Raw genomic sequence first — 55262 nt, 5'->3', positions numbered from 1 at the left:
AGGCCAAGGTGGCGTTCGAGTCGACCATTGTCGAGAAGGGCAACTGGAAGCTGGTCTGGGAAAACAACCGCGAGTGCTATCATTGCGCCGGCAATCATCCGGAGCTCTGCAAGACTTTTCCAGAGGCACCCACGGTGACCGGCGTGCAAGGCGCCGACAGCGACCCGGAAATGCTTGCGCACTGGGCGAAATGCGAAGCGGCCGGCCTGCCGAGCAAATTCCGCATCGACCCGGCCGGACAGTACCGCGCCACCCGCGCGCCGCTGCTGCGCGATGCCGTCAGCTACACGATGACGGGAAAGCGTGCGGTCAAGAAGAACCTGTCCGACAGCGTTTCGACCGACCGCATCGGTTCCTTGCTGCTCTATCACTATCCGACGACCTGGAACCACATTCTGGGCGACCACGCCGTCACCTTCCGGGTGTTGCCGATCAGCGCCACGGAGACCGCGGTGACGACCAAATGGCTGGTTCACAAGGATGCGGTCGAAGGCATCGATTACGATCTCGACGAACTCACCCATGTCTGGACCGAGACCAACGACCAGGACCGGCGGATCGTCGAGGAAAACGCCTTCGGCATCCTGTCGCCCGCCTACGAGCCCGGCCCTTATTCGGAGCTGCATGAGGGTGGCGTCATCCAGTTCGTCGAGTGGTACGCGTCGTTCATCGGCCCGCGCCTTGCCGAAGGCGGCCGGCCGGCGCTGCGCAGCGTTGCCTAGTGCATGTCGCCCAAAAATGCGCAGCGGTTTTGGGATCTCGACATGCACAGGGCAAGAGTGAGGACAAGAGGATGAATGCGATGACCGATCTCGGCCTCTATCGCCATCTCGACCAGATGACGCCCTGGAACGACCGGCTCCAGGTGCTGGAAGTGATCGGCGTCAGCGACGAAGCGCCTGATGTGAAGACCTTCACCTTCCGCTCCGACAACCAGACCTGGTTCCGCTACAAGCCGGGGCAGTTCGTGACGCTGGAACTGCCGACCGCCGACGGGCCGCTGATGCGCACCTATACGCTGTCGTCTTCGCCATCGCGGCCGTTCTCGATCGCGGTGACGATCAAGGCTCAAGCGGGCAGCATCGGCACACGCTGGATGTTCGACCATCTGACGCCGGGCTCGCACGTCAAGGCCTATGGGCCGACAGGCGACTTTTCGCTGCACAGCCACCCGGCCGCCAAGTACCTGTTCATTTCAGCCGGCTCGGGCGTGACGCCAATGATGTCGATGCTGCGTTGGCTGAACGACTGCGCACCATGGACCGATGTCGGCTTCGTCAATTGCGCGCGGCGCCCGGAAGAGATCATTTTCCGCAAGGAGCTCGAACTGCTCGGCAGCCGCATGCCGGGCCTGTCGCTCGGCTTCATGATCGAGGAGCGGTCCAGCCGCGAGGGCTGGTTCGGCCATATGGGCCGCATCGACGCGATCCGGCTGCCATTGCTGGCGCCCGATTTCCGCGAGCGTGAAATCTTCTGCTGCGGCCCCGATCCTTTCATGCGCGCGGTGCGCGGCATGCTGGACGCCGCCGGCTTCGACATGACGAAGTACCATCAGGAGAGCTTTGCCGCGCCTGTCGTGGAGGAGATCCCGGCACCGTTCACCTCGCCGGTGGAAGACGGCGCCGCCATTGTCGTCGAAGCCGCGACACCGATCCGGTTTTCGCTTTCGGATGTCGAGGCCGAATGCGTCGCCGGCCAGACCGTGCTGCAGACGGCCCGCGCCTCGGGTGTACGGATTCCGGCTGCCTGCGAGTTCGGCCTCTGCGGAACCTGCAAGGTGAAGAAGGTCGCGGGCGATGTCGAGATGAGCCACAATGGTGGCATCCTCGATCACGAAATCGACGACGGCTTTATCCTCGCCTGCTGCTCGAAGCCACTTTCGGCGCTCGAGATCGAGGCGTGACCGCCGGGCGATGCCAGGCCGCAGGACGACGACTACGGAAAACCTCTCGAAGTGCCGTGTCCGTTCAAACTCCGTAACGCTCGGTGCGGATGATCTCCGCTGCGACGCCGGCATCGATCAGCGCTTGGGCGGCGGCCGAAACGAAGGCGTTGGAGCCGCAGACGAAGGCGATATCAGGCGGTCCGGGCAGGTGCGCCATGGATTGCACCATCATGGCAACGTCCACCCGCCGCGAATAATCGGCGGGACGGCGTGCTGCTTCGCGCGTCAGGGTCAGAACCAGGTCGAAGCCGTCCTTGCGGTCATCGAGGGCAACCAGTTCGTCACGAAAAATCACCTCGTCCCAGACCCGCGCTGAAAAGACCAGGGCGACGGGCACTACCGAATTGCGCCTGGCGCGATGACGGACCATCGCCATCAAGGGTACGACGCCCGAACCACCCCCGACCAGCAAAACCGGCCCGCCATCGACATCGGGCCAGATGAAATGCCCGCCGAGCGGCCCGCGCAGTTGGACCTCGTCGCCAATTGCTGCGACGTCGTGGAAAAAGGGCGAGACCTCGCCATCGTCGAGTTTTTCGATCGCCAGTTCGATCACCCCGCCATCTCCGGGCGCGGAGGCAATGGAATAGGAGCGGCGCGCCTGATAGCCGTCCGGCGCCGTCAGCCTGACGTCGACATGCTGACCGGCAAGATAGGTGAAAGGCCGCGATAGCTGGAAAAAGAAGCTGGTGACACGCGGCGTACGCTTTTCGATACGGACGATCCTGACGGTCTGCCAGGGCGATTGCACTGCCGCAGCGTCGTTCATGGATCGTTCGTGTAGCGCTGCTCGCGCCAAGGGTCGCCATAGATGTGATAGCCGCGCAATTCCCAGAAACCCGGCTCATCGCGCTCGGTGAACTGCAGGCCGTTCAGCCATTTGGCCGATTTCCAGAAATAGAGATGCGGCACCAGCAGCCGCGCCGGGCCGCCATGGTCAGGCGTGATCGGCTTGCCTTCGTAAAGCAGAGCCACCATCGCCTTGCCGGCGGTGAGGTCCTTGGTCGGCACGTTGGTGGAATAGCCGTCGAAGGAATGCGCCAGCGTGAAGGCGGTCGGCGGCTCGATGCCGGCATCGGCGAGGATGTCGTCAACAAGCACGCCTTGCCATGGCGTGTCGAATTTTGTCCATGCGGTCACGCAATGGATGTCGCGCGTCATCTTGGTCAAGGGCAGCGCGTTGAACTCGGCCCAGTTCCATTTCTTGATCGGCCGCGGCCCGTGCTTCAGCGTGAACGACCAGTCCTCGGTGCGCACCCGCGGCGTCGGGCCGGCTGACAGGACCGGAAATCCCTGCTCGAGATATTGCCCGGGCGGGATGCGCGCATCGCCGTCGATCGGCGGGCGCCGTCCTGAAGAAAAACCTCGGGTGACCATCGCGGCAATCCCCCTGCATCAGGCCACTATCGGCCTTAGGCAATGTTCTCGAAGATGACGTGGCGGGCAACCGAAATCTTGATGGACAGGATCGGCGGGCCGGCGTCGCCGCGCCCGCCGATCGCTGCCTGCACGTCAGCGCCCCGGCGTCAGCCACTGGCAAACGGCACCGCGACATAGATCTGGCTGCCGTCGCGCTCGACCAGCAGAAGCACCGATTTGCGGCCGGACTTGCCGGCCTGGGCGATCGCCTGCGTCACTTGCCTGGCGGTTTTCACCGGCGCCTGATTGACGGCAACGATGATGTCGCCGGGCTGGATGCCCGAGGCCGAGGCCGGCTTGTCGGGATTGACGCTGGCGACGATGGCGCCATGCTGATTGGCCGCCAGGTTCATCTCATGGCGCACGTCGGGGGTGATGTCCATCAGGCCAAGCCCGATCGCTGGGACGCGCGCGCCCTGCTCGGCACTCGGCGCGCCGGACCCGTCGGTCACTGATGCGGTCTTCACATCGTCGCCGTTGAGCCCGACGTCGACGGAAATATCCATCGCCTTGCCCTTGCGCCAGATATCCAGCGTCTCCCTGGCGCCCGGCGCGACATCGGCGACGGCCCGCGAGAGGTCCTTGGGATCCTTCACATCCTGTCCGGCAAAGCTGGTGATGACGTCGCCGGTCTCGACGCCGGCCTTGGCAGCCGGCGAACCTTCATTGACCTGCGAAACCAGCGCGCCGCCAGGATGGTCGAGCCCAATGGCGCTGGCCACATCCGGCGTCACCGGCTGTATCTCGACACCGAGGTAGCCATACTGGATGGAGCCGTCCTTCATCAGCTTGGCGACCACCTTCTGGGCCTGGTCCGATGGGATGGCGAAGCCGACGCCGACACTGCCGCCATTGGGTGAATAGATCGCCGTGTTGATGCCGACGACATTGCCGCTGACATCGACCAGCGGGCCGCCGGAATTGCCATGATTGATCGGCGCGTCGATCTGAATGAAGTCGTCGAACGGCCCGCTGTGCAGATCGCGGCCACGTGCTGACACAATGCCCGCCGTGACCGTGGTGCCGATGCCGAACGGATTGCCGATTGCCAGCACCTGGTCGCCGGTCATCAGCCTGTCGGAATCGCCCCATTTGACGGTCGGCAAGGGCTTGTCGGATTTGATCTTGAGCACGGCGAGATCGTTCTTGGCATCGCGGCCGACGAGCTTGGCGGGAAGCTCGGTGCCGTCGTCGAGCGTTACCTTGATGGAAGAGGCGCCATCGACGACGTGATTGTTGGTGACGATGGTGCCATCGGCAGCGACGATGAAGCCTGAACCGAGCGCCTCGGCACGCGGAGCCTGCTGCGGCGGGGCCTGTGGAGCGGGCATGCCCTGGTCGCCGAAGAACTGACGAAAATACTCGTCGAACGGCGAGTTGCCGAGAGGCATGCCGTCGTCCGTGCTTTCCGGCTGTGCCTTCATGACGGTGGTAACTGTCACCACCGCGGGCTTGTCGGCGGCCACGATGGGAGCGAACGAGCCGTTGGGTGCAGCAATGCCGGCGACAGGTGTCTGGGTTGTCGGAACGGCGTTGCTCGCACTTTGAGCGAAAGAGATGACAAAGGGAGATATGATTAGCGCAGCGCCCAGCGAGGCCGCGACGCGATGTCTGCGAATGATATCTGACATGGTCGTTTGTCCGGGCGAGAGTTGATCCTGCGCCGTGGCCGCCTCTCTTGGAAACTGGCCATCCCGCGTGTCGAGGGTCGCGATTGCCCGTCTCGCCTTGCATGGCAGCCGACCGGATCGACAGCCCTGCATCTAGGGTGCGGATTGGCCCGATTTAGGGTTTTCAGGCGACCTTACGAAGATTTAATTTCCAGACGGCGGCCGGTCACAATGTCGTGGGGTGGCGGCAAGACGGTCTTCCCAGCCCCGCGGAGGGATCAGATCGCGTCGGTTCGCCCGAGATATGCTGTGGCGATGTCGTGCATGCGCTTGCCGTCGAAGCTCGGCCCGTGGCCGCCATGGCCGATGCGGATCGGGACGTCGAGCAGGCGCTGCATCGTGCAGCGATAGGCTGTTCGATCGGAGTCCGGCAGGTCGTCGATCAACGTGTCGTCGTAGATGGCGTCGCCGCTGAAGAACAAGCCATCGACCTCGTCGAACAGCGCGATCGAATCCGGCGAATGCCCGGGCAGGTGCAGCACGCGAAACTGACGATCGCCGAGATCGATCACGTCGCCCTCGTCAAGGGTTCGCGTCAATGGCGCCGACGGGATCCTGTAATCAGCTGCCTTCCAGCCCGGCGCGGGCAGTTTCGAGACGGCACCTTCGAGGTCGTGGAACATGTACGCATAGGTCGCGGCGTCATCCATGCTCTCGAACTGCGCGGCACTCATCCTTGGTCCGGCCCGCAATGGGAACTCGTGCAGCGAGCCTATATGGTCGAGATGGATATGGGTTGCGACGACCAGCAGCGGCTTGCCGTCGGACAACTCGATCTCCGGCGCCAACGGACAGATGCCCATGCCGGTGTCGACCAGCAGGTCGACATCGCGGCCGCGCAGATGCCAGATGTTGGCGCGCACGTATTCGTGCACGAACAGCTCGGTCAGTATCGTCGTCTTCTCGTCGACGATGCTCTTGCTGAACCAGCCCGGCATCAAGTGTGAGCCCGGCATCACGTATGAGCCGGCATCAGACGAACGGCTTCCCGACCTTGTATTTTTCCGGCACCAGCCGCTTGAGATAGGCCATGCCGGCCTCGGACAGCTGATTGACATCGGGCTTCATGAAATCGTCGGGCATATGGCGGGTCTTGCCGGCGACGTTCTTCAGCGGCACCTTCTTCAGCACCGTTTTGGCGCCGTCATATTGCAGCGCCACCGAGCCACCGCCCTGTTCGGCGACGCTGACGGCGAAGGCGCCGGCATCGAAGGCCTCCTGCGCGTCGACCGCGCTGATGGCGCCGATATAGCCGCGCGGCATGTAGCCGAGTGCATCGACGCGGGCCCGCTTGCCGGGCAGGCCTTCGGCCAGCGCGCGCTCGAGTGCGGCCGGCAGGTCGCTGCCCGACAGCTTGACGTTGCCGTGCGCGTCGCGCTCGAGCTTCTCCGGCGGCACCAGGCTTTCGACCAGCGCCTTGCCATCGGCGGTGCTGACACCTTCCGACACGGCGACGATACAGCGCTTGTGGCGGTCGAGCGTGGCGCGCACGTCGTCGATGAAGCCGGCCGCAGAGAATGGGCGCTCCGGCACGTAGACGAGGTGTGGGCCGCTGTCGGGGTCGAGTTGCCAGGCCGCGGCGGCGGCAGTGAGGAAGCCGGCGTGACGGCCCATGACGATGCCGACATAGATGCCGGGCAGGGCGCGGAAATCGAGGTCGACGGACAGGAAGGCGCCAGCGACGAACTCGGCCGCCGAGATGAAGCCGGGCGTGTGGTCGTTCTCCTCGAGATCATTGTCGATGGTTTTCGGTGCATGGACGAAAGCGATCGTGCCGCCGGCGGCGTCGGTCAGGATCTGCTGCGTCCCGGATGTGTCATTGCCGCCGATGTAGATGAAGGCGTCGGCGCCGGCCTTCTTCAGCCCGGAGAGGATGACCTCGCAATAGGCGGCGTCCGGCTTGTCGCGCGTCGAGCCAAGGGCCGCACTTGGCGTGCCGGCGATCAGCCGCAGCCGGTCTTCCGGGATGGCGGACAGGTCGACATAGTTGCCGTCACGTATGCCGCGCACGCCGTGAATGGAGCCCAGCACCTTGGCGCCGGGATGCCGCTTGCGGATCTCCAGCGTCGCCCCGACCACTGTCTGGTTGATGACGGCGGTCGGGCCGCCGCCCTGCGCGATAACGAAAGTTCCGGCCATTCCTGACGTCTCCCGAGCGATGAAATTCGCAGGCACATTCGCCTGTCTTTCGCCATCGCGCAACGGGAGAACCAGAGCATGATCCCGAAAAGCATGCCCGGCCCGAGGGTGGGAACCGGCTTTCGCCAGAGATCATGCTCGAACAGAAAGAGAAGCGGCCGCGCCGGCGGCCGGCAGGGTCACATGACGACGACCGGGTTTTTCTTGGAGACGCGGCTGTAGAGGTCGATGATGTCCTGGTTGATCAGGCGCACGCAGCCTGACGACATCGCCTGGCCGATGCTCCACCATTCGGGCGAACCGTGGATGCGATAGCCGGTGTCCTTGCCGTCCTGATAGATATAGAGCGCCCGGGCGCCAAGCGGGTTGGTGAGGCCGCCTGGCTGGCCGGCCTGCCATTTCACCAGTTCCGGCTTGCGGGCGATCATTTCGGGCGGCGGCGTCCAGGTCGGCCATTCCCTGCCGTACTGGATGTTGGCGCGGCCGGACCAGCGGAAGCCGTCCTTGCCAATGCCGACGCCGTAGCGGATGGCTTCACCGCCCGGCTGGACGAGATAGAGCATGCGCTCCTGCAGATGGACGACGATGGTGCCGGGCGCCTCGCCGGTCGTGTCGACGACGATCTGGCGGCGGAACTCCGGCTTGACCTTCAGATAGGGCACTTCCGGCACGTTGAAGCCGCCATCGGTCAGCCCCGTATACATCAGGTCGGGGCTGGTGATGTGCTTGTCAACGCTGATGCTCGGCCGGATCGGCACTGAGCCGGTGACCGTATCGTCGAGATCCAGCACCGGCAGACCGCCGCCCGAGGTCGAGCAGCCGGCAGCGCTGAGCAAAGCCAGCGCCCCTGCGCCGGACAGGATGGCGCGACGGGAAAGATGATGATCGGTTTCGATTGCGTCGCCGTTTCGCGGCGGCGTCAGACCTTGCGGCAACTCACGCATATACCCAAACCCTACGCTGTCGGCGGGAAGCACGGTCCGGCCGGATGAAACGCATTTTCATCATTCATGGTTGATAAAGCGTGAAGGCCTTGCGCTGCCTGCGTTTGCGCGTTGCCTTGCTGGCGTTCGAGCTGCCGCCCGACCGTCGACCGAAGGGCTGCTGCACAAAAAGGCCTCCGTCAGGTCATATTCCCGGCGCCGGCGCTTCCTACCCCTCCAGGCGGCTACCGAGGGGGGACCCATGTGCAAGACCTTAAGAACCGACGTCAAGCTTTTTGCCGCGGCCATAGTCTCAGCAGCAATCGTTCTCGGTGCCAATGTCAGCCTGGCCGATATCGTGAACACGCTGAGCGGCGCGAACTGACACCGACCTGCCGTTGGCGAAATTAGGGAAATCGCCCTTTACATTCTCCCGCTGCCAAGGATTTATCCTCTTCTTTACGCTCAAAGGAGACGAGCATGTCCTTCGAAAACTGGGCCGCCTTCACTGCCGCATCGACGATCCTTCTCATCATTCCAGGTCCGACCATCCTTCTGGTCGTGTCCTACGCGCTGGGCCAAGGCTGGCGTACCGCCTTGCCGATGGCGGTCGGCGTGGCGCTCGGCGACTTCACCGCCATGACGCTGTCGATGCTGGGCATCGGCGCGCTGCTGGCCGCTTCGGCGACCGTCTTCACCGTCCTGAAGCTGATCGGCGCCGGCTATCTGATCTATCTGGGCGTGAAACTGTTTCGCGCCGGCGGCGCGCTGAAAGCCGAACCGCGCACCGACGTGGTGTCCTCGGCCAAGATGATGGCGCATGCCTGGCTGGTCACCGCGCTCAACCCGAAAAGCATTACCTTCTTCGTCGCCTTCCTGCCGCAGTTCCTCGACCGGCATGCCGATTTCTGGACGCAGATGCTGATCTTCGAGACGACCTTCCTGGCGCTCGCCTTCGCCAATGCCTTCGGCTATGCGCTGATCGCAGCGCGCGCACGCAACGTCGTGCGCAATCCCAAGGCGATCCGCATTTTCAACCGCACCGGCGGCACGCTGCTGGTCGGCGCCGGCATCGCCACGGTGGCGATGCGTTCGGGCAATTAGAAGCAATTCCAGGAAAAGTTGTCCGGAATCGCTCTCTCTTTTTGACAAAGGTCCCGAACGATAGTTTCGCGACCTTTGTCAGCATCACCATTTGACGCTGAAGCCGAGATTGCCCTCGAGGATGCGGCGCTTGTCGCCACCGAGATTGGTGGTGTAGTCGCCGGTGGCGAAGATGCTGACCTTGTCCGTCACCTTGGCGACGATACCACCACCGAATTCGAAGGAGGTCGATTTGCCCTCGGTCGAGATGTCGTTGGTGTCGAAATTGACATGGCTCGTGCCGCCGAAATCGTGCCAGATTGAGGTAGGGCTGCAACGCCATGCCGTCGACCGCAGTCTCGCCCTGCAGCCGCACGCCCAGCCTGCCGGTGAGGTTGTCGTCAGGATCGAAGGAAACCGACGAGAACAGGTCTTTGGTGTCGTCGAGCGACAAATGCTGCCAGACCAGTTGCGCCTGCGGTTCAAGCGTCCAGCCTTGCGCCAGCGCAATGGGATAGCCGCCTTCCAGCGAAGCGGTGACGCCGGTTCCGTCGATGTCGATGCCGACGTCGCGGGACGATGTTGCGTTGCCGTTGACGAAGGTGGCCATGACGACGCTGTCCAGGTACCAGCCGCCCTGGCCGATACGGGTCCAGTAACCGCCGACACTGGTGCCATCGAGATCCATGCTGCCGACGGACAGATTGTTCCATCCCAGCGCCTGGCCGCGCACGTCTCCCTTCATGCTAGCATAGGCGACGAACAGGCCAGCGCGGTCGATCTGGCCTGACGCGGTCTCGCGGCCGAACAGGTCGAAACCCGCCTTGAAGCCGAACAGGGTGCCGTCGAAGGATGGCGACACCGTTCCCGACCAGCCCATCTTGGTGTCCTGGCCGAAAACGCGGCCCCAGACCGGCGACAGCTCCGCATTCAACAACAGGCTCTGCTCGCCACGCCGTTCATGGAAGGTGCCGTGCGTTGTCATCGCCAGATGCTCGGCCACCGGCGGCAAGGCCGAATAGACCGGAACCTCGACCCGATAGAGCGGGATCGTGGCGGCTTGCACCGCACTCGCTCCAGGTGTCGGCGGCGCCGGCTGCACAGGCGCCGGGCCAGGCAGCGTCGGCACTGGAAGCGCGGGGGCTGCCGTTGGCACCACGGGTGGGGGCGGCGGTGGGTCCGCCGGCGGCGCCGGTGGGGGCGGTGGCGGCGGCGCGGGTGCAGGATCGCTGGCCTGCACAGGCGGCGTCGGATCGACCGGCGGGGTGTTGATGTCGCCCTCGGTCGGCGGCGGTGTCGGCGGCAACCCCAAGGGTGGCGGTGGCGGCGGTTCGACGGCTGGCGGTTCGGGTTCCGGCGGCGGCGTGGGTTCGACCCCAGGTTCGACCGCCGCTGGTGCTGGTGCTGTCACCGTCGAGCGCAGATACCAGTTCTCTTCGCTGCCGGCGCTGACGCCGCCCTTGAACAGATAATATTCGAAGGCGCCGGCCGCGACCTGGGTATCGAGGGCAAAGGTGGTGGTGCCTGAGGTGGCGCCGTTGACTGCCTGGACGACCATAATGCGTCCTGCGTGGTCTCCGCGCCGGCGCCGCCGAGATTGAATACGGCGATGCCGGTCGAGCCGGACGCCGTCCCGCCCGACAGCACCAGCCTGTCCGATGCGGAGGAATCATCGCCAAGCTCGGTCTGGATGAGCAGCAGGCCACCCACGCCGGTGTAGTTGCCGGAGATCGTCAGACGATCGGTCGCGCCGGTGCCGCCGTTGGTCAGGTCGATGCGTCCGGCATTGGTGACCTGCGCCAACTGGCCGCGGTAAAGGCCTGGATCGAGGCGTTGAAGCCGCCGCCGCCAAACAGGGTGCTCGACGCGTCGACGTTGAGCGCGCCGGTACCGGTACCGGTGCCGCTGTCGCCAAGCACCAGATTGCCGTCCAGCGTCAGTTCGGTATCGTCGGTGGCGCCGATGCTTTCCCAGTTCTGGAGCCGGCTGATCCCATCCAGCTTGACGTTGTCAAGGGTCAGTGCGTCGGTGCCGAGGCCACCGCTTATTGCATCCGCGGCGCCGAGATTGGCGTTGGTGAGATTGCTCAGCCTGGCGGTATCGTTATCGCCGCCGAGGTCGACGGCGCCGTAGATGATGCCGCCACCGTTCCAGACGAAGCTGTCGGCGCCAAAGCTCATCAGGATATCGCCGCCGACCGTGCCGCCGGTGACCGTGACGCTGTCATTGCCGCCGCTGACGCTGATGTTGCCGCCGATGATGCCGCCCGACAAGATAACCGTATCCTGGTCGAAGCCGGTCACAAGATTGCGGTCGATCGTGCCGCCCGACATGTTGAAATAGTTCTTATCGAGTTTCATGTTGACGCGGCCGATGCGGCCACCGGTCATGACAGCACGGTCGCCATCGTCGAAGAAATCGACGATGCGTCCACCCGTCATCGTGAAGGTATCGAGGCCGTCGCCCTGGTTGAGCGAGCCGATCTGGCCGCCGCTCGTGTTGAAGTCGTCGATGCCGGCGCCTTGCTGGACATTGCCGGCGACGGTGCCGGCCCCGATGGTGAAGAAATCCGTGCCGCCGCCCTGATCGACGGTGCCGGTGATGGTGCCGGACTGCATGTCGATGCGGTCCGTGCCGACGCCAAAGGTGACATTGCCTGATATTTGCCCGGTCCCGCCGGCTGGAAAATTCAGCGTATTGTCGCCCCATTGTCGGTGAGGCTGCCGCCCGAATCCCCACTATCGCAAGTGAAGGTGTCGTTTCCGGGTGACGGAACCAGCACGCATGCTGCGAAGGCCGCAGAATTGGGCAGCAACGCAAGTGCTGTAGTTGCAATAACGCTAATAAGCCATGGGTGAATCTGGCGCGGCCTTCGCCGCAGAAAAGCAATCGGGTCGCCCCGCCCTTCCAAATGGCTGTTCGGAAGCTTCATTTCAAAGTTCTGCATCGCGTCCCCTCTCAGATCGCGATTTCAAGCCCTCCACCCGCGCCGCAATGAAGCCACAATTTGTTCGCTTTTACGAAGCCTAATCTGTGGCTCGTGGTTGATAAACTACAAAATCCACTAAAATAGTTCCGGCGCGGCGCGTGGTTGGCGAGTCTGTGGCCCGTGCTTTAGGATCGCCTTGGGCCGAAGGATCGAGGCTCATCGCAAGCCGATCAAAGGACATTGCATGGCCATCAGGGACGCATTGGATCTAACACTTTCGGGCGCAACGGAGGCGGGGTTGACGCCCTACAGCCAGGCCGTGCGTGAACTGCTGTGCTTCATCGGCGATCCCGTCGCCTCCATCGACCGTGCCATATCGGCGGATCCCGGTTTCGTCATGGCGCATGTCTTCAAGGGCTATCTCTTCGGCCTCGCCACCGAGCGCGACGCGACGGCGGTAGCCAGGGCTTGCCACGAGGCGGCGCTGCCGCTCGCCGCGACGACGCGCGAAGAGGCGCATGTCTTGGCCCTCGGCCACCTCGCCAACGGGCGCTGGCATGACGCCGCCAGGATTCTCGAGGATATCGCCATCGAGACCCCGCTCGACGCGCTGGCGCTGCAGGTCGGGCACCAGATCGACTTCTTCACAGGCAATGCGCGCATGTTGCGTGACCGCATCGCCCGCGCTTTGCCGTCCTGGCGGAGCGATATGCCCGGTTATCATGGCATTCTCGGCATGCAGGCCTTCGGACTGGAGGAAATGGGCGACTACACCAGGGCCGAAAAGCTTGGCCGCGCGGCGGTCGAGATAGAGCCGCGCGACGGCTGGGCGCAGCATGCGGTCGCGCATGTCATGGAAATGCAAAGCCGGCAAAGGGACGGCATCGCCTGGATGCGCGCCAATCCCGAGGCCTGGACAAGGGAGAGCTTCCTGCAGGTGCACAATTGGTGGCACCTGGCGCTGTTCCACTACGATCTCGGTGAGACCGACCAGGTGCTGGCGCTCTATGATGGACCGATCTACGGCACGCCGTCGACGCTGGCGCTCAACATGGTCGATGCGTCGGCGATCCTGTGGCGGCTGCATCTCGGCGGCATCGATGTCGGCGACCGCTGGACGGCGCTCGCTGACAACTGGTACAAGGCCGGCGCCGGCAACTATGCCTTCAATGACGCCCACGCGATGATGGCCTATGTCGGCGCTGGGCTCGCAGCGCGAGCCGGCGGATTGCTCGAGGCGCAGCGCGAGGCGATGCATGGCAGCGGCGACAATTCTGCCTTCACGCGGGATGTCGGCCATCCGCTGACGCTGGCAATCAAGGCATTCGGCGAGGCCAACTACACCGAGACCGTGCAGCTGATACGGCCGATCCGGGCGATCGCCAACCGCTTCGGCGGCAGCCACGCACAGCGCGACGTCATCGACCTGACGCTGATCGAAGCGGCATTGCGGGCCGGCGACGGCGCGCTCGCCAGGGCGCTCACGGCCGAGCGTTCGATGGCGCGGCCGGACAGTCCGCTGTCAGTGCTGCTTTCGCGGCGCGCCGCCGATTTGTCGGAGAATTGACCCGAAGCGGATCTTGTCTTAAAAACTGGCCAAGCCAGATTTTTTCGAGATCCGAAAAAATTAATGGCAGGGGAGGAAATCATGTATCTCGGCCTCGATCTCGGGACATCGGGCGTCAAGGCGCTGCTGATCGATGCCGAGCAGACTGTCATCGGCTCCGGTCATGCATCGCTCGACGTATCGCGGCCGCATCCGGGCTGGTCGGAACAGGATCCGTCTCACTGGATACGCGCTTGCGAAGAAGCAATTGCCGAACTGAAGGCTTCCCACCCAAGCCAGCTCGCCGCGGTGAAGTGCATCGGCCTGTCGGGACAGATGCATGGCGCGACCTTGCTCGATTCCGCCGACGAGGTGCTGCGGCCCTGCATCCTGTGGAACGACACGCGCAGCCATGCCGAGGCGGCGGCGCTGGACGCCGACCCGCGCTTTCGCCAGCTGACCGGCAACATCGTCTTTCCAGGCTTCACCGCGCCGAAACTTGCCTGGGTGAAGAACAACGAGCCGGCGGTCTTCACCCAGGTCGCAAAAGTGCTGCTGCCCAAGGATTTCCTGCGGCTCTGGCTTTCGGGTGAGTACATTTCGGAAATGTCGGATTCGGCCGGCACCTCCTGGCTCGATGTCGGCAAGCGGCACTGGAGTGCCGATTTGCTCGCAGCGACATCGCTCGACGAGAAGCAGATGCCGTCGCTGGTCGAGGGTACCGAGAAGGCCGGGGCCTTGCGCAGCGAATTGGCTTCGAGATGGGGCATGCAGGCTGGCATCCCGATCGCCGGCGGCGCCGGCGACAATGCGGCTTCGGCATGCGGCATGGGCACGGTCGGTGCAGGCCACGCCTTTGTCTCGCTCGGCACATCGGGTGTGCTGTTTGCCGCCAATGCTTCCTATCTGCCCAACCCGGCAAGCGCCGTCCACACCTTCTGCCATGCGCTGCCGAACACCTGGCATCAGATGGGCGTCATCCTGTCGGCGACCGATTCGCTGAACTGGCTGGCGGAGATCACCGGCAAAGGCGCGGGCGAACTGACCGCCGAGCTCGGCGATACGCTGAAGGCGCCGAGCGGTGTGTCCTTCCTGCCGTATCTGTCGGGCGAGCGCACGCCCTACAATGATGCCGCCATCCGCGGCGCGTTTACGGGATTGGCGCATGAATCGAGCCGCGTGGTGCTGACGCAGGCCGTGCTCGAAGGCGTCGCCTTCGCCTTCCGCGACAGTCTCGAGGCCCTCGCCACAGCCGGCACGACCTTGACGCGGGTGACGGCGATCGGCGGCGGTTCGCGTTCGCGCTACTGGCTGAAAGCGATCGCCACCGGGCTTGGCCTGCCCGTCGATATTCCCGCCGATGGCGATTTCGGCGCCGCCTTCGGCGCGGCGCGGCTTGGCCTGCTCGCGGCGACGGGTGCCGATCCACTCAGCATCTGCACGGCACCCAGGACGGATGCCACGATCGAACCGGATGCGGCACTCGGCGGCGTCTATGCCGATGCCTATCAACGCTACCGGGCGCTGTATCCGGCGATCAAGGTGGCCACGGCGTGAGTGCGTTCTCGCCCACGCCGCGGCCCGCCAGGGCGGCGTTATTGCGCCGGCACCTTGTCGAGAAAGCCGGTGACGCTCTTCAAGCGGCCGTTCTCGATGACGCCGATGTCGGTGCCTTCGATGATGGAGGGAGTGCCTTCCGGGCCGAGGTTCCACGAGAAGCGGATGGAGTCGGCAAAACCGTCCGGCGTGCCCTTCAGCGTGAACCGGAAGCCGGCAAAGCGCTGCTGGACGCCATCGATCAGCGCCGCGACGCCTGCATGGCCGTCGCCCTGCATCAGCGGATCGCGATAGCTGACGTCTTCGGTGAAGGTCGCCTTGAGCAATTCGGCCCGGCGGTCCGCGTCGCTCTCGTTCCAGGCGCTGATGTAGCCTTCGGCGATCTTGATGAGGTCGGTCATGGTCTGTCTCCTTCGTTTGATGGTTTTGACATGAGCCTTTTCGACCGGCGGAAGAACGAAACCAATTACGCCTGAGGTAATCAGGGCGAACTATTCGAGAGAGGACAAAGATCATGAGCAGCGGATTTTTCGGCGACATCAAAGAGATCAAGTATGAGGGGCCGGATTCGACCAATCCGCTGGCCTACCGGTTCTACAATCCCGACGAGGTGGTGGCCGGCAAGCGGCTGGAAGACCATCTGCGTTTCGCCGTCGCCTACTGGCATTCCTTCGCCTGGCCGGGCGGCGACCCGTTCGGCGGGCAGACCTTCGACCGTCCGTGGTTCCCGAAAGCGGGCGGCGTCGACACGATGGAACTGGCGAAGCTCAAGGCCGATGTCGCCTTCGAAATGTTCTCGCTGCTCGGCGCGCCCTATTTCTGCTTCCACGACGCCGACGTGAGGCCGGAGGGCAAGGACTTTTCCGAAAGTGCAGCACGCCTCGACGAGATCGCGGACTATTTCGCCACCAAGATGAAGCAGACCGGCGTCAAGCTCTTGTGGGGCACGGCGAACCTGTTCTCCAATCGCCGCTTCATGTCGGGCGCCGCCACCAATCCCGATCCGGATGTGTTTGCCTATGCGGCGGCGACGGTGAAAAGCTGCATCGACGTCACCAAGCGGCTGAAGGGCGAGAATTACGTGCTGTGGGGCGGCCGCGAGGGTTATGAGACACTGCTCAACACCGACCTTGCCCGCGAGCAGGAACAGGCCGGCCGCTTCCTCAGCCTGGTCGTCGACTACAAGCACAAAATAGGCTTCAAGGGCACGATCCTGATCGAGCCGAAGCCGCAGGAGCCGACCAAGCACCAGTACGACTATGATGTCGCGACGGTCTATGGCTTCCTCAAGCGTTTCGGGCTGGAGAAGGAGGTCAAGGTCAACATCGAGCAGGGCCACGCCATCCTGGCCGGCCATTCCTTCGAGCACGAGCTGGCGCTGGCCAATGCGCTCGGTATTTTCGGTTCGATCGACATGAACCGCAACGACTACCAGTCGGGCTGGGATACCGACCAGTTCCCCAACAACGTGCCGGAAATGGCATTGGCCTACTACCAGGTCCTGCAGGCCGGCGGCTTCAAGACCGGCGGCACCAATTTCGATGCCAAACTGCGGCGCCAGTCGCTCGATCCGCAGGATCTGCTGATCGGCCACATCGGCGGCATGGATTCGTGCGCGCGCGGCCTGAAAGCCGCAGCCCGCATGGTCGAGGACAAGGCGCTGTCGGCGCCACTGGCAGAGCGCTACGCCGGCTGGAACACGGCCGAGGGCAAGGCGATGCTGTCGGGCAAGCGCACGCTGGAAGAGATCGCCGAGCGCGTCGTCAAGAAGAAGATCGAGCCACAGCCAAGGTCCGGCCGCCAGGAACTGCTGGAAAACATCGTCAACCGGTACGTGTGAAGCCTGACCTCTGGACCGACATCCACCACCTCTGGCTGAAAGCAGCCGTGGTCGCCTTCTGCTAGTCACGGATCTTTGTTGGCCCGTGCGAGTTCAAGGTGCCGCGCCGCCGAAAAGGCGAAGCGGCGGCTGGCAGGAGGAGGAGATGGCAGAGGATCGAATCATCGTGCGCCGGGCGCTGGCAACCGACATCCCGGCGTTGAAGCAGGTGCTGCAGGAAACATTCCAAGGCACCTGGCTGCCGAACATCACCGAGGAATCGGCGCAGCACTACGTCGAATTGGATACTGGCGGGCGCTACGTCGACCAGAGCTGGCCGGAATTTGCCGTTGCCGAGATCGATGGCGACGTCGCCGGCCTGATCCATTGGCGCGCGGACTTCATCGAAGCCCTGCACGTCATGGCGTCGCGCCAAGGGCAAGGCGTCGGCCGCAAGCTGCTTTCCCATGCCGAACAGGCGATTGGCGCCGCCGGATTTGCGCAGGCGCGGCTGGAAACCGACACGTTCAATCTGCGCAGCCAGACGCTCTACAAAGCGGTTGGCTATGTCGAGAAAGATCGCTACCCCGACGACGAATGGGACAGCGGCTTCACCACCGTGCTGTTCGACAAGCGGCTGTAGACCTCTCCGACCTGGCCTGGCCAGACGCGGGAACGGCTTTGCGCAAGGCTGGCTCCGACGACACGGTTCGGCCCTTTGCCGCCCCTCAATGACCTCGCTCTTGCCTTCAAACTGCCGTCACGTATCTCGTATAAGACTGGCTCGTGGCGGGAGAGGAAGATGGAGGCGAACCGATATGCAGAACGAACGTGAAATCGACGCCCTGCTCTCACCTGGCGAGGCCGGATCGATCATCGACCGGCTGATGGCAATGCCGCATCCGAAAGACGGCACGCAGCGCACAAACGAATGGGATCGCGCGGTTGCTGCGCGACTTGAAACAGTGCTGGCCAAGAGCATGCGCTCGCGCATTGTCCACGAAAGCCGCGATGTCGCTTGAAGGTCCCTGTGGTTTGACGAACGGAGCCTGTTTCGTCATCCTTCGCCGATGGTACGCGCGGTGCTTCTGGACCTTTTGGGTGTCGTCTACAATGGCGACACCCCGATAGCGGGCGCTGTCTCGGCAATCGATCGCCTGCGCAATGCGGGCTTGCCGCTCCGCTTTGTCAGCAACACAACTCGCTCACCACACAAGGCAATCATCGCGCAACTTACCGCCCTCGGCGTCGAGGTTGGAGAAGAGGAATTGCTGACGCCGGCGCGTGCCGCCGTCGAATGGCTGCGCAGGCACGGCCTCACACCGCATCTGCTCGTCCATCCCAACCTGGAGCCTGAGTTTTCCGGACTGGATGGCGCAAATGGGCGGGCCGTCATCGTTGGAGATGCAGGCGAAGCCTTCGATCATGCCAGGCTCAACCGGGCGTTCCGCGAGCTGGTGGCCGGTGCCGATTTTGTGGCGCTCGCCACCAATCGCACCTTCAAGGATGCAGACGGTCTGCTCAGCCTCGACACGGGCGCCTTCGTTGCCGCCCTCGAATTCGCCAGTGGCCGAAGCCCTGTCGTGCTCGGCAAGCCGTCACCGGATTTCTTTCTTTCGGCGCTTGCCAATATGAACTGCTCGGCCGCCGATGCGGTCATGGTCGGCGACGATGCCGAGAGCGATGTCGCCGGCGCGCTGCGCGCCGGGCTTGGTGCGGCGCTGCTTGTGCGGACAGGCAAGTATCGCCCAAACGACGAAACACGTTTCAATCCGGCGCCCACGGCGGTGGTAGATGACCTCGCGGCCGCGACCGACTGGATACTCACCAACCGCGCCGTACTCTGACTGGCGCCGCGCCAAAAGCTCTCGAAAACGCTCTGGAAAACGCCGCGGCGGACGAAAATCCGGTCCGCCCGGCAATATCGGCCATAGCCACCCGGGTGTCGACCACCAGCCGGCGCGCCGCCCCCAGCCGAAGCCTGAGATAGTAGGCACCCGGCGTCTCGCCGATCGACTTGCGAAAGATGCTTTCCAGTGTCCGCGCCGTCACGCCGGCGCGCTTGGCCACCGCTTCTATGGTCAGCGGCTGGTCGACATGCGATTCCATCAATCGGATGGCTTGCGCCAGCCGTGGATCGTAGCCATCGAGCCGGCCGAGCGAGACCAACGGCTGGGCATCGGTGGCGGCGCGTGCCTGGTCGTAGATGAAGACGCTGGCGACATCGAGCGCGACGGCCATGCCGAGTCGCGTGCGAATGAGATGCAGCATCAGGTCGAAGGTCGGCGACGCGCCGCCTGAGGTGAAGACCGGTCCGTCGATGACATAGCGGTCCGGGCGGACATCGACGCCGGGAAAGGCCGACGCAAAATCCTCCATGTCCTCCCAGTGGGTGGTGGCGCTGCGCCCTTCCAGCAGGCCGGCGCGCGCCACCAGCCAGGTACCGGCCTCGACGCCGCCGCAGGCACGCGCCGTCCGTGCCGCCCGGCGCAGGCCTGACAACAGAGCCGACGTTGCGTAGTTCTGGGTGCCGAAGCCGGCGACGACGACAAGCACGTCGGCTGGATCGGCCGCGTCGAAGCGGCCACTGACCGCCACCGGCAGGCCGCACGTGGTGACCGGAGCCTCGCCGGTCATCGAGACCAGCTTGAAATCGAAGAGGGTCTCGCCGGAGATGCGGTTGGCGGCACGCAAGGGATCGACGGCCGACGCGACGCACATGATGGACGAGCCGGAAAACACCAACAGGGTCACCTTGAGCGGCAAGCGCTCGGCGCGAAAGATGTCAGGTTTTTCGCTTTTTATCATATGCTCTTCGTAAAAGGCAAAACAGTTTCCGGCAAGTCAGGCAATGTTGGTTGGTTCTTATGCATGTCGGTGTCCCAAAACCGGTTGCCACTTTTGGGCGGCATGCATGGTTGTTTCGATTGGGAGGAGAATTCGATGCCGCTCGCGATGAACCGTGAGGTCTTCATTACCTGTGCCGTGACTGGGTCCGGTGGCTCGCAGGACCGCAGCCCGCATGTGCCGCGCTCGCCCAAGCAGATCGCCGATTCGGCCATCGACGCGGCTAAGGCAGGTGCCGCGATCGTGCATTGCCATGTGCGCGACCCCGAAACAGGCAAACCTCGTCGCGACGTGCATCTCTACCGCGAGGTGACCGAGCGCATCCGCGCGGCAAACGTCGACGTCATCCTGAACCTGACCGCCGGCATGGGCGGTGACATGGTGTTCGGCTCGCCCGAAGCACCGCTGCCGCTGAATGAAAAAGGCACCGACATGGGCGGCGCCACCAACCGCATGGAACATGTGCGCCAGTGCCTGCCGGAAATCTGCACGCTCGACTGCGGCACCATGAATTTCGCCGAGGCCGACTATGTCATGACCAACACCCCCGGCATGCTGCGCGCCATGGGCGGCATGATGACGGCGCTCGGCGTCAAGCCGGAGATCGAGGCCTTCGACACCGGTCATCTGTGGTTCGCCAAGCAGCTGGTCGAGGAAAAGGTGCTGAACCCCGATGCCCTGGTGCAGCTCTGCATGGGCGTGCCGTGGGGTGCGCCTGACGACCTCAACACCTTCATGGCCATGGTCAACAATGTGCCGTCGACCTGGAACTGGTCGGCCTTTGCCATCGGCCGCAACCAGATGGCCTATGCAGCCGCAGCGGTGCTTGCCGGCGGCAATGTCCGCGTCGGGCTGGAAGACAATCTGTGGCTCGACAAGGGCGTGCTGGCAACCAATGCGCAGCTGGTCGAGCGCGCCGCCAGTATCGTCACCAATCTGGGCGCCAGGATCCTCGGGCCCGAAGACGTGCGCAAGAAGCTGAACCTGACCAAGCGGGCGCCGATAGCGGCATAACTCAATCGCTGGGAGGTCGGCATGACTACCGTCAAGTTCACCGCGATGAAGGATGGCGACAGGCAGGACTACGAGTTTCTGACCGCGCATGAGATCGACTATGCGGCCAGGACCGGCGAGCGGCTGCTCGACGCGCTGGTCCAGCTCGATGAAGGCCTGTCGGGCTACAAGATCACCCGGCTCGGCCATTCGCTGCAGGCGGCGACGCGCGCCTGGCGCGATGGCGCCGACACCGACTGGATCGCCTGCGCGCTGCTGCACGACATCGGCGACATCTACGCGCCCTACAATCACGATGAATACGCCGCTTCGATCCTGAAACCGTTCGTGCGCGAGCAATGCACATGGGTGGTGGAGAAGCATGGCGACTTCCAGCGGCTCTACTATGCCCATTATCTTGGCGGCGACCGCCACGCCCGCGACCGCTTCGCCGGCCACGCCTATTTCGACGATTGCGATGCGTTTTGCGAACGCTGGGACCAATCGAGCTTCGACCCCGACTATGACACGCTGCCGATCGAATTCTTCCGGCCCTTCGTGCTCGAAGTCTTTGCCCGCAAGGCCTACGACGCTTCCGTGATCCGTGCCGGCGAGCGCGAGCCCCTCATCGATCCCGAAACTGCCACCAAGAGAACCGGAGCCCCAGCATGAGCATCATCAACAAGGCGGCCGCCATCGGCGGCGGTGTCATCGGCGCCGGCTGGGTGGCACGCCTGCTGCTCAACGGCATCGACGTATCTATCTTCGATCCCGATCCGGAGGCGTCGCGCAAGGTCAGCGAAGTGATGAAGGGAGCGCGCCGCGCCTATAAGCAGATGGTGCCCGGCGGCCTGCCGAAAGAGGGCCGGCTGACCTTCGCCAAGACCATCGCCGAGGCGGTGGCCGACGCCGATTTCATCCAGGAAAGCGTGCCGGAACGACTCGACCTCAAGCACCGCGTGCTGGCCGAGATCGATGTCCATGCATCTGCCAACGCCATTGTCGGTTCCTCCACCTCCGGCATCAAGCCGACCGACATGCAGGTGGCGATGAAGAAGCACCCTGAGCGGTTAGTCGTTGGCCATCCGTTCAACCCGGTCTATCTCCTGCCGCTGGTCGAGATCGTCGGTGGCGAGCAGACCTTTCCCGAAGCAATCGAAGTCGCCAAGGAGATCTACGCCTCGATCGGCATGAAACCGGTCGTCATCCGCAAGGAAATCGAAGCCTTCGTCGGCGACCGCCTGCTCGAAGCGGCATGGCGCGAGGCGCTGTGGCTGATCAAGGACGGCATCTGCACGGTCGAGGAACTCGACGACATCATGCGCTATGGCTTCGGCCTGCGCTGGGCGCAGATGGGCATGTTCCAGGTCTATCGCGTCGCCGGCGGCGAGGCCGGCATGCGCCACTTCATGGCGCAGTTCGGTCCGTGCCTGAAATGGCCGTGGACCAAGCTGATGGACGTGCCAGAGTTCAACGACGAATTGGTCGACCTGATCGCAACGCAGTCGGACGACCAGGCGCATGGGCTGTCGATCCGCGAGCTGGAAAAGATCCGCGACGACAATCTGGTCGCGATCATGGACGCGCTGTCGAAGCAGAACAAAGGCAAGGGCTGGGGCGCTGGCGCCTTGCACAAGGACTATACCAAGCAGTTGGCCAAGCTTGCGGCGAAGAAGCCGACCGCCTCCAAGGCGGCAGAGAAGGCCAAGGCAAGCAAGCCGAAGAAAAAGACCGGCAAGAAGAAGGGCTGACCCCATGGATTTCGGGCTGTCGGAGGAACAGAAGCTCATCGTCGAGACGACGCGTGCCTTCGTCGAAAACGAGCTCTATCCGCATGAGCGCGAGGTCGAGCGCACCGGCGTGCTGCGCCGCGAACTGATCGAGGAGATCAAGGTCAAGGCGATCGAAGCCGGGCTCTATGCTGCCAACATGCCGGCGGATGTCGGTGGCGCCGGGCTCGATACGGTGACCTGGCTGCTTTATGAAAAGGAGCTCGGCCGCGCCAACTATGCCCTGCATTGGACCTGCGTGGCGCGCCCTTCCAACATCCTTTTGGCCGGCACGCCGGAGCAGCGCGAAAAATATCTGTTCCCTTGCATCCGCGGCGAGAAATGGGACTGCCTGGCGATGACCGAGCCGGGCGCCGGTTCCGATCTGCGCGGCATGAAGGCGACCGCGGTGCAGGATGGCGACGACTGGGTGCTGAACGGCACCAAGCACTTCATCAGCCATGCCGATCTCGCCGATTTCGCCATCGTCTTCATGGCCTCGGGCGAAGAGGATTCGCCGCGCGGCAAGCGCAAGAAGATCACCGCCTTCTTCGTCGACAAGGGTACCAAGGGCTTTACCGTGCGCGACGGCTATCGCAACGTCTCGCATCGCGGCTACACCAACGCCATCCTCGAATTCGATGATTGCCGGCTTCCGGCAAGCCAGGTGCTCGGCGAAGTCCACAAGGGATTTGACGTCGCCAATTCCTGGCTCGGTGCCACCCGGCTGCAGGTCGGCGCCACCTGCCTCGGCCGCGCCGAGCGGGCACTTGGCCATGCCGTCGAATATGCCGCCCAGCGCCAGCAGTTCGGCCAGCAGATCGGCAAGTTCCAGGGCGTGTCGTTCAAGCTTGCCGACATGGCGACGGAACTGAAGGCGGCTGACCTGATGGTGTTCGAAGCCGGCTGGAAGTACGATCAGGGCACCGTCACCGATCAGGACATGGCCATGGCCAAACTGAAGGCCACCGAAATGCTTGCCTTCGTCGCCGACGAAGCGATCCAGATCCATGGTGGCATGGGGCTGATGGACGACCTGCCGCTGGAGCGAATCTGGCGCGACGCGCGCGTCGAGCGTATCTGGGAAGGCACGTCCGAGATCCAGCGCCACATCATTTCACGGGCTCTGCTGCGCCCGTTTGGAGCCTGAGCATGATCGCGAAAAGTGGAATCCGGTTTTCTTGGACAAACGATCTCGTTTGTTCTGAGATCATGCTCCAACGAGAAAACCATCATGCATAAACTCGAACGTCTCCTGCGGCCGAAGTCGATCGCTGTCTTCGGTGGCGCGCAGGCCGCCGCCGTCGTCGCGCAGTCGATCAAGATGGGCTTTGCAGGCGATATCTGGCCGGTGCACCCGACCAAGGACGAGGTGGCCGGCCGCAAGGCCTATCGTTCGGTAGCCGACCTGCCCGGCGCGCCGGACGCCGCCTTTGTCGGCGTCAACCGCCACCTGACCATCGAGGTGGTCAAGGCGCTGGCCGAACGCGGCGCCGGCGGCGCCGTCTGCTTTGCCGCAGGCTTCCTCGAGACCGAGGCCTATGACGACGACGGCGAGCGGCTGCAGGCCGAGCTGGTCTCGGCGGCGGGCCAGATGCCGATCATCGGGCCTAATTGCTATGGCCTGATCAACTATGCCGACGGCGCACTCCTGTGGCCCGACCAGCATGGCGGCATCAGGCTGTCCGAGGGCGGCAAAGGCGTCGCCATCATCACCCAATCGTCCAACATCGCCATCAACATGACGATGCAGAAGCGCGGCCTGCCGATCGCCTTCCTGATGACTGCCGGCAACCAGGCGCAGACCGGCCTGTCCGAAATGGCGCTTGGCCTGATCGAGGACGAGCGGGTCACGTCGCTCGGGCTGCACATTGAGGCCTTCGATTCGGTAGCCGGCTTCGAACGGCTGGCGGCCCGGGCACGCGAGCTGAAGAAGCCGATCATCGCCATGAAAGTCGGACGTTCCGAACAGGCGCGGCAGGCGACAGTCTCGCACACCGCCTCGCTGGCCGGCTCGGACGCGGCCTCGGGCGCCTTCCTGAGGCGGCTGGGCATTGCCCGTGTCGATTCCATTCCCGCCTTCATCGAGGCGCTGAAGCTGCTGCATGTCACCGGACCCTTGCCGGGTTATCGTCTGTCGTCGATGAGCTGCTCGGGCGGCGAGGCGTCTGTCATGGCCGACAGCGCAGAAGGTCGCTGGGTCAATTTCCCTGAACTGACCGGTTCGCACCGCGCTCATGTCAAATCGACGCTCGGGCCGCTGGTGGCGGTGGCCAACCCGCTCGATTACCACACCTTCATCTGGAACAACGAGCCGGCGATGACCGCCACCTTCACCGCCATGGTGTCGGGCGGCTTCGACCTCAACATGCTGGTGCTGGACTTCCCGCGCCCCGACCGCTGCTCGGACACCGACTGGTGGGCGACATTGCGCGCCTTCGAATCGGCGCTGAAGACCAACAGGGCGCAAGGCGCCATAGTCTCCTCGCTGCCCGAGAACTTGCCGGAGGAGTACACGGCCGGACTGATGGCGCGTGGCATGGTGCCGTTGTTCGGCATTTCCGAGGCCATGGACGCCGCCCAGGCGGCAGCCTTCATCGGCTGGGCATGGCGCGAACCGCAGGCGCAGCCGATCGACACATCCGCCTCCGGCGCGCCCGGTGGCGACCACATCACGCCCGACGAGGCCGAGGCGAAATCGCGGCTGATCAAGGCCGGCCTGCCGGTGCCTAAGGGCGAACGCGCCGCCAATGCGGTCGAGGCGGTGATCTCGTCGATGGCGCTCGGCTTTCCGGTGGCGCTGAAGGCGCTGGGCGTCACCCACAAATCCGAGGTCGGTGCTGTCAGGCTCAACCTCAAGGACGCCGAATCCGTCAGCACGGCAGCGCATGACCTGCTGCCGCTCGGCACCGGCCTCTATGTCGAACGCATGGTGCGCGACGGCGTCGCCGAACTGATCGTCGGCTTCACCCGTGATCCGATGTTCGGCGCGGTGATGACGCTGGGCACCGGCGGCGTGCTGGTCGAGCTGTTGCGCGACAGCGTCACGCTGATGCTGCCGGCAACTGGCGACGACATCGAGGCGGCGTTGCGCGGCCTCAAACTGTTCCCGCTGCTCGAAGGCTATCGCGGCCGGCCGAAAGCCGACGTCGCCGCAGCCATCGAGGCTATCTCGGGCATTGCCGCCTTCGTGCAGCAGAATGCCGGCGAGATCGAGGAACTCGACATCAACCCGCTGATCGTCTGCACAGAGGGCAAGGGCGCCTGGATCGCCGACGCGCTGCTGGTGCTGGGAGACAAGAAGAATGTCTGACGTCATTTCGACCCGTCGCGAGGGCACCATCCTCGAGGTCACGCTCGACCGGCCCAAGGCCAACGCCATCGACCTCAAGACCTCGCGGCTGATGGGCGAGACGTTCAAGGCATTCCGCGACGATCCGGATCTGCGCGTTGCCATCGTCAAGACCGCCGGCGACAAGTTCTTCTGCGCCGGCTGGGATCTGAAGGCGGCTGCCGGCGGCGATGCGGTCGACGGCGACTATGGCGTCGGCGGCTTTGCCGGGCTGCAGGAACTGCGCGACCTCAACAAGCCGGTCATCGCTTGCGTCAACGGCATGGCGGTGGGCGGCGGCTTCGAGCTGGCGTTGTCGTGCGACCTCATCTACGCCTCCGATCATTCCTCTTTCGCGCTGCCCGAGATCCGCGCCGGCACGCTGGCCGATGCCGCGACGATCAAATTGCCGAAGCGCATCCCCTATCATGTCGCCATGGACCTTTTGCTCACCGGCCGCTGGATGGACGTCGCGGAGGGGCATCGCTGGGGCCTGGTCAACGAGGTGCTGCCCAAGGAGAAGCTCGAGGACCGCGTCTGGGAGATCGCCCGGCTGCTCGCCGGCGGCCCGCCGCTGGTGTTTGCCGCGATCAAGGAGACGGCGCGGGTGGCCGAGGCGCTGACCTTCCAGGACGCGATGAACAAGGTAACGCGCCGCCAGTTGCCGACCGTCGATGCCCTCTACGGCTCCGAAGACAATATGGAAGGTTTTCGCGCTTTCGCCGAAAAGCGCGAGCCGGTGTGGAAGGGGAAGTAGTGGCGGCCCCATGACCGACTACAAAGCCCTCATCGACGCCGAGACCTGGGCCTTCATCGAGCGAACCAATTCCTATTATCCGCCTGATACGATCGACTACACGATCGCACAGCAGCGCGAGATCTATGACCGCATGTGCCGCGAATTCTTTGCCGGCTATCCCGAGGGTGTTGCGGTCGAAACCTCCGCCATTGCCGCGCCCACGCACGACATCCCGATCCGCGTCTACCGAAGCGCGCCGCAGGCAGCGGCGACGGCGCTTTATTTCCATGGCGGCGGCTTCATCCTCGGCGGGCTGGATAGCCATGACGATGTCTGCGCCGAGCTCTGCGCCCGCACCGGCTATGAGGTGGTCTCGGTCGACTACCGGCTGGCGCCGGAGCACCTGCATCCGGCGGCCTTCGACGACGTGATGAGCGCCTTCGAATGGGCCACCGCCAATCGCGAGCATCCCGTCGTGCTTTGCGGCGACAGCGCCGGCGGCAATCTTGCCGCTGCCGTCAGCCATGCGACACGCGGCCATCAGCGCAAGCCGATTGGCCAGGTGCTGATCTATCCCGGCCTCGGCGGCGACCGCTCGCGCGGTTCTTATGTGACGCATGCCGAGGCGCCGATGCTGACCGTGCGCGATCTCGAGTTCTACAAGAACATCCGCACCGGCGGCGTGGATAGGACCGGTGACATCACGCTGTCGCCGCTCGCCGACGCCGACTTCGCCAATCTGCCGCCGACGGTGCTGATCACTGCCGAGTGCGACCCGCTGTCGTCAGACGGCGAGGCCTATCGCGCACGCGTCGCCGCCGCCGGCGGACGGGCATATTGGTTCGAGGAAGCTGGGCTGGTGCATGGCTATCTGCGAGCCCGGCACACGGTCGCCCGCGCCCGCGCCAGCTTTACGCGGATCGTCGATGCGGTAGCCGCTTTGGGAACGGGCGAATGGGTCCCCTGAGCGCCGTCATCCATATGCGGCGTATATAATTCAGGCCAAAACCTGGTCTCGAATTCCTATGCGGCCAGCGACTATGTACTTCCCAACCGCTCGACTGGCGGCCGGAACGACAGACTGGCTTCAAGGACCATGAGATCACATTCAGTCTGGCTGACCTCCAGGGTCAGCCGCAGGGTGCCGACGGAATATTTTGTCCTGGCAGACCTCAGAGAACAAGGCGCGATCATCGGCCGGCTCGCCGGCCATCCGATCGCCGATACGGTCATCGATGCGAGCGGATCCCGATATCGCTATGTCGGCGTTGCAACGCGCGACGCCGATGGGCGCTTCGATGTCGAAGCGCTGCGGGCTGGCGAATGGATCGTCCAACCGGGCCTGGTTTATGCCGCCGACGGGAAGGCCGCTCCGTCAAAACCGCTGCTGAGCAGTCGCGACCGCAATCCGTCCTGATTGCATTGCGCTGGGTCCACCCTCGTTCAAAGTCACCATCGCCTCTCGAATTGCCGTTGCGGTTTCAGGACGGACAGGGGTCATTGGCAAGCGGACGTCCGGGCTCAGCCCCAGCGCCAGGTGCAGGGCGTATTTGACCGGTACCGGATTGCTCTCCAGCTCGAGCGCCGCGATGAGTGGCCGCAAGCGATGATGGATGGCCCGAGCGGTGTGGTGGTCGCCTTGCCGGCAGGCATCATGCATCTCGACGCACAGTCGCGGGGCGACGTTGGAGACCACGGAGGTCGTGCCACGCCCGCCCATGGTGTTGAAGCCGAACGACGTCGCGTCGTGACCGGACAGACAGATGAAGCGGCGCCTCAGCACGGCAGGAAGCGAGGACAGGCGGTTCACATCGCCGGTGGCGTCCTTGATGCCGACGATGGTTGGAACCTGCGCCAGGCGCTCGACCGTCTCCTGCGACAGGTCGACACCGGTACGGGCCGGGACGTTGTAGACGATGATCGGTATCTTGACCTTGCTGGCGATGGCTTCGAAGTGGCGGAAAATCCCCTCCTGGCTCGGCCTGTTGTAGTAGGGCGTGACGATGAGGGCAGCGTCGGCCCCGAAAGCCTCGGCGGCTGTCGAAAGAGCAATCGTCGTCTCGGTGCTGTTCGTCCCGGTGCCGGCGATGATCGGCACCCTGCCCGCGGCAATTTTCACGCAGAGCGCGATGATGTCGAGGCGCTCCTCCCACGATAAGGTCGGGGACTCACCGGTGGTGCCGCACGGCACCAGCCCGTTGATCCCTTGTTCGATCTGCCAGCGCAGCAGCGTGGTCAGTTGCTTCAGGTCGACCTCGCCGTCGGTGAACGGCGTTACCAGCGCGGTCATCGCTCCGGTCAGGCGCATTCGTGCTTGTTCGGGTGTCATGGCAATCAAATTCTCCTTGGTGATTGTTTGGGGACGCCGCCTGTTCGAGGTGCGAAAGAAGCAAAGCCGAGAGCACCGCTGCAGCCAGATCGGTGTGGTCCGCTTCGGCTATGCAGGCGTTGCCTGGCGTCGCTACAGGCGGGGTTTGAATGGTGCAAACCCATCGCTCGCCGGTCCTGCTGAGCGACGAAACCGAGCGCTCCGGTTTCGACAGGGCGACGAGCAGGAGGACGGCGCCGAGCGTGGCGCCGGCCTCGACCAGGCCGGCAAACCGCCGGCCTTGCCGGGACGATCTGTCGAGCGACAGGCCGCGTGCGGCCTCCCACAGCTGGTGTTCGATCAGCCTGCCGACATGCGGGAGAAGATCGAACAATCCGGCCAGATCGGCAGTGTTGGACGTGTCCATGGTCAGACCGTTCCGGAAAGGTGAAAGCAGCCGGAAACAGGATCAGTTGAACAGGGAAAGGCACACGCTCGCCGGAGCGAAGCGTATCGCGCCGGCCTGATGACCGCTTTCCATCGTGGCGAAACGAACAGCCGAGGTCCTGTCGGCGAAAACACCGCCGGTCATGCCTTCTTCGTCGCGCGCGATCCAGTGGCCTTCGTCGTCGCGCCCAACCACGAAACGGTGAAGGGCGTTTCCGTCAGGGGGGATATGAGAACGTTGCATGATATTCTTCTGCTTTGCGATCAGGAAACTTGAGCAGCGATGGTGGCGGCGACCAGCAAGCCGCCGGCGACCAGGAGCCACAATGTCGGAGTGAAGGGCGCGACCAGGCTGACCGGCCGGCGATTGTTGTTGGCAGCACGCCGCGCTTGCTCAAGCTGCGACGCCGGCAGCGGACGATGGGTGGGCAGATAGAGCCCGTCCGAGAGGTACATCGAAGACTTCCTTCTTTCTTAACTGTCGTCACGAGGTGGTGACTGCCTGCAGCGGCTCAGGACCGGCTGCACTCAGAAAGATAAAAGCATCCGCATTTGTATTCGAGGCGGCCGAAAACTGAAAAATATAAAAAAGTCATATGTTTATCGCCTGGGCGTATGTGGCCCCCAAGCGGGAAATCGGACCGCCGCGGCGCTGTTTCACGCCACCGCGGCGGCCGCCGCCCGGCCGGCGCTGCGGCCGGAAAAGATGCAGCCGCCGAGGAACGTGCCTTCGAGCGCCGCATAGCCATGCACACCGCCGCCACCGAAACCTGCGGCCTCGCCAACGGCATAAAGCCCCGCCACCGGCTGGCCGTCGGCACCCAGTACACGGCTGTCGAGATCGGTCTCCAGGCCGCCCAGCGTCTTGCGGGTCAGGATGTTGAGGCGGACCGCGATCAGCGGACCGTTTGCCGGGTCGAGCATTTTATGTGGCTTGGCCGTGCGGATCAGTTTGTCGCCAAGGTAAGCACGCGCACCACGCAACGCAGTGATCTGCATGTCCTTGGAGAACGGATTGTCGAGCTGCCGGTCGCGGGCGCGGATCTCGCGTTCGACCTTTGCGAGTTCGAGCAGCGGCTCGCCGCCGGCCAGCGCGTTCATGCGGGCGACCAGCTTCGGCAGGTCGGCCTCGACGATGAAATCCTCGCCCTTCTCCATAAACGCCTTCACCGGGCCCGGAATGCCCGACGTGGCGCGGCCGAGCACCTGACGCCAGCTCTTGCCGGTCAGGTCGGGGTTCTGTTCGGAGCCCGACAGCGCGAACTCCTTCTGGATGATCTTCCTGGTCAGGATGAACCAGGAATAGTCGAAGCCGGTGCTCATGATGTGGTTGAGCGTGCCCAGCGTGTCGAAGCCGGGATAGAGCGGCACCGGCAGGCGCTTGCCCCTGGCATCGAGCCACAGCGACGACGGGCCGGGCAGGATGCGGATCGCATGATCGGTCCAGATCGGTGCCCAGTTCCTGATGCCCTCGACATAGTGCCACATGCGGTCGCGATTGATGATGCTGCCGCCGGCCGCTTCGGTGATCGCCAGCATGCGGCCGTCGACATGGTCGGGCACGCCCGTGATCATGCGCTCGGGTGCCGCGCCCAGCCGCTGCGGCCAGTTTTCCCGCACAAGCTGGTGATTGGCGCCAATGCCGCCGGAGGCGACGATCACGGCTTGCGCATGAAGCTCGAAATCGCCTGAAATGTCGCGCGAGCTCTTGTGGCCACGCTCGACGGTGCTTGGCTGCAGGATGTCGCCGCGCACGCCGTCGACGGTGGCACCCGTGCGGGTCAATTCGTTGACCCTGTGGCGGAATTTGAAGCGAATCAGCCCGCTTTTCTCGGCTTCGCGGACGCGCTGGACGAAGGGTTCAAGCACGCCGGGGCCGGTGCCCCAGGTGACGTGAAAGCGCGGCACCGAATTGCCATGGCCGATGGCATTGCCACCGCCACGCTCGGCCCAACCGACGACGGGAAAGAATTTCAGGCCACGCTGCATCAGCCATGAGCGCTTCTCGCCGGCGGCGAAGCCGACATAGGCTTCGGCCCATTTGCGCGGCCAGTAATCTTCCGGGCGGTCGAAAGCGGCGGTGCCCAGCCAGTCCTCGAGCGCCAGGTCATGCGAATCGCGGATGCGCATGCGCCGCTGCTCGGGCGAATCGACGAGGAAGAGCCCGCCGAACGACCAGAACGCCTGGCCGCCGAGCGACTGTTCCGGTTCCTGGTCGACGATGACGGTTTTCTTGCCGGCCTCGGCAAGCTCGGCGGCGGCGACCAGCCCGGCAAGGCCGGCGCCGACAATGATCACGTCCGCATCGTCAACCATCTTTCCCCTCCCCATTTGCCAGCTAAAGCAATTCCAGGAAAAGCGTGAAACGGTCTTCCGTCCGGAATTGCGTCGAACAAAGGGCAGGCTAGACGGCCTCCCAACCGTCCTTGCTACCGGCGCGGAAGATGGCGTCGATAACCTTCTGGTTGAGCACGGATTCTTCCAGCGTGAAGACCCGCTCCTTGCCGCCCTGTGCGGCCCGCGCGAAGGTCTCGACCTCCAGCCGGTACTGCTGGGTGCCGGGAAAGCGGAATACCTGCGCCTCCGTGTGGTTCTGGTTGTGAAGTTCGACGCGGTGATGGTCATAGAGCCCGGCGTTGAAGGGCGAAAACACCTCGATGAACCCCTTCTCGCCATGGAACACCATGACCTGGCGCGCCGCCATCTGCGTCGACAGGTAGAAGGACAGCTCGAAGTCGCCGAAATCGGCGCGGATCGAGGAATAGATGTCGGTGCCGAATGTCTTGTCGCGCTCAATCGTCGCCTGGACGCGCAGCGGCTCCTTGCCGGTGGAAAAGCGCGTCGAGACGGTCGGGTAGACGCCGATGTCGGGCAGCGCGCCGCCGCCGAGATCGAGCTTGTTGCGCATGTTGTTGGGGTCGACGTTGTAATAGGAGAAGGCGCCCTGGACGTGGCGCAGGCGGCCGATGGCGCCGCTGGCGATGAGATCGCGCACCTTGATCCATTGCGGGTGGTAGATGACCATGAAGGCCTCGCAGACCAGCACCTTCTTGGCATCGCGCAGCTTGATCAGCGGCAGAATGTCCTTGGCGTCGAGCGCCAGCGGCTTTTCGACCAGCACGTGCTTGCCGGCCTCGATCGCCTTGGCCGCCCATTCGACGTGTTGGGAGGTCGGCAGCGGGATGTAGACGCCGTCGACCTCGCTGGAGGCGAGCAGGTCCTCATAGGAGCCGAAGGCATGGCGCGCGCCGAAACGCTCAGCCAGGGCCTTGGCCTTCGACAGGTCGCGGCTGGCAATCGCCGACAGAACACCGTTCTCCGCGTCGACCATTGCCGGCAACAACTGCTCGCGGCCGATCTTGGCCGTCGACAACACACCCCATCGGAACATCAGGCTTCTCCATAGCGATTGCAGGCGACGAGGTTTGCCCGAAATCTCAGGAAAAGCCAATGCGGGTGCTAGGGTTCTGCAAGGGGCTAGCCCCGTTTGCCCGTCAGCGTCATGTCGAAGTCGACGATGTTGGAATAGATAGGCGTGCCGACGTCCATGCCGTAGCGTGACCTGAGCACCTTGCCGGTGACATGGAATTTTATCGTGCCGGCCTTGAGGTCGCCAAGCTGGGCCGTGAACTCTTCCGGAAACGTCTTGCCGCGCGCCGTCAGCCGGCCGCTGACGAGCGCCGTGGTGTCGCTGGTGCGGGTCACGCTGGTCGAGCGGAACTGGATCTCAGGGCTGTCGGCGGCATCGAACACCGCGTCGGAGCGCAGGAAGGCATCGATGCGGCCCTGGCCGGTGCCGACGCTTTCGGGAAATATGGTGAAATTGACCTGCGAGCGGGCGACGTCGCTGTTGTCGATGCGGATCGAGCCTTTGAAGCGGCCGAAGGCACCATCGAGGCCGCCACCACCGACCTTGCCGATGGAAAAGCGGATCGAGGAGTTGGCCGGGCTGATCGCGTAGCTGCCGGCGGCATCGCCAAGCGCTATTGCCGCTGAAGCCGGCATGGCAAGGCAAACGGCGACCGCCGCAAATCCGAGGATACGCGTGTACATTGAGGTGTTTCCTTGTTGTAGGCAGCGCATTTCCTGCGCGCCCTCACCCAATGAACGAATGACCCGGCCGCTCTATTCCGCACTGTCCTCTAACGAAGGCGTGATCATGCGTGTGAGCACGCCATCCCTGAGCTGGAAATGATGACGCAGCGCCGCCGCGACATGCAGCACGACCAGGGCCATGCCGGCATAGGCGAGATACCAATGCGCTGACGCCCAGAAGCTTTCGGCCGCATCCGATTCGGCCAGCGGCAGGTTCGGCATGAGGAAAAGATTGAACGGCAGGCTGGGGATCTCCAGCATCGACACCGACACCAGCGCCCAGCCGGACAAGGGCAGGGCCAGTTGAAACGCGTAGAGCGCAATGTGAGCGACCGGCGCGGCCCGCCTCTCCAAGGTTCCAACCGAGCGCGGCAGCGCCGGCGCCGCATTGCCGAAGCGCCAGGCGATGCGCAGGATCACCAGTCCGAGCAGCAGAAAGCCGAAGGATTTGTGCAGCTGGATCAGTTCGAAGGCAGTGCGCTGGCTGGTCAGCCGCACCATGATGAAGCCGAGCCCGAACTGGCCGATAAAGATCAGCGCAATCAGCCAGTGAAGAATGATCGCACCCCAGCCATACCGGGTCGTGCTGTTGGTAATTGATGCCTGCATGGGACGTGAACGAATGCCGGTGGGACTTTCTTCCTTCGCTTCACCCTCCCCCTTGCTCGAAGCGGAGATTGCGAGACGGGGTGCGCCCTACGAGACCCCCATCCTGCTTCGCAAAGCCGCCTTGCGGCATTTGCAGCGCGACCCTCCCCAAAAGGGGGCGGGTGAGTTTATCCGCTCACCTTGAAGAAATCGACGAAGGCGCGCAGCGCCGGCCGCATCTGCCGGCGGCTAGGATAGTAGACGAAGAACCCATCGAAAGGCGGGCACCAGTCCTCCAGCACGCGGATCAGTCGGCCGTCGGCGAGCGGCGTGGCGACATAATCCTCGAAGACAAAGGCGAGCCCGGCACCATCGACGACGGCCTGGGCGATCAGATGGTCCTCATCGAGGACAAGCGGTCCCTGCACGGCCATCTCGATCGCCTCGCCGCCCTTCTCGAACTCCCACCGGTAGAGGATGCCACTGGAGAAGCGAAAGCGGATGCAGCGATGATCGGCAAGCTCGCGCGGATGATGCGGTCTCGGCATGGTCGCGAAATAGGACGGCGCGCCGACAACTGCGCCGCGAATGTCCGGCCCGATGCGCACCGCGATCATGTCGCGTTGCAAGCTCTCGCCAAGCCGCACACCTGCGTCGAAACCACCTTCGACGACATCGGTGAAACGATCCTCGATGACGATCTCCAGCACGATGTCGGGATAGACCGCCGCGAACGCAGCGAGCCGTGGCGTCAACACCAGATGGGCGGCGGTGCGCGGTACGCTAAGCCGAAGATTGCCGGCCGGTCGGTCGCGCGCCTCGACCGCCGTCTCCAGTGCAAAGTCGATCTCGGAAAGTGCCGGCCGCAACCGTTCAAGCAGCTGCGCGCCCTCCTCGGTGGGGGCGACGCTGCGGGTGCTGCGGGCCAGAAGACGAACGCCCAGCCTCGCCTCCAGGCTGGACACCGCATGGCTGACCGCCGAAGGCGCGATGCCAAGTTCGCGGGCGGCCCCGCGAAAGCTGGCGCATCGGGCGACGGTGGCCAGCACCGCGAGTTGGGAGAGGTTCGTTCGATTCATTGATCTATTTCTTGGAACAAGCCGTGCAAAAGAGAAACGATTATCGAACGGAAAGCAAGGCGCTATCTCCCCATGCATGTCGCCCAAAAGTGCGCAGCGGTTTTGGGGGCAACGACATGCTTAAGACTTAAAGCGCGTTGTCGACGCTTTAAGCATCGCAACAAGGAGACGCGTGATGCAAACCCGCAAGCTAGGAACTGAATTGAACGTGTATCCCGTCGGCCTCGGCTGCATGGGCATGAGTTTTGTCTATGGCGGCCAGCCGGAGGCCGAGGCGATCGCCACGTTGCACCGTGCCATCGAGATCGGCGTCAACTTCTTCGATACGGCTGAAGTCTATGGCCCCTACGAGAACGAGATCCTGCTCGGCAAGGCGCTGAAGGCGGTTCGTGACAAGGTGACCATCGCCACCAAATTCGGCTTCAAGATTTTGGAGGAAGGCACCGGCATCGACCGCATGGCCGGCGTCGACAGCCGTCCCGAGCACGTCAAGGCGGTCGCCGAGGCGTCGCTCAAGCGGCTTGGCACCGATGTCATCGACCTCTACTACCAGCATCGCGTCGATCCCAACGTGCCGATCGAGGACACGGTCGGCGCCATGGCCGAACTGGTGCGCGAAGGCAAGGTGCGGGCGCTCGGCCTGTCGGAGGCAAGTGCGGCAACCATCCGCCTGGCGCATGCCGTGCATCCGATATCGGCAGTGCAAAGCGAATACTCGCTGTGGAGCCGTGACCCGGAAGACGAGGTGCTCGCCGTCTGCCGCGAACTCGGCATCGGCTTCGTTCCCTACAGCCCGCTCGGCCGTGGCCTGTTGACCGGCACCATCGCCAAGCCCGAGGCTTTGAGCGACGACGACTGGCGCCGTGGTCTGCCGCGCTTCCAGGCCGACGCCATGGCCGCCAACGCCGCTGTCATCGCCACGCTGGAGAAAATGGCGGCTGAAAAGGGCGTGACCTCGGCGCAGATGGCGCTGGCCTGGGTGCTGCACCAGGGCGATTTCATCGTGCCGATCCCCGGCGCGCGGAAAATCCGCCATCTGGAGCAGAACACGGCGGCGGCCGGGATCGAGCTGAGCGCGGCCGAGGTGCAAGCCATCGGTGATGCGCTGTCGCCGGATAAAGTCGTCGGCAAGCGCTACACCGAGGAGTTGCTGGCGCTGGTGAATGGGTGAGAACTGGTCATGCCGGATACTCGAAAGGGGCGCCTGCGGCGCCTCTTTTTTTGAGCGCCGTGCGACGCAAAGGTTGTGAGACGTTGGCGCGAAACACCCCCCTCTGTCCTGCCGGACATCTCCCCCGCAAGGAGGGAGATCAGCAGTTCCACCGCTATCGCCTTTCCTCGACGTTGGCGATTGGTGCTGGCGATTGGCGAAAACCGGCGTGACATCCAATCTCCCCCTTGCGGGGGAGATGTCCGGCAGGACAGAGGGGGGTGCTGTCCCGCGATATCTAATTCTTCTGCATGCCTACCATGGCACGACATCAATCTCCGGCCAGTTGACCTTCGCACGCGCGCCCTTGGCCTCATGCGTCTGGCGGTTGTCCATCACCCGGTTCGGCGTGATGCGAAACGAGAAGACGTCGTCGAGGCCAAACGGCGCCACGAGGTCAAGCTGCCCATCCGCGTCGAAGCGGACCCCGACCGCGTGGGTTTTGGAGGCGAAGTGGCGGACCGAGTCGCTGGAACTCGTGTAGCGCGGGCACGGCTGTCCGAACTTCAGGGGATACCAGAGGTGGACACGAGCCTGGTTGCGCACCTCGACCGGCAGCGACAGTCCGGCGAAGACCGGAGCGGCAGCGGCGATCACGCCATCCTCAGCCTCATAGGAGAGGTCGCTGTCATCGAAGTAGAACAGGTCGACATCCCTGACGCCGTAACCCGATGGCTTGCCTGTCAGCTGGTTCCAGACGGTGTTGTAAAGCGCACCGGAGACCAGCAGCCAGTCGGGCAAGGCAAGACGCCGCGCCCGAGCCAAAGCGTCAGTCAGCAACGCATCTCTCGACACGATGTCGAGAAACGCCGCACGTTGTGCTTCGAACGGGAGCCCTGAATAGCGCAAATGGTCCATCGCCCTTTGGAGGGCGATTCGCCACTTGCCCGCAATCCCTCAAGTCCTGAGTACGCCACCCGTCTGCTTGCCAACATTCTCGATGATGCGCTTCGCCAACGCTTCGAAATCTTCGTCGGTCAGCGTCTTCTCGACCGGCTGGATCGACACCTCGATGGCGATCGACTTCTTGGCCGCGCCGAGTGACGCACCCTCGAAAATATCGAAGACCGAGACAGCGGTGATCAGCTTCTTGTCGGCGGCTAGGGCGGCGCGCACCAGCGTGCCGGCCTCGACCGTCCTGTCGACGACGAAAGCAAAATCGCGCTTGACCGCCTGGAAGGCGGACAGTTCGAGCTTCGGCTTGGTTTTGGTCGGCTTGGCCTTCGGCTCGGGCACGGCGTCGACGAACACTTCGAAGCCGCAGAGCGGGCCGGAGACATCGAGCCCTTCCAGCGTCTTCGGATGGAATTCGCCGAAGGTGCCGAGCACGGTTTTCGGTCCGAGCTTGATCGTGCCGGAACGGCCGGGATGATACCAGGCCGGACCGCCGGCCTCGACCTGCAATCGGTCAACCGGTGCACCGCAGGCTTCGAGTGCGGCGATCGCATCGGCCTTGGCGTCGAACACGCCCACGGCGCCTGAATTGCCGGCCCAGTTGCGGCCGGAGCCGTCGAGCTTTGCGGTGCCGCGGCGGACGCCGGCGGCCACACGCCGCTGCTGGTCGGCGCCATCGCCTTCATAGGTGCCCGACACTTCGAACAAAGCGACGTCGCCGATGCCCCTGTCGGCGTTGCGCTGGGCAGCGGCGATCAGCCCCGGCAGCAGCGACGGCCGCATGTCGGACATGTCGGCGGCGATCGGGTTGGCGAGCTTCAGTGCCGTCTGGCCGCCGCCGAACAGTTCGGCGTGCCTGGCCGGAATGAACGACCAGGTGATGGCCTCCATCATGCCGCGCACGGCAAGCGCACGCTTGGCCGTGCGGGTGCGGACCTGCAGCGTGGTGAGGATCCTCGCATTGACAGCGTCATGCGCGCCAAGCGGCTGCGGCGCGATGTTGTCGACGCCGTGGATGCGCATGACCTCTTCGACCAGGTCGGCCTTGCCATCGACATCGGGGCGCCAGGACGGCACGGCGACGTCAACAACATCGCCCGAGCCCTGCGGCTTGAAGCCGAGGCGCGACAGGATATCAAGGCTTTCCGCCCTTGGCACCTCGATGCCCGTCAGCCGCTTCACTTCCGACAGCGGGAAAGAAACGATCCTGGGTTGGTAGCCGGCATGGCCGGTCACTTCGATCTCGGTCGGCGTGCCGCCGCAGAAATCGAGCACCAGCCTGGTCGCCAGCTCGACGCCGGGCACCATGAATTCAGGGTCGACGCCGCGCTCGAAGCGGTAGCGCGCGTCGGTGATGATGCCGAGCGTACGGCCGGTGCGGGCAGTGGTGATCGGATCCCAAAGGGCCGATTCGATCAGCACGTCCGACGTGTTTTCGTCGCAGCCCGAATGCTCGCCGCCCATGATGCCGGCGATCGACTCGACGCCGTCCTCGTCAGCGATAACGCACATCTCCGGCGTCAGCGTGTATTCGCGGCCGTCGAGCGCCAGCACCTTTTCGCCATCGCGTGCGCGGCGCACGGTCAGGTTGCCGGCGACCTTCCTCGCGTCGAAGACATGCAGCGGCCGGCCGCGATCGAAGGTGACATAGTTGGTGATGTCGACCAGCGCACTGATCGGCCGCAGCCCAATGGCGATCAACCGCTGCTGCAGCCATTTTGGCGATGGGCCGTTCTTGACGCCACGCACCAGCCGCAGCGCGAAACCGGGGCAGAGCTCAGGCGCTTCGATCGTCACCTTGACCGGCGTCTCGCCCTTGCCCGGGATCGCGTCGATCGCAGCGCTCTTCAACGTGCCAAGCCCGCTCGCCGCCAGGTCCCTGGCGATGCCGTAGACGCTGGTGGCGTCCGGCCGGTTCGGCGTCAGGTTGATCTCGATGACCGGATCGTCGAGATGCGCATAGGCAGCAAAGCTGGTGCCGACAGGCGCATCTTCAGGCAGATCGATGATGCCGTTGTGCTCGTCGGAAAGCTCCAACTCGCGCTCCGAACACATCATGCCATGGCTTTCGACGCCCCTGATCTTACCGACCGTCAGCGTCACGTCGATGCCGGGCACATAGGCGCCGGGCGCGGCAAAGGCGCCGATCAGGCCCGCGCGGGCGTTCGGCGCGCCGCAGACGACTTGCACCGGTGGCTTGCCGTCGCCTGTGTCGACGGTGAGCACGCGCAGCCGGTCGGCATCGGGATGCTGCACCGCCGTCAGCACCTTGGCGATGACGAACGGTTTCAGGCTCGACTTGTCGTCGACATGCTCGACTTCGAGGCCGATCGAGGTCAGCCGCTCGACGATCTCGTCGAGGGTGGCGTCGGTCTCGAGGTGGTCCTTGAGCCAGGAGAGGGTGAATTTCATTGGACTGTTCCGTCTGGTCTTTTGACGCTTGTTTTCAGATGTCTCGGCAGATCGTCTGACATATGCAGGAATGGAAGCTGCTCGCTGACATAGGCATGCAGCGTCGGCGGGAATTCGGCCGGCATGTCCATGGCGCCGAGCGTGAAATAGATGACGTCCTCCAGCCGCTCGTCGACATAGGCGATCGGCGAGCCACAGACGCCACAGAACGAGCGCGTCACCGGCCCGTTCTCATACATCTTCAGCGCCTTGCCGGTGAACGCCACCTGACCGACCAGGAAGCCGACAAAGGCCGATACCGGCGCGCCGCTCGCCCGCCGGCAATCGCCGCAATGGCAATAGCTGACGTGGTGCGGTTCGGCCGAGGCCTGGAACCGCACGGCGCCGCAGCGGCAGCCGCCGGTGTGGGCGGCTGTCATGCGCTCAAGCCTCCGAACAGCGTCGGCATGTCGAGCGGCCTGAACCCGTAATGCGACAGCCAGCGCACGTCCGCGTCGAAGAAGGCGCGCAGGTCCGGCATGCCGTATTTCAGCATGGCGATGCGGTCGATGCCCATGCCCCAGGCAAAGCCCTGGTATTCGTCCGGGTCGAGCCCGCCATGGCGCAGCACATTGGGATGCACCATGCCGCAGCCGAGGATCTCCATCCAGTCGGAGCCTTCGCCGAAGCGCACTTCGCCGGGCCGCGAACGGTCGCACTGGATGTCGACCTCGAGGCTCGGTTCGGTGAACGGGAAGAAGGACGGCCGGAACCGCATCTTGACCGAGGGCACTTCGAAGAAGGCCTTGCAGAACTCCTCCAGCACCCACTTCATGTTGGCGACATTGGCCGTCTTGTCGATCACCAGCCCCTCGACCTGATGGAACATCGGCGAGTGGGTGGCGTCCGAATCCTGCCGGTAGGTCTTGCCCGGAATGACGATGCGGATCGGCGGCTTCTTCGTCTCCATGGTGCGGATCTGCACCGGCGAGGTGTGGGTGCGCAAAAGCCTGCGCTCGCCCTTCTCGTCCGGCTGGAAGAAGAAGGTGTCGTGCATCTCGCGCGCCGGATGGCCTTCGGGGAAATTCAGCGCGGTGAAATTGTAATAGTCGGTCTCGATGTCTGGGCCCTCGGCGATCGAGAAGCCGAGGTCGCCGAAGATCGCCGCGATCTCGTCGATGACCTGGCTGATCGGATGGATGCGGCCGCGCTCGGCCGGCGACTGCCGCACGGGCAGCGTCACGTCGACCTTTTCGGCGGCCAGGCGGGCGGTGATCGCCACATCCTTCAGCTCGGCCCGACGCAGCGAGAGCGCATCAGTGACGCGGTTCTTGAGGCCGTTGATAACAGGGCCCTTGAGCTGACGCTCCTCGGCGCTCATCGCGCCAAGCGTCTTCAGCATCTCGGAAACCGAGCCCTTCTTGCCCAGCGCCGAAACGCGTACCGCCTCGATCGAGGCCTCGTCCGCGGCCGACGCGATATCAGCCATCAGGGAATTTTCGAGAGTTTCCATGTCACTCATGTTCCAGACCCGATTGAAGGCATAAGAAAAACCCGCGCCAGCCGTGCCAGCGCGGGTTCCCCAAAATCAGAATTGCGAATGCTTGGGAAGCGCTGGCTTAGGCGACAGCGCTTTCAAAAGCGTTCGGCGTGGTGTTCTTCAGATATTCGAGCGCAACCTTGGCCTTGGCCACGAGTGCGGCGAAAGCCTGCGGCTCATGGATGGCCATGTCCGACAGGATCTTGCGATCGATCTCGATGCCGGCCTTGTTGAGGCCGTCGATGAAGCGGCCATAGGTCAGGCCGTGCTCGTGCGTCGCGGCGTTGATGCGCTGGATCCACAGCGCGCGGAACGAGCGCTTGCGGTTCTTGCGGTCGCGGTAAGCGTACTGCAGCGACTTTTCCACCGCCTGCTTGGCGATGCGGATGGTGTTCTTGCGGCGGCCGTAGAAGCCTTTGGCGGCTTTCAGGACCTTCTTGTGCTTGGCGTGCGAGGTGACGCCTCTCTTTACGCGTGCCATGTCATGATCTCCTTAAAACGTGTCCGGACCGAATGCCTTAGAGGCCGTTCGGCAGAAAATTCTTGATGACCTTCTTGCCATCCGGTTCAGCCAGAACCATCGTGCCGCGGGCATTTCGAATGAACTTGTTGGAACGCTTGATCATGCCGTGACGCTTGCCGGCCGCAGCCGACAGGACTTTACCCGTACCTGTGATCTTGAACCGCTTTTTGGCGGCGGACTTGGTCTTCATCTTGGGCATTTTGCTACTCCGTTTCTATGAGGTCGCTGTCCGTGCCTCTGGCACGCCGCACCTCTTGTTTTGTTCGCTTCAGGCCGACCAAAGCCCGAAAAGCAAATGAAACCGCCACGGCATGCCCTGCCGGGCGGTTTTTTTGGAACGCGGTTCTATACGTCAAAGCAGGCGGCTGTGCAACACCCACTGCGCCGCTCGTGCCGGAACGTTGGGACGCGACGCGCGACCCTCGATCAGGGGAGCGTGAACCAGACCGGCAGCATGCCCGACTGCTGGGCGCCATCGATCAGTTCGAAGGCCGGCAGCGCCATCAGGAACACCAGGCCGTCGAGCAGTGTGGTCAACAGCAGGCGCGGCTTGAAGCTGCCCGTATCGCCCTCCTGGTAGAGGGAAAGGTTCGGAAAGAAGCGCGGCACCCGCGCCAGATAGGCCTGATAGGGCGCGCCGAGCGCTTCCTTGAGGAATTTCTCTTCGCGCAGGATGACGATATGGAAGGCACCCGCGCACAGGACAGCAAAGAGAATGATGCCGGAGAACGAACCGATCTGCGCGCCGACGCCGGCCGCGGCCACGGTCGAGAACACATAGAGCGGATTGCGGGTCATCGAATAGGGTCCGCCCGTCACAACTTCGGAAGATTTGCGCCCGCCTATGTAGAGCGTCGACCAAAGGCGACCGACGATGCCGAGAAAAATCAGCAGCACGCCGAACATCTCGATCGTCTCATGCATCGCCGTATCGGGCGGGAAGGTCGATTGGCCAAACAGCAGTGCGGCGAACAGCACGACCACGAGAACGGCCAGCACTATCCTGCGCGTTTGCTGGTAGTTACCCAGCCCGTATTTGAGTTCTTTGTCCAAGGGAGGAATCCGATCGTCGAGAAGCCTAATGCATTCGCCCAAAAGTGGCCCCGGTTTTGGGAGGACGACATGCATGAAAACAGAGCCGGCGATCGCAGCTGTGGCCAGTAAGCAGGCGTCCCGCCGATCGCCGGGACGCCCTGTACTACAATTCAGGCGGATTTAGAGCGCGATGACCAGGCCTGACGTCATCGTGATCTCGGTGTGTTGACGTTCAGGTGATGCCGGCCTGCAAACGGCAGCTTCCTGTGCATCCCACCATTTTTCGGCTCGGCCTGACCTCAATCTCACTGCACCCTAGCGCGGCGCCAGCACCATCATCATCTGGCGGCCTTCGAGCTTCGGTTCCGCTTCGACCTTGGCAATGGTCGCCACTTCCTCGCGAACCTTGTTCAAAAGCTGCATGCCGAGTTCCATATGCGCCATCTCGCGGCCACGGAAACGCAAAGTCAGCTTGACCTTGTCGCCTTCCTCGAAGAAGCGGCGAACCGCCTTCATCTTGGTCTCGTAGTCATGGCTGTCGATGTTGGGGCGCATCTTGATCTCCTTGATCTCGATGACCTTCTGGTTCTTGCGCGCCTCGGCCGCCTTCTTCTGGTTGGCGTATTTCAACTTGCCGAGATCGAGGATTTTTACGACGGGGGGCACCGCATTGGGCGATATCTCGACGAGATCGAGCCCAGCCTCTTCGGCGAGCAGCAATGCGTCGTTGATTGAAACATCGCCGCGGTTCTGGCCTTCGGCGTCGATAAGCTGGACCCGGGGAACCCGGATGTCACGGTTGGAGCGCGGGCCATCCTTGGTCGGCGCCGCTGCTTTGAAAGGTCTGCGAATGGTCGTGGTCTCCTTGGCCGTTTCGTTCAGGGTTTGCGGATATTGATGCGTGGACGCGCCAATGTGGTAAGCGCGCGGGCGAAGTCAATAGCACAGCATTGACAGGAAATCACCCTGATCACTGCCCTGCACCAAACAAAGAACCATCGCGAGCACTTTTCGCCACGCCACTGGCTGTGCCACAAGACGCCGTGCGCCAAAAGACGGGCGTGAGGAAGAAACCATGACCGACACGCCTCCTGTCTTTCTGGATGTCGACGGATCAAGCATCGCGGTGCGCCATACGACAGGTGCCGCGCCCGGCATCGTCTGGCTCGGCGGCTACAAGTCCGACATGCTGGGCACGAAGGCGCAGACGCTGTCGGACTGGACGGCAAGAGAAGGCCGCGCCTTCCTGCGCCACGACTATTCCGGTCATGGCGAATCCGGTGGCGCCTTTGCGGACGGCACCATTTCGAAATGGCTTTCGCAGAGCCTCGCCGTGTTCCGGCATTTCACCCAGGGCAAGCAGATCCTGGTCGGCTCCTCGATGGGCGCCTGGATTGCGCTGCGCATGGTGCAGGAATTGCGCAAGGCGGGCGACAGCAATGTCGCTGGCCTGGTGCTGCTGGCGCCGGCGCCCGATTTTACCACTGAGCTGGTCGAGCCGGCGCTGACCAAGGCGCAGAAACGCGCGCTCGCCGAAAAAGGCTTCTTCGAGGAGCCGTCGAACTATTCCGCCGAGCCTTACATCTACACAAGCGCGCTGATCGAGGATGGACGCAACAACCTGGTGATGACAGGCCCGATCGACACGCATTGCCCGGTGCACATATTGCAGGGGCTGGCCGATGCGGACGTGCCGGCAAGCCACGCGCTGAAGCTGGTTAGCCGGCTGCCGGCCGACGACGTGACCCTGTCGCTGATCCCCGAGGGCGACCACCGCCTGTCGCGTCCCCAGGATCTCGACATGTTGGTGCGGGCAGTCGACGCCATGGCGCAGAGGGGAAACTGATGCGCATCTCCATTCCAATATCCGCTTTTGTCGCGGCAATTGTCGGCTTCGGCGGCACGCTGGCCATCGTCATCGCCGCCGCCAAGGCGGTCGGCGCGACACAGATCGAGACCGCGAGCTGGGTGACGGCGATCTGCCTGGCGATGGCAATCGAATGCCTGTGGCTGTCCTGGCGCACGAAGATGCCGGTCATCACCGCCTGGTCGACACCGGGCCTGGCGCTGATCGCCGCGTCGAGCAGCTTCTCGATGGGCGAAGCAGTCGGCGCCTTCATCGTCACCGGCATCCTCTTGATCGCCACCGGCCTGTTCGGACCGCTGACACGGCTGATCGCCAGGATCCCGCCGTCAGTGGCATCGGGCATGCTGGCCGGCATCCTCGTCAGCTTCGCCATCAACGCGATTAAGGCCATCCCCGCCGATCCCTGGCTGATCCTGCCGCTGATCGCGGCCTTCTTCGCCATTCGCCTGTTCAATCCGGCGGTGTCGGTGCTGGTGGTGCTGATCGGCGGCGGCCTCGCCGCTTTCTTGACCGGCCGCGTCGGCGGCTTGCCGACACCGGAACTGTCGACGCTGACGCTGATCGCGCCGCACTTCAGCGTCGCCGCGACCATCGGCCTGGCGCTGCCGCTCTACCTCGTCACCATGGCTTCCCAAAACCTGTCCGGCCTCGCCGTGCTGCGCGCCGCCGGCTATCACCCGGAGCCCGGCCCGCTGATCGGCGTCACCGGCCTGTTTTCGCTGCTGTCGGCGCCGTTTGGCGGCTCGACCACCAATCTGGCTGCGATCTCGGCCGCGATCTGCACCGGGCCGGACGTCCACCCCGACCCCGCCGAGCGCTGGAAGACCGGCCCGTTCTATGCGCTCGCCTATCTTGTCTTCGCCATCTTCGGTGCGTCGCTGGTAGCGATCTTCGCCGTCCTGCCGCAGAGCCTGATCGTGCTGGTGGCGGGTCTCGCGCTGATGGCGCCGCTTGCCAACGCCCTATCGATCGCGCTCAAGGACGAAGGTCACCGTATGGCCGCCACCGTCACCTTTGCCGTCACCGCTTCGGGTTTGACGCTGTTCGGCGTCGGTGCGGCATTCTGGGGCCTGGTCGCCGGGGTGGTCGTGCTTTTCCTCGAAGAACTCAAAAAGCGGCAATCATTTCAGCCGCTTGTCCGGATTTGGCGGACATTGTCCTGAATCGCCGCTTTTCCCTTCCGATTCCACGCAGCCGGAACTGGCTGTCCCTGGACGCCGGCGACCGCACCAAGGATCAGGACGAGTTCGACCGCTTCGTGGCCCACCGCAACATGCTGCGGCGGGCGGGATAGTCGTCAGAGGTCACCTGCCACGCCCTGCGGGCATTCAGCCATTGCGAAACGTATAAGCATAGCCGTTGATGGCTGGAGCGCCGCCAAGGTGGGCGTAAAGCACCTTCGACCCTTCGGGGAAATAGCCCTTCCTAACGAGGTCGATCATGCCCTGCATGGATTTTCCCTCGTAGACAGGATCGGTAATCATGCCTTCAAGGCGCGCGCAGAGACGGATCGCGTCCTTCGTCTCCTGCGAGGGCACGCCGTAGACCGGGTAGGCATAATCCTCGATGAGGATCACATCGTCTTCACCGAGTTCCTTGCCGAGTTCGACCAGCGTCGCCGTGGTCCGCACGATGTCCAGCACTTGCGCCTTGGTCTGCGCCGGGGTGCAGGATGCGTCGATGCCGATCACCTTGCGCTCGCGACCGTCCTTGGCGAAGCCGACCACCATGCCGGCATGGGTCGAGCCGGTGACGGTGCAGACGACGATGTAGTCGAAGGCAAGGCCGAGTTCCTTCTCCTGCGCGCGCACCTCTTCGGCGAAGCCAACATAGCCCAGGCCGCCATATTTATGCACCGAAGCCCCGGCCGGAATCGGATAAGGTTTGCCGCCTTTGGCTTTCACATCGGCGATCGCCTGTTCCCAGCTTTCCCTGATTCCGATGTCGAAGCCCTCATCGACCATCTGGACATCGGCGCCCATGATCCGGCTCAAAAGGATGTTGCCGACGCGGTCATAGACGGCGTCCTCGTGGGGCACCCAGCTTTCTTGCACGAGGCGGCATTTCATGCCGATTTTCGCCGCCACGGCTGCCACCATGCGCGTATGGTTGGATTGTACGCCGCCGATCGAAACCAGCGTGTCGGCGTTTGAGGCGATCGCGTCCGGGATGATGTATTCGAGCTTGCGCAGCTTGTTGCCGCCGAAGGCGAGGCCGGAATTGCAATCTTCCCGCTTGGCGTAGAGATCGACCTTGCCGCCGAGATGAGCGCTGAGCCGATCCAGTTTCTCGATATGCGTCGGTCCAAATGTGAGCGGATAGCGTTCGAACTTCTCCAACATGAGAGATCCTCCTCTGATTGTGATTTTGATGCTGGAAACACTATCAGTTTTCGCTTGAAAGGTGCTCTCAAAGATCGAGCGGAAAATGCCAGAAATCCAGCTTTCTGACGCCAGAATGCTATATTGCTTCGATGATCTGCCTCGATAACGGAAGAATCTTCCATGAAAGCATCACTCGACCGGATCGACCTCAAAATGTTGCGCCTGCTCCAGGACAATGGGCGGCTGACCAATGCGGAGTTGGCGCAGTCGGTTGTTGTCAGCCCGGCGACGTGCCACCGCCGCACGCAACGCTTGTTCGATGAAGGCTACATCAGCCATGTCAGGGCAGTGGTGACACCGCAGAAGGTCGACAGAGGCGCGCTGGTGATGGTTGGCGTCGTGCTCGACCGCTCGACCCCGGAAAGTTTCGCGGAATTCGAGAAGGCAGTCGCGAAACTGAAGTTCATTCTTGATTGCCATCTGGTGGCAGGCGACTTCGACTATTTTCTGAAGATCAGGGTCGGCGACATGGCGGACTTCAACCGGATCCACGGGGATCAGTTGATCGCATTGCCCGGCGTTCGCCAGACGAGGACGTTCTTCGTCATGAAGGAGGTCGTCGACAACGCGCCACTGGATTTTTGAAAGGAATGGGTTCCCCGCCGATGCATCAAACCATAGCACCGCCGGCGGCATTGCCACTGTTCCTCATGCCTGGTCGTGCTTTTCTTCGATACGCTCGAAAAGCGATAATCATTTCATGAGCTTGTCCGGTTTTGGTCGGTATTGTCTTGAATCGCCGTTTTCTCCTTCCCATTTCGATTCCACGCAGCCGGATCTTGGCTGTCTCCAACCGAAGGAATGGGAGAAAATGAACACATCTGCATTGATCCGCCCGGCCTGGACGCCGGCAACCATCGCGTTGATGGTGATCGGTTTCATGGTGTTCTGGCCACTCGGCTTCGCCATGCTTTTCTACATCATCTGGGGCGACCGCCTCGATGGTTTCAAGCGTGACGTCAACCGCGCCACCGACGGCATCTTCGCCGGCTGCCGCCGCGGTTCCGACAAGGCGGCGCGCTGGGGCCACGGCTCCGCCCGCACCGGCAACGTCGCTTTCGACGACTGGCGCGAAAAGGAACTGGAGCGCCTCGCCGAGGAACGCCGCAAGCTCGACGAGATGCTGACCGAGTTCGACGACTACGCCCGCGAATTGCGCCGTGCCAAGGACCAGGACGAGTTCGACCGCTTCATGGCCAACCGCAACAAGTCAACGGCGCCGACGAAGACCGACCCGAGCACCGGGACGACCACCACCAAGCGTGGCAAGGGCTCGAACCTGCTTGACGACTGAGGCCCGGCGACAGGCCAACGTATGATGACGGCGTCGCGCGAGCGGCGCCGTTTCTTTTTTGTTCTATTCGTTTTTCTCGAATCGCGTATCGTCCCGCCATGACCCTCGGATTCTTCCGCAATCTGACAAAGCCCAAGGCCACGCCCGTCGTGGAGCGCGAATATTGCGTTGCCGGCCGTACCTTGCCGCTCAAGATCGTCGAGAACGACCGCGCAAGGCGGCTGACGCTGCGCATCGATTCGGGCGGTAAGGGCCTGCGCATCACGGTGCCGCCAGGCCTGCGCCGCGGCGAGGTGGAAAAGTTCCTCGACCGTCACCAGGACTGGCTGGAGCAGCGGCTGGCCAAGGTGCCGGCCCGGCCGCAGGTGCGGCCGGGCATCAAGATTCCCGTACGCGGCGTGCCGCACCGCATCGTCCATGAGCCTTCGAAGCGCGGCACGGTGACCATATCAAGCGACGAGCGCGGTCCGTTGTTGATCGTTCATGGCGACCGCGTGCACCTGCCGCGCCGCATCGCCGATTTCCTCAAGCGCGAGGCCAAGCGCGAGATCGAGAAGCTGGTGGGCAAACACACGCTGGCGCTGGGCAAGCGCGCCAAGGCGATCCGCTTCAAGGACACGTCGAGCCGCTGGGGCTCCTGCACCTCCGACGGCAATCTGTCGTTTTCCTGGCGCATCATGATGGCGCCGTCGCCTGTCATAAACTACCTCGTCGCGCATGAAGTGGCGCATCTCAAGGAGATGAACCACGGCCCGAAATTCTGGAAACTGTGCGAACAGCTTTGCCCCGACACCGAGCGCTGCAAGGCCTGGCTGAAGCGCAATGGCGGCGCGCTGCAAGCGATTGCGTTCGAGTAGGCTGCGTAAAAGGGCGGCGGAGAAAGAAGGCCGTCTGTGACGATCCTTGCCGGCCAGAGGGGTGCTGTCCCGCCAGCGTTTTACGCTTTTACTGACTGCCCGAGCTCAATCGTCATTCGCCGCGTTGAGCTCCTCCGGCCGCAACCCTTCATCGCCATGATGCGGCCACGGCAGGAAGTTGCCGTCGAATTGATCGCCACCGAAATAATCCAGCGCGCGATGGGCTTCGGCGCCGTTGAAGGCCGCCTTGTCCATCAAATGGGCGATGACCTCGCGCGCCTGCGCGATCTTCTGCCTGAGTTCGGCAACGGTTCTGTCGGCCATGGTCTTGCTCCCGCCTTGTGTCCTGTCCTTTAATAGGTAGCGCCTTTGGCCTTGCCGGCAAACAGCATGCTTTTTCTCGACTCTTGGCGCTTTTCGTGCCAATCCCCGCGCCATGGCGCTCGACATCAAGATTTGCGGCTTGAAGACCGACGTGGCAATGGCCGCGGCGCTGGCCGGCGGCGCCAGCCATGTCGGGTTTATCTTCTTCGCCAAAAGCCCGCGCTATGTCGAGCCGGCCGAGGCTGGCCGTTTGCGCGAGGCGGCGCGCGGCAAGGCAAAAGCGGTGGCCGTCACCGTGGATGCCAGCGACGCCTTTCTGGATGAGATCGTGGCAGCGATGCAGCCCGACATGCTGCAGCTGCACGGCTCGGAAACGCCCGAGCGCGTGGCCGAGGTTAAAGCCCGCTACGCCTTGCGGGTGATGAAGGCGCTGTCGGTCAGCCAGGCCGCCGACCTCGAACGGATAAAGCCGTTTATCGGCATTGCCGACCACTTCCTGTTCGACGCCAAGCCACCCAAGGGCTCCGAGCTGCCCGGCGGCAACGGCGTGGCCTACGACTGGCGCATCCTCACCGGCCTTGACGCCGGCGTCGATTACATGCTTTCCGGTGGGCTCAACGCCGCCAATGTCGGCGATGCCCTTCGGCTTGCCAACCCGCCCGGAATAGACACTTCCTCAGGCGTGGAAAGCGCGCCGGGCGTCAAGGATCCGGCGCTGATCGAACAGTTTTTCCGGGCCGTCAGGGCAGCGCGCGACAACCGCGCCGCCTGACCGGTTCAAACCAGAGCATGTTCCGGAAAAGTGGGAACCGGTTTTCCGGCAAGGACATGCCCCACATCGAGACCAGGAGATCGGCGATGGACAAGCCGGCGACACCCAATTCCTTCCGTACCGGACCCGACGAACAGGGCATGTTCGGCATTTTTGGCGGTCGTTTCGTCGCCGAAACGCTGATGCCGTTGATCCTCGACCTAGAGCGGCACTGGAACGAGGTCAAGAACGATCCGGATTTCAAGGCTGAACTCACCGACCTTTCGACCCACTATGCCGGGCGGCCGTCGAAGCTCTATTTCGCGGAAGGGCTGACCAGGCATCTCGGTGGTGCAAAAGTCTATTTCAAGCGGGAGGATCTGAACCACACCGGCTCGCACAAGATCAACAACTGCCTCGGCCAGATCCTGCTGGCCAAGCGCATGGGCAAGAAGCGCATCATCGCCGAGACGGGCGCCGGCCAGCATGGCGTGGCATCGGCCACCGTCGCGGCCCGCTTCGGCTTTCCCTGCGTCGTCTATATGGGCGCGACAGACGTCGCCCGCCAAAGCCCGAACGTCTTCCGCATGAAGCTGCTCGGCGCAGAGGTGCGGCCGGTGACCGCCGGCCACGGCACGCTGAAGGACGCCATGAACGAGGCGTTGCGCGACTGGGTGACCAATGTCGAGGACACTTATTACCTGATCGGCACCGCCGCCGGGCCACATCCCTATCCGGAGTTGGTGCGCGACTTCCAGTCGGTGATCGGCACCGAGGCGCGCGCGCAGATCCTCGAACAGGAAGGCCGGCTGCCGGACACCATCATCGCCGCGGTCGGCGGCGGCTCGAACGCCATTGGCCTGTTCCATCCCTTCCTCGACGACAAGGATGTTCGCATCATCGGCATCGAGGCCGGCGGCCGTGGTCTCGACGGCATCGAGCACTGCGCGTCGATGAACGCCGGCGCGCCTGGCGTGCTGCACGGCAACCGCACCTATCTCCTGCAGAATTCCGACGGTCAGATCATGGACGGCCATTCGATCTCTGCCGGTCTCGATTATCCTGGCGTCGGCCCGGAGCATTCCTGGCTGCGCGATTCCGGCCGCGTCGAATATGTGCCGATCCTCGACGACGAGGCGCTGGAGGCCTTCAAGCTGACGACGCGCGTCGAAGGCATCATCCCGGCGCTGGAATCGGCGCACGCCATTGCGCACGCGGTGAAGATCGTGCCGGCCATGGACAAGGACCAGATCGTCATCGTCAACCTGTCCGGCCGTGGCGACAAGGACGTGCACACGGTTGCCAGCATGCTGGGCATGGAGATCTGATCATGACCACCCGCATCGACCGCCGCATGGCCAAGCTGAAGACCGAAGGCCGCCCGGCCCTCGTCACCTATTTCATGGGCGGCGACCCCGACTATGACACGTCGCTGTCGATCATGAAGGCACTGCCTGGAGCAGGCGCCGACATCATCGAGCTCGGCATGCCGTTCTCCGATCCGATGGCCGACGGTCCGGCGATCCAAGCGGCGGGCCTGAGGGCGCTGAAAGGCGGCCAGACGCTGGTCAAGACGCTAAAGATGGCCTCGGAATTCCGCACCGGCGACAATGAGACGCCGATCGTGCTGATGGGCTATTACAATCCGATCTACATCTATGGCGTCGACCGCTTCCTCAAGGACGCGATCGCCAGCGGCATCGATGGGCTGATCGTCGTCGACCTGCCGCCGGAAATGGACGAGGAATTGTGCATTCCGGCGCTCAAGGCCGGCATCAACTTCATCCGGCTGGCAACGCCGACCACCGATGATAAGCGCCTGCCCAAGGTGCTGCAGAACACGTCGGGTTTTGTCTACTATGTGTCGATGACCGGCATCACCGGTTCGGCGCTGGCCGACACCGGCAAGGTGGCGGCGGCGGTGCAACGCATCAAGGGTCACACCGATCTGCCGGTCTGCGTCGGCTTCGGCGTCAAGACCGCCGAGCAGGCCCGCGTGATCGGTGCCAATGCCGATGGCGTCGTCGTCGGCACCGCGATCGTCAATGCGGTGGCCAATGTGCTGGGACCGAAGGGTGAAAAGACCGCCGACCCGGCCGAAGCCGTCGCCACGCTGGTCAGCGGCCTTGCGCAAGGCGTGCGTTCGGCCCGCCTTGCTGCTGCCGAATAATCTTCCTAGATCAGTTTGTGCATGTCGTTGTCCCAAGGCCGGTTCCCACTTTTGGGCGACATGCACTAACTCTTCGTCAGGACAGGAGCCGAAGCGATGAACTGGATCACCAACTACGTTCGCCCGAAGATCAATTCGATGCTCGGCCGGCGCACCGACATGCCCGAGAATCTCTGGATCAAGGATCCGGAGACCGGCGAGATGGTGTTCCACAAGGATCTGGAATCCAACCAGTTCGTCATCCCGTCCTCCGGCCACCATATGAAGATCTCGGCCAAGGAGCGGCTGAAGTTCTTCTTCGACAACGGCAAGTACGAGACCCTGGACAACCCCAAGGTCATGCAGGATCCGCTGAAGTTCCGCGACGAGAAGCGCTATGTCGACCGGCTGAAGGACGCCAAGGCCAAGACTGGCCTCGAAGACGCCATCATCAACGCGCTGGGGACCGTCGAAGGCCTGCCGGTGGTGGTGACCGTGCAGGACTTCGCCTTCATGGGCGGCTCGCTCGGCATGGCCGCGGGTGACGCCATCGTGCACGGTTTCGAAGTCGCCTTGCAGCGCAAGCGGCCGCTGATCCTGTTCGCCGCCTCTGGCGGCGCCCGCATGCAGGAAGGCATCCTGTCGCTGATGCAGTTGCCGCGCACCACGGTTGGTGTCGACCGCCTGAAGGAAGCCGGCCTGCCCTACATCGTCGTCTTGACCAATCCGACCACCGGCGGCGTCACCGCCTCCTACGCCATGCTGGGCGACGTGCACATCGCCGAGCCCGGCGCGCTGATCGGCTTTGCCGGGCCGCGTGTCATCGAACAGACCATTCGAGAAAAGCTGCCGGACGGCTTCCAGCGCTCCGAATACCTGATGGAACACGGCATGGTCGACATGGTGGTGTCGCGCCTGGAGATGCGCCAGACCATCGCAGGGCTGCTGAAGATGCTGCTCAAGCTGCCGGAGGAGCAAAAGCCGCTCGAGCCGGAAATCCTGCCGGCGGCAACAATTCCGGCCGAGGCGCGGCCACAGGCCTGACGCGACACTCTTCGCCGCGAACCGCGATTGCGCGCGATCCATCGCGCGCTGTAGCTTCTTGATTGCGCATGATCCTTTCCGAAAAACGATTCCGAATTTCGGGGCCATGCGCTAGGATTCCCATATGAAAACGCTTGCCGCCGACCGCGAAATCGAAGCCCTGATGGCGCTTCACCCGAAAGGCTTCGACCTTTCGCTCGACCGCATTTCACGGTTGCTGGAGCGGCTCGATGACCCGCAGGACCGGCTGCCACCGGTCATCCATATCGCCGGCACCAACGGCAAAGGCTCGTGCGCCGCATTTTCACGCGCACTGCTCGAGGCGGCGGACTACCGCGTCCATGTCCACACCTCGCCGCATCTGGTGAACTGGCACGAGCGTTACCGGCTGGCCGCCGATGGCGGCGGCAGGCTGGTCGACGACCGGGTGTTCGCCGATGCCATCGCCCGTGTCGCCAGAGCTAATGAAGGTGAGCATATCACTGTCTTCGAGATCCTCACCGCCGTCACCTTCCTGCTGTTTTCCGAACACCAGGCCGATGCCGCCATCATCGAGGTCGGGCTCGGCGGCCGTTTCGACGCCACCAATGTCATCAGGGAGCCGGCCGTATCGGTGATCATGCCGGTGTCGCTCGACCACGAGGCCTATCTCGGCGACCGTGTCGAACTGATCGCCGCTGAAAAGGCCGGCATCATCAAGCGCGGCTGCCCGGTGGTCATCGGCGCACAGGAAAGCGAGACGGCACTGCAGGTGCTGATCGAGACCGCCGAGCGGCTTGAATGTCCGACCTTCGTCTACGGCCAGGATTTCCTCGCCTTCGAGGAGAACGGCCGCATGGTCTACCAGGACGAGGACGGCCTGATGGACCTGCCGCCGCCACGGCTGCCCGGGCGCCACCAGTTCGCCAATGCGGCGGCGGCGATCGCGGCGGTCAAGGCGGCCGGCTTCGAGATCAGCCATCGCGCCGCCGAGAAGGCGATGACCAGCGTCGCCTGGCCCGGCCGGATGCAGAAGCTGGCGCAGGGCCGGCTGGCCGAACTGGCGCCGAAGGGCGCCGACATCTGGCTCGACGGCGGCCACAATCCGGGCGCCGGGGTGGTGGTTGCCGAAGCGCTGGCCGAGCAGGAAGAGAAGAACCCGCGGCCGCTCTTCCTCATCTCGGGCATGATCAACACCAAGGACCAGAGCGGTTATTTCCGCGCCTTCAAGGGCCTGGCGCGGCATGTCTACACGGTGCCGGTGAGCCTGAGCGACGCCGGCGTGCCGAACGACGAACTGGCGATCCGCGCGACGGAAGCCGGGCTGACGGCCGAACCGGTGAGTTCCGTCGCCAGCGCGCTGATGTTGCTGCGCGACACCTGGGACGGTCCGCCGCCGCGCATCCTGATCGGCGGTTCGCTCTATCTGGCCGGTGCTGTGCTCGCCGAAAACGGCACGCCCCCGACCTGAGGTCGGCTTTCGGCGATCACCGCAAGGAGCAGTCATGATCAAGGTCAAGCAGGTCGCTCACGTCTGCATCTTCGCCAATGATCTGGAAGCGACGCGAGGCTTCTATCGCGATGTCCTCGGCATGGGCACCCAGTTCAATTTCCTGCGTGACGGCAAGATTTTCGGGTTCTACCTCGATTGCGGCGGTCGCAGCCACGTCGAGGTGTTCCAGAAGGACGGGGCCAGCTATGGCGACCTGAACCAGATCAACCACTTCTGCCTCGAAGTGGAAAGCATCGATGCAGCGATCGCCCATATCAGGTCGAAGGGCGTCGACGTCACGG

57 protein-coding genes and 1 pseudogene (2 of these 58 running past the window's edge) are annotated in these 55262 nt (G+C 63.7%); 31 read left to right on the top strand and 27 right to left on the bottom strand.

The window, feature by feature from the left end:
- Both AC07FD_RS36400 and AC07FD_RS36395 read left to right on the top strand, forming a co-directional pair.
- Nucleotides 1–722, top strand: the 3' portion of a protein-coding gene (locus tag AC07FD_RS36400) for an aromatic ring-hydroxylating oxygenase subunit alpha (RefSeq protein ID WP_478353754.1). 526 nt of this gene lie to the left of the window's left edge; the window shows 722 of its 1248 coding nt (coding positions 527–1248); its start codon lies off the left edge, out of view; the stop codon is at nucleotides 720–722.
- A gap of 80 nt (nucleotides 723–802) precedes the next feature.
- A complete protein-coding gene (locus AC07FD_RS36395) occupies nucleotides 803–1903 on the top strand; it encodes an FAD-binding oxidoreductase (RefSeq protein ID WP_095084314.1) in 1101 nt (366 codons plus the stop codon).
- A gap of 64 nt (nucleotides 1904–1967) precedes the next feature.
- On the opposite strand, the gene AC07FD_RS36390 is transcribed toward AC07FD_RS36395, so the two are convergent.
- From AC07FD_RS36390 to AC07FD_RS36365, 6 genes are all read right to left on the bottom strand, one after another.
- A complete protein-coding gene (locus AC07FD_RS36390) occupies nucleotides 1968–2714 on the bottom strand; it encodes a ferredoxin reductase (protein WP_478353753.1) in 747 nt (248 codons plus the stop codon).
- Nucleotides 2711–3322 carry a sulfite oxidase-like oxidoreductase gene (locus tag AC07FD_RS36385; RefSeq protein WP_457151074.1) on the bottom strand — a complete coding sequence of 204 codons (612 nt, stop codon included), beginning with the start codon at nucleotides 3320–3322 and terminating at the stop codon, nucleotides 2711–2713. Before AC07FD_RS36385 ends, AC07FD_RS36390 begins: the two co-directional genes overlap by 4 nt.
- Before the next feature lie 149 nt (nucleotides 3323–3471).
- Nucleotides 3472–4995: a DegQ family serine endoprotease gene (locus AC07FD_RS36380; protein ID WP_478353752.1), complete on the bottom strand. Its 1524-nt coding sequence runs from the start codon at nucleotides 4993–4995 to the stop codon at nucleotides 3472–3474.
- A 257-nt stretch (nucleotides 4996–5252) separates the two neighbouring features.
- Entirely contained in the window at nucleotides 5253–5972 is a 720-nt protein-coding gene (locus tag AC07FD_RS36375; protein ID WP_478353751.1) for an MBL fold metallo-hydrolase, read from the bottom strand.
- A gap of 34 nt (nucleotides 5973–6006) precedes the next feature.
- The gene (locus AC07FD_RS36370) at nucleotides 6007–7173 is read right to left on the bottom strand and encodes a diphosphate--fructose-6-phosphate 1-phosphotransferase (RefSeq protein WP_477392870.1); all 1167 of its coding nucleotides are present in this window, start codon (nucleotides 7171–7173) and stop codon (nucleotides 6007–6009) included.
- A 179-nt stretch (nucleotides 7174–7352) separates the two neighbouring features.
- On the bottom strand, nucleotides 7353–8117 hold the full coding sequence (locus AC07FD_RS36365; RefSeq protein ID WP_478353750.1) for a L,D-transpeptidase: 765 nt from the start codon (nucleotides 8115–8117) through the stop codon (nucleotides 7353–7355).
- A 241-nt stretch (nucleotides 8118–8358) separates the two neighbouring features.
- Between AC07FD_RS36365 and AC07FD_RS36360 the strand changes: the two genes are divergently transcribed.
- Nucleotides 8359–8481: a hypothetical protein gene (locus tag AC07FD_RS36360; RefSeq protein WP_478353749.1), complete on the top strand. Its 123-nt coding sequence runs from the start codon at nucleotides 8359–8361 to the stop codon at nucleotides 8479–8481.
- A 95-nt stretch (nucleotides 8482–8576) separates the two neighbouring features.
- Nucleotides 8577–9200, top strand: a complete 624-nt coding sequence (locus AC07FD_RS36355; protein WP_457151079.1) for a LysE family translocator — start codon at nucleotides 8577–8579, stop codon at nucleotides 9198–9200.
- Nucleotides 9201–9284: 84 nt separating this feature from the next.
- On the opposite strand, the pseudogene AC07FD_RS36350 reads toward AC07FD_RS36355, so the two are convergent.
- Nucleotides 9285–12111: pseudogene (locus tag AC07FD_RS36350) on the bottom strand (autotransporter family protein).
- Between the two features lie 241 nt (nucleotides 12112–12352).
- Between AC07FD_RS36350 and AC07FD_RS36345 the strand changes: the two are divergent.
- Both AC07FD_RS36345 and xylB read left to right on the top strand, forming a co-directional pair.
- A complete protein-coding gene (locus tag AC07FD_RS36345; RefSeq protein WP_478353748.1) occupies nucleotides 12353–13675 on the top strand; it encodes a tetratricopeptide repeat protein in 1323 nt (440 codons plus the stop codon).
- 81 nt (nucleotides 13676–13756) lie between these two features.
- Nucleotides 13757–15211, top strand: coding sequence for a xylulokinase (gene xylB / locus AC07FD_RS36340; protein ID WP_478353747.1), 1455 nt, complete (start codon nucleotides 13757–13759; stop codon nucleotides 15209–15211).
- Nucleotides 15212–15249: 38 nt separating this feature from the next.
- Here the strand turns inward: xylB and AC07FD_RS36335 are convergent, their stop codons facing one another.
- Complete coding sequence (locus tag AC07FD_RS36335; protein ID WP_478353746.1) at nucleotides 15250–15612, bottom strand: nuclear transport factor 2 family protein; 363 nt, start codon at nucleotides 15610–15612, stop codon at nucleotides 15250–15252.
- 113 nt (nucleotides 15613–15725) lie between these two features.
- Between AC07FD_RS36335 and xylA the strand changes: the two genes are divergently transcribed.
- The 4 genes from xylA (at nucleotide 15726) to AC07FD_RS36315 (ending at nucleotide 18877) form a co-directional block, all read left to right on the top strand.
- Nucleotides 15726–17051 (top strand): xylose isomerase, encoded by a 1326-nt coding sequence (gene xylA, locus AC07FD_RS36330; protein WP_478353745.1) that lies wholly within the window; start codon nucleotides 15726–15728, stop codon nucleotides 17049–17051.
- A 145-nt stretch (nucleotides 17052–17196) separates the two neighbouring features.
- A complete protein-coding gene (locus AC07FD_RS36325) occupies nucleotides 17197–17673 on the top strand; it encodes an N-acetyltransferase family protein (protein ID WP_478353744.1) in 477 nt (158 codons plus the stop codon).
- 175 nt (nucleotides 17674–17848) lie between these two features.
- Nucleotides 17849–18052, top strand: a complete 204-nt coding sequence (locus AC07FD_RS36320) for a hypothetical protein (RefSeq protein WP_095083103.1) — start codon at nucleotides 17849–17851, stop codon at nucleotides 18050–18052.
- A gap of 60 nt (nucleotides 18053–18112) precedes the next feature.
- On the top strand, nucleotides 18113–18877 hold the full coding sequence (locus AC07FD_RS36315) for a TIGR01458 family HAD-type hydrolase (protein ID WP_478353743.1): 765 nt from the start codon (nucleotides 18113–18115) through the stop codon (nucleotides 18875–18877).
- On the opposite strand, the gene AC07FD_RS36310 is transcribed toward AC07FD_RS36315, so the two are convergent.
- Nucleotides 18855–19838: a GlxA family transcriptional regulator gene (locus AC07FD_RS36310; RefSeq protein ID WP_478353742.1), complete on the bottom strand. Its 984-nt coding sequence runs from the start codon at nucleotides 19836–19838 to the stop codon at nucleotides 18855–18857. The genes AC07FD_RS36315 and AC07FD_RS36310 overlap by 23 nt on opposite strands.
- A gap of 135 nt (nucleotides 19839–19973) precedes the next feature.
- On the opposite strand from AC07FD_RS36310, the gene bcoG reads away from it, so the two are divergent.
- The 8 genes from bcoG (at nucleotide 19974) to AC07FD_RS36270 (ending at nucleotide 28126) form a co-directional block, all read left to right on the top strand.
- Nucleotides 19974–20891 (top strand): 3-dehydrocarnitine:acetyl-CoA trimethylamine transferase BcoG, encoded by a 918-nt coding sequence (gene bcoG, locus AC07FD_RS36305; protein ID WP_478353741.1) that lies wholly within the window; start codon nucleotides 19974–19976, stop codon nucleotides 20889–20891.
- A 21-nt stretch (nucleotides 20892–20912) separates the two neighbouring features.
- Entirely contained in the window at nucleotides 20913–21542 is a 630-nt protein-coding gene (locus AC07FD_RS36300) for an HD domain-containing protein (RefSeq protein WP_478353740.1), read from the top strand.
- Nucleotides 21539–22621 (top strand): carnitine 3-dehydrogenase, encoded by a 1083-nt coding sequence (locus AC07FD_RS36295; RefSeq protein ID WP_478353739.1) that lies wholly within the window; start codon nucleotides 21539–21541, stop codon nucleotides 22619–22621. The genes AC07FD_RS36300 and AC07FD_RS36295 overlap by 4 nt, the downstream gene beginning before the upstream one ends.
- Before the next feature lie 4 nt (nucleotides 22622–22625).
- Nucleotides 22626–23789 (top strand): acyl-CoA dehydrogenase family protein, encoded by a 1164-nt coding sequence (locus AC07FD_RS36290; protein ID WP_478353738.1) that lies wholly within the window; start codon nucleotides 22626–22628, stop codon nucleotides 23787–23789.
- 84 nt (nucleotides 23790–23873) lie between these two features.
- On the top strand, nucleotides 23874–25952 hold the full coding sequence (locus tag AC07FD_RS36285; RefSeq protein ID WP_478353737.1) for an acetate--CoA ligase family protein: 2079 nt from the start codon (nucleotides 23874–23876) through the stop codon (nucleotides 25950–25952).
- Nucleotides 25945–26727, top strand: coding sequence for a carnitinyl-CoA dehydratase (locus tag AC07FD_RS36280; RefSeq protein WP_478353736.1), 783 nt, complete (start codon nucleotides 25945–25947; stop codon nucleotides 26725–26727). Before AC07FD_RS36285 ends, AC07FD_RS36280 begins: the two co-directional genes overlap by 8 nt.
- Nucleotides 26728–26737: 10 nt before the next feature.
- A complete protein-coding gene (locus tag AC07FD_RS36275) occupies nucleotides 26738–27676 on the top strand; it encodes an alpha/beta hydrolase (protein WP_478353735.1) in 939 nt (312 codons plus the stop codon).
- A 129-nt stretch (nucleotides 27677–27805) separates the two neighbouring features.
- Nucleotides 27806–28126, top strand: a complete 321-nt coding sequence (locus AC07FD_RS36270; protein WP_478353734.1) for a hypothetical protein — start codon at nucleotides 27806–27808, stop codon at nucleotides 28124–28126.
- Here AC07FD_RS36270 and dapA read toward each other — a convergent pair.
- Complete coding sequence (gene dapA / locus AC07FD_RS36265; RefSeq protein ID WP_478353762.1) at nucleotides 28085–29038, bottom strand: 4-hydroxy-tetrahydrodipicolinate synthase; 954 nt, start codon at nucleotides 29036–29038, stop codon at nucleotides 28085–28087. The genes AC07FD_RS36270 and dapA overlap by 42 nt on opposite strands.
- Between dapA and AC07FD_RS36260 the strand changes: the two genes are divergently transcribed.
- Nucleotides 29037–29468 carry a hypothetical protein gene (locus AC07FD_RS36260; protein ID WP_478353733.1) on the top strand — a complete coding sequence of 144 codons (432 nt, stop codon included), beginning with the start codon at nucleotides 29037–29039 and terminating at the stop codon, nucleotides 29466–29468. The genes dapA and AC07FD_RS36260 overlap by 2 nt on opposite strands.
- Before the next feature lie 18 nt (nucleotides 29469–29486).
- Here the strand turns inward: AC07FD_RS36260 and AC07FD_RS36255 are convergent, their stop codons facing one another.
- From AC07FD_RS36255 to AC07FD_RS36225, 7 genes are all read right to left on the bottom strand, one after another.
- Nucleotides 29487–29708 (bottom strand): hypothetical protein, encoded by a 222-nt coding sequence (locus tag AC07FD_RS36255; RefSeq protein ID WP_478353732.1) that lies wholly within the window; start codon nucleotides 29706–29708, stop codon nucleotides 29487–29489.
- Nucleotides 29709–29728: 20 nt separating this feature from the next.
- Complete coding sequence (locus AC07FD_RS36250; protein WP_478353731.1) at nucleotides 29729–29920, bottom strand: hypothetical protein; 192 nt, start codon at nucleotides 29918–29920, stop codon at nucleotides 29729–29731.
- A gap of 201 nt (nucleotides 29921–30121) precedes the next feature.
- Nucleotides 30122–31780 carry an FAD-binding dehydrogenase gene (locus tag AC07FD_RS36245; RefSeq protein ID WP_478353730.1) on the bottom strand — a complete coding sequence of 553 codons (1659 nt, stop codon included), beginning with the start codon at nucleotides 31778–31780 and terminating at the stop codon, nucleotides 30122–30124.
- Between the two features lie 88 nt (nucleotides 31781–31868).
- The gene (locus AC07FD_RS36240) at nucleotides 31869–32855 is read right to left on the bottom strand and encodes a Gfo/Idh/MocA family protein (protein ID WP_478353729.1); all 987 of its coding nucleotides are present in this window, start codon (nucleotides 32853–32855) and stop codon (nucleotides 31869–31871) included.
- A gap of 86 nt (nucleotides 32856–32941) precedes the next feature.
- Nucleotides 32942–33517 carry a YceI family protein gene (locus AC07FD_RS36235; protein WP_478353728.1) on the bottom strand — a complete coding sequence of 192 codons (576 nt, stop codon included), beginning with the start codon at nucleotides 33515–33517 and terminating at the stop codon, nucleotides 32942–32944.
- A 72-nt stretch (nucleotides 33518–33589) separates the two neighbouring features.
- On the bottom strand, nucleotides 33590–34168 hold the full coding sequence (locus AC07FD_RS36230; RefSeq protein ID WP_478353727.1) for a cytochrome b: 579 nt from the start codon (nucleotides 34166–34168) through the stop codon (nucleotides 33590–33592).
- 167 nt (nucleotides 34169–34335) lie between these two features.
- Complete coding sequence (locus AC07FD_RS36225; protein ID WP_478353726.1) at nucleotides 34336–35226, bottom strand: LysR family transcriptional regulator; 891 nt, start codon at nucleotides 35224–35226, stop codon at nucleotides 34336–34338.
- 175 nt (nucleotides 35227–35401) lie between these two features.
- Here AC07FD_RS36225 and AC07FD_RS36220 point away from each other — a divergent pair, with 175 nt between their 5' ends.
- A complete protein-coding gene (locus AC07FD_RS36220) occupies nucleotides 35402–36397 on the top strand; it encodes an aldo/keto reductase (protein WP_478353725.1) in 996 nt (331 codons plus the stop codon).
- Between the two features lie 294 nt (nucleotides 36398–36691).
- On the opposite strand, the gene AC07FD_RS36215 is transcribed toward AC07FD_RS36220, so the two are convergent.
- From AC07FD_RS36215 to infC, 8 genes are all read right to left on the bottom strand, one after another.
- Entirely contained in the window at nucleotides 36692–37294 is a 603-nt protein-coding gene (locus tag AC07FD_RS36215) for a nucleotidyltransferase family protein (protein ID WP_478353724.1), read from the bottom strand.
- A gap of 39 nt (nucleotides 37295–37333) precedes the next feature.
- Nucleotides 37334–39742, bottom strand: a complete 2409-nt coding sequence (pheT, locus tag AC07FD_RS36210) for a phenylalanine--tRNA ligase subunit beta (RefSeq protein WP_478353723.1) — start codon at nucleotides 39740–39742, stop codon at nucleotides 37334–37336.
- Nucleotides 39739–40161, bottom strand: coding sequence for a GFA family protein (locus AC07FD_RS36205; RefSeq protein ID WP_478353722.1), 423 nt, complete (start codon nucleotides 40159–40161; stop codon nucleotides 39739–39741). The genes pheT and AC07FD_RS36205 overlap by 4 nt, the downstream gene beginning before the upstream one ends.
- Nucleotides 40158–41243: a phenylalanine--tRNA ligase subunit alpha gene (pheS, locus tag AC07FD_RS36200; protein WP_478353721.1), complete on the bottom strand. Its 1086-nt coding sequence runs from the start codon at nucleotides 41241–41243 to the stop codon at nucleotides 40158–40160. Before pheS ends, AC07FD_RS36205 begins: the two co-directional genes overlap by 4 nt.
- A gap of 97 nt (nucleotides 41244–41340) precedes the next feature.
- The gene (rplT, locus tag AC07FD_RS36195; protein ID WP_006201247.1) at nucleotides 41341–41742 is read right to left on the bottom strand and encodes a 50S ribosomal protein L20; all 402 of its coding nucleotides are present in this window, start codon (nucleotides 41740–41742) and stop codon (nucleotides 41341–41343) included.
- A gap of 37 nt (nucleotides 41743–41779) precedes the next feature.
- Nucleotides 41780–41983, bottom strand: a complete 204-nt coding sequence (gene rpmI, locus AC07FD_RS36190; protein ID WP_006201248.1) for a 50S ribosomal protein L35 — start codon at nucleotides 41981–41983, stop codon at nucleotides 41780–41782.
- Nucleotides 41984–42210: 227 nt separating this feature from the next.
- Nucleotides 42211–42837, bottom strand: coding sequence for a methyltransferase family protein (locus AC07FD_RS36185; protein WP_477281419.1), 627 nt, complete (start codon nucleotides 42835–42837; stop codon nucleotides 42211–42213).
- Between the two features lie 297 nt (nucleotides 42838–43134).
- Complete coding sequence (gene infC, locus AC07FD_RS36180) at nucleotides 43135–43671, bottom strand: translation initiation factor IF-3 (RefSeq protein ID WP_010912915.1); 537 nt, start codon at nucleotides 43669–43671, stop codon at nucleotides 43135–43137.
- Between the two features lie 223 nt (nucleotides 43672–43894).
- On the opposite strand from infC, the gene AC07FD_RS36175 reads away from it, so the two are divergent.
- Together AC07FD_RS36175 and AC07FD_RS36170 are read left to right on the top strand one after the other, a co-directional pair.
- Nucleotides 43895–44665 (top strand): alpha/beta hydrolase, encoded by a 771-nt coding sequence (locus AC07FD_RS36175; protein WP_478353720.1) that lies wholly within the window; start codon nucleotides 43895–43897, stop codon nucleotides 44663–44665.
- Nucleotides 44665–45849, top strand: coding sequence for a benzoate/H(+) symporter BenE family transporter (locus tag AC07FD_RS36170; protein WP_478353719.1), 1185 nt, complete (start codon nucleotides 44665–44667; stop codon nucleotides 45847–45849). Before AC07FD_RS36175 ends, AC07FD_RS36170 begins: the two co-directional genes overlap by 1 nt.
- Nucleotides 45850–46014: 165 nt before the next feature.
- Here the strand turns inward: AC07FD_RS36170 and AC07FD_RS36165 are convergent, their stop codons facing one another.
- On the bottom strand, nucleotides 46015–47028 hold the full coding sequence (locus AC07FD_RS36165; protein ID WP_478353718.1) for a 1-aminocyclopropane-1-carboxylate deaminase: 1014 nt from the start codon (nucleotides 47026–47028) through the stop codon (nucleotides 46015–46017).
- Between the two features lie 162 nt (nucleotides 47029–47190).
- Between AC07FD_RS36165 and AC07FD_RS36160 the strand changes: the two genes are divergently transcribed.
- The 3 genes from AC07FD_RS36160 (at nucleotide 47191) to AC07FD_RS36150 (ending at nucleotide 49221) form a co-directional block, all read left to right on the top strand.
- Nucleotides 47191–47655 (top strand): Lrp/AsnC family transcriptional regulator, encoded by a 465-nt coding sequence (locus tag AC07FD_RS36160; RefSeq protein WP_457150084.1) that lies wholly within the window; start codon nucleotides 47191–47193, stop codon nucleotides 47653–47655.
- A gap of 226 nt (nucleotides 47656–47881) precedes the next feature.
- Nucleotides 47882–48364, top strand: coding sequence for a DUF2852 domain-containing protein (locus tag AC07FD_RS36155; RefSeq protein WP_478353717.1), 483 nt, complete (start codon nucleotides 47882–47884; stop codon nucleotides 48362–48364).
- Between the two features lie 98 nt (nucleotides 48365–48462).
- Nucleotides 48463–49221 (top strand): M48 family metallopeptidase, encoded by a 759-nt coding sequence (locus tag AC07FD_RS36150; protein WP_095083165.1) that lies wholly within the window; start codon nucleotides 48463–48465, stop codon nucleotides 49219–49221.
- Between the two features lie 105 nt (nucleotides 49222–49326).
- Here the strand turns inward: AC07FD_RS36150 and AC07FD_RS36145 are convergent, their stop codons facing one another.
- Nucleotides 49327–49545 (bottom strand): hypothetical protein, encoded by a 219-nt coding sequence (locus AC07FD_RS36145; protein ID WP_477225100.1) that lies wholly within the window; start codon nucleotides 49543–49545, stop codon nucleotides 49327–49329.
- Between the two features lie 112 nt (nucleotides 49546–49657).
- Between AC07FD_RS36145 and AC07FD_RS36140 the strand changes: the two genes are divergently transcribed.
- The 6 genes from AC07FD_RS36140 to AC07FD_RS36115 form a co-directional block, all read left to right on the top strand.
- A complete protein-coding gene (locus AC07FD_RS36140; protein WP_478353716.1) occupies nucleotides 49658–50317 on the top strand; it encodes a phosphoribosylanthranilate isomerase in 660 nt (219 codons plus the stop codon).
- 86 nt (nucleotides 50318–50403) lie between these two features.
- A complete protein-coding gene (trpB, locus tag AC07FD_RS36135; RefSeq protein ID WP_478353715.1) occupies nucleotides 50404–51624 on the top strand; it encodes a tryptophan synthase subunit beta in 1221 nt (406 codons plus the stop codon).
- Nucleotides 51625–51626: 2 nt separating this feature from the next.
- Nucleotides 51627–52466, top strand: coding sequence for a tryptophan synthase subunit alpha (trpA, locus tag AC07FD_RS36130; protein ID WP_478353714.1), 840 nt, complete (start codon nucleotides 51627–51629; stop codon nucleotides 52464–52466).
- A 96-nt stretch (nucleotides 52467–52562) separates the two neighbouring features.
- Nucleotides 52563–53489, top strand: coding sequence for an acetyl-CoA carboxylase, carboxyltransferase subunit beta (gene accD, locus AC07FD_RS36125; protein ID WP_478353713.1), 927 nt, complete (start codon nucleotides 52563–52565; stop codon nucleotides 53487–53489).
- Nucleotides 53490–53613: 124 nt separating this feature from the next.
- On the top strand, nucleotides 53614–54939 hold the full coding sequence (locus AC07FD_RS36120) for a bifunctional folylpolyglutamate synthase/dihydrofolate synthase (protein WP_478353712.1): 1326 nt from the start codon (nucleotides 53614–53616) through the stop codon (nucleotides 54937–54939).
- A 34-nt stretch (nucleotides 54940–54973) separates the two neighbouring features.
- On the top strand, nucleotides 54974–55262 hold the 5' portion of the coding sequence (locus AC07FD_RS36115) for a VOC family protein (protein WP_478353711.1). 131 nt of this gene lie beyond the right edge of the window; the window shows 289 of its 420 coding nt (coding positions 1–289); it begins with the start codon at nucleotides 54974–54976; its stop codon lies beyond the right edge, outside the window.

This window comes from Mesorhizobium waitakense, assembly GCF_056431085.1.
The sequence above is the reverse complement of the archived record's forward strand: the minus strand, read 5'-3'. Positions and strand labels throughout refer to the sequence as shown.

Bases quoted from the DNA above. Each gene is read 5' to 3' on its own strand.
- AC07FD_RS36395 (WP_095084314.1), top strand. From the start codon at position 803: ATGACCGATCTCGGCCTCTATCGCCATCTCGACCAGATGACGCCCTGG.
- AC07FD_RS36390 (WP_478353753.1), bottom strand. From the start codon at position 2,714: ATGAACGACGCTGCGGCAGTGCAATCGCCCTGGCAGACCGTCAGGATC.
- AC07FD_RS36385 (WP_457151074.1), bottom strand. From the start codon at position 3,322: ATGGTCACCCGAGGTTTTTCTTCAGGACGGCGCCCGCCGATCGACGGC.
- AC07FD_RS36380 (WP_478353752.1), bottom strand. From the start codon at position 4,995: ATGTCAGATATCATTCGCAGACATCGCGTCGCGGCCTCGCTGGGCGCT.
- AC07FD_RS36375 (WP_478353751.1), bottom strand. From the start codon at position 5,972: ATGCCGGGCTGGTTCAGCAAGAGCATCGTCGACGAGAAGACGACGATA.
- AC07FD_RS36370 (WP_477392870.1), bottom strand. From the start codon at position 7,173: ATGGCCGGAACTTTCGTTATCGCGCAGGGCGGCGGCCCGACCGCCGTC.
- AC07FD_RS36365 (WP_478353750.1), bottom strand. From the start codon at position 8,117: ATGCGTGAGTTGCCGCAAGGTCTGACGCCGCCGCGAAACGGCGACGCA.
- AC07FD_RS36360 (WP_478353749.1), top strand. From the start codon at position 8,359: ATGTGCAAGACCTTAAGAACCGACGTCAAGCTTTTTGCCGCGGCCATA.
- AC07FD_RS36355 (WP_457151079.1), top strand. From the start codon at position 8,577: ATGTCCTTCGAAAACTGGGCCGCCTTCACTGCCGCATCGACGATCCTT.
- AC07FD_RS36345 (WP_478353748.1), top strand. From the start codon at position 12,353: ATGGCCATCAGGGACGCATTGGATCTAACACTTTCGGGCGCAACGGAG.
- xylB (WP_478353747.1), top strand. From the start codon at position 13,757: ATGTATCTCGGCCTCGATCTCGGGACATCGGGCGTCAAGGCGCTGCTG.
- AC07FD_RS36335 (WP_478353746.1), bottom strand. From the start codon at position 15,612: ATGACCGACCTCATCAAGATCGCCGAAGGCTACATCAGCGCCTGGAAC.
- xylA (WP_478353745.1), top strand. From the start codon at position 15,726: ATGAGCAGCGGATTTTTCGGCGACATCAAAGAGATCAAGTATGAGGGG.
- AC07FD_RS36325 (WP_478353744.1), top strand. From the start codon at position 17,197: ATGGCAGAGGATCGAATCATCGTGCGCCGGGCGCTGGCAACCGACATC.
- AC07FD_RS36320 (WP_095083103.1), top strand. From the start codon at position 17,849: ATGCAGAACGAACGTGAAATCGACGCCCTGCTCTCACCTGGCGAGGCC.
- AC07FD_RS36310 (WP_478353742.1), bottom strand. From the start codon at position 19,838: ATGATAAAAAGCGAAAAACCTGACATCTTTCGCGCCGAGCGCTTGCCG.
- bcoG (WP_478353741.1), top strand. From the start codon at position 19,974: ATGCCGCTCGCGATGAACCGTGAGGTCTTCATTACCTGTGCCGTGACT.
- AC07FD_RS36300 (WP_478353740.1), top strand. From the start codon at position 20,913: ATGACTACCGTCAAGTTCACCGCGATGAAGGATGGCGACAGGCAGGAC.
- AC07FD_RS36295 (WP_478353739.1), top strand. From the start codon at position 21,539: ATGAGCATCATCAACAAGGCGGCCGCCATCGGCGGCGGTGTCATCGGC.
- AC07FD_RS36290 (WP_478353738.1), top strand. From the start codon at position 22,626: ATGGATTTCGGGCTGTCGGAGGAACAGAAGCTCATCGTCGAGACGACG.
- AC07FD_RS36285 (WP_478353737.1), top strand. From the start codon at position 23,874: ATGCATAAACTCGAACGTCTCCTGCGGCCGAAGTCGATCGCTGTCTTC.
- AC07FD_RS36280 (WP_478353736.1), top strand. From the start codon at position 25,945: ATGTCTGACGTCATTTCGACCCGTCGCGAGGGCACCATCCTCGAGGTC.
- AC07FD_RS36275 (WP_478353735.1), top strand. From the start codon at position 26,738: ATGACCGACTACAAAGCCCTCATCGACGCCGAGACCTGGGCCTTCATC.
- AC07FD_RS36270 (WP_478353734.1), top strand. From the start codon at position 27,806: ATGAGATCACATTCAGTCTGGCTGACCTCCAGGGTCAGCCGCAGGGTG.
- AC07FD_RS36260 (WP_478353733.1), top strand. From the start codon at position 29,037: ATGGCAATCAAATTCTCCTTGGTGATTGTTTGGGGACGCCGCCTGTTC.
- dapA (WP_478353762.1), bottom strand. From the start codon at position 29,038: ATGACACCCGAACAAGCACGAATGCGCCTGACCGGAGCGATGACCGCG.
- AC07FD_RS36255 (WP_478353732.1), bottom strand. From the start codon at position 29,708: ATGCAACGTTCTCATATCCCCCCTGACGGAAACGCCCTTCACCGTTTC.
- AC07FD_RS36250 (WP_478353731.1), bottom strand. From the start codon at position 29,920: ATGTACCTCTCGGACGGGCTCTATCTGCCCACCCATCGTCCGCTGCCG.
- AC07FD_RS36245 (WP_478353730.1), bottom strand. From the start codon at position 31,780: ATGGTTGACGATGCGGACGTGATCATTGTCGGCGCCGGCCTTGCCGGG.
- AC07FD_RS36240 (WP_478353729.1), bottom strand. From the start codon at position 32,855: ATGTTCCGATGGGGTGTGTTGTCGACGGCCAAGATCGGCCGCGAGCAG.
- AC07FD_RS36235 (WP_478353728.1), bottom strand. From the start codon at position 33,517: ATGTACACGCGTATCCTCGGATTTGCGGCGGTCGCCGTTTGCCTTGCC.
- AC07FD_RS36230 (WP_478353727.1), bottom strand. From the start codon at position 34,168: ATGCAGGCATCAATTACCAACAGCACGACCCGGTATGGCTGGGGTGCG.
- AC07FD_RS36225 (WP_478353726.1), bottom strand. From the start codon at position 35,226: ATGAATCGAACGAACCTCTCCCAACTCGCGGTGCTGGCCACCGTCGCC.
- AC07FD_RS36220 (WP_478353725.1), top strand. From the start codon at position 35,402: ATGCAAACCCGCAAGCTAGGAACTGAATTGAACGTGTATCCCGTCGGC.
- AC07FD_RS36215 (WP_478353724.1), bottom strand. From the start codon at position 37,294: ATGGACCATTTGCGCTATTCAGGGCTCCCGTTCGAAGCACAACGTGCG.
- pheT (WP_478353723.1), bottom strand. From the start codon at position 39,742: ATGAAATTCACCCTCTCCTGGCTCAAGGACCACCTCGAGACCGACGCC.
- AC07FD_RS36205 (WP_478353722.1), bottom strand. From the start codon at position 40,161: ATGACAGCCGCCCACACCGGCGGCTGCCGCTGCGGCGCCGTGCGGTTC.
- pheS (WP_478353721.1), bottom strand. From the start codon at position 41,243: ATGAGTGACATGGAAACTCTCGAAAATTCCCTGATGGCTGATATCGCG.
- rplT (WP_006201247.1), bottom strand. From the start codon at position 41,742: ATGGCACGCGTAAAGAGAGGCGTCACCTCGCACGCCAAGCACAAGAAG.
- rpmI (WP_006201248.1), bottom strand. From the start codon at position 41,983: ATGCCCAAGATGAAGACCAAGTCCGCCGCCAAAAAGCGGTTCAAGATC.
- AC07FD_RS36175 (WP_478353720.1), top strand. From the start codon at position 43,895: ATGACCGACACGCCTCCTGTCTTTCTGGATGTCGACGGATCAAGCATC.
- AC07FD_RS36170 (WP_478353719.1), top strand. From the start codon at position 44,665: ATGCGCATCTCCATTCCAATATCCGCTTTTGTCGCGGCAATTGTCGGC.
- AC07FD_RS36165 (WP_478353718.1), bottom strand. From the start codon at position 47,028: ATGTTGGAGAAGTTCGAACGCTATCCGCTCACATTTGGACCGACGCAT.
- AC07FD_RS36160 (WP_457150084.1), top strand. From the start codon at position 47,191: ATGAAAGCATCACTCGACCGGATCGACCTCAAAATGTTGCGCCTGCTC.
- AC07FD_RS36155 (WP_478353717.1), top strand. From the start codon at position 47,882: ATGAACACATCTGCATTGATCCGCCCGGCCTGGACGCCGGCAACCATC.
- AC07FD_RS36150 (WP_095083165.1), top strand. From the start codon at position 48,463: ATGACCCTCGGATTCTTCCGCAATCTGACAAAGCCCAAGGCCACGCCC.
- AC07FD_RS36145 (WP_477225100.1), bottom strand. From the start codon at position 49,545: ATGGCCGACAGAACCGTTGCCGAACTCAGGCAGAAGATCGCGCAGGCG.
- AC07FD_RS36140 (WP_478353716.1), top strand. From the start codon at position 49,658: ATGGCGCTCGACATCAAGATTTGCGGCTTGAAGACCGACGTGGCAATG.
- trpB (WP_478353715.1), top strand. From the start codon at position 50,404: ATGGACAAGCCGGCGACACCCAATTCCTTCCGTACCGGACCCGACGAA.
- trpA (WP_478353714.1), top strand. From the start codon at position 51,627: ATGACCACCCGCATCGACCGCCGCATGGCCAAGCTGAAGACCGAAGGC.
- accD (WP_478353713.1), top strand. From the start codon at position 52,563: ATGAACTGGATCACCAACTACGTTCGCCCGAAGATCAATTCGATGCTC.
- AC07FD_RS36120 (WP_478353712.1), top strand. From the start codon at position 53,614: ATGAAAACGCTTGCCGCCGACCGCGAAATCGAAGCCCTGATGGCGCTT.